Annotated in this window: 41 protein-coding genes (2 of these 41 running past the window's edge); 17 read left to right on the forward strand and 24 right to left on the reverse strand. The window is 56.7% G+C overall.

The window, feature by feature from the left end:
• Window positions 1-295 carry the end of an ATP-grasp domain-containing protein gene (locus BLO43_RS02390; protein ID WP_090905611.1) on the forward strand. It extends 590 nt beyond the left edge of the window, so only the last 295 of its 885 coding nucleotides appear in the window; the start codon falls outside the window, past its left edge; its stop codon occupies window positions 293-295.
• Window positions 296-366: 71 nt separating this feature from the next.
• Here BLO43_RS02390 and glnA read toward each other — a convergent pair whose 3' ends face one another.
• From glnA to BLO43_RS02405, 3 genes are all read right to left on the reverse strand, one after another.
• A complete protein-coding gene (glnA, locus tag BLO43_RS02395; RefSeq protein ID WP_090905612.1) occupies window positions 367-1,776 on the reverse strand; it encodes a type I glutamate--ammonia ligase in 1,410 nt (469 codons plus the stop codon).
• A gap of 55 nt (window positions 1,777-1,831) precedes the next feature.
• Window positions 1,832-3,310, reverse strand: coding sequence for a glutamate synthase subunit beta (locus tag BLO43_RS02400; RefSeq protein WP_090905613.1), 1,479 nt, complete (start codon window positions 3,308-3,310; stop codon window positions 1,832-1,834).
• A gap of 98 nt (window positions 3,311-3,408) precedes the next feature.
• Window positions 3,409-8,157 (reverse strand): glutamate synthase-related protein, encoded by a 4,749-nt coding sequence (locus BLO43_RS02405; protein WP_090905853.1) that lies wholly within the window; start codon window positions 8,155-8,157, stop codon window positions 3,409-3,411.
• Between the two features lie 618 nt (window positions 8,158-8,775).
• Here BLO43_RS02405 and treS point away from each other — a divergent pair.
• The 4 genes from treS to BLO43_RS02425 all read left to right on the forward strand — a co-directional run bounded on the left by treS (window position 8,776) and on the right by BLO43_RS02425 (window position 20,308).
• The gene (gene treS / locus BLO43_RS02410; RefSeq protein WP_090905614.1) at window positions 8,776-12,114 is read left to right on the forward strand and encodes a maltose alpha-D-glucosyltransferase; all 3,339 of its coding nucleotides are present in this window, start codon (window positions 8,776-8,778) and stop codon (window positions 12,112-12,114) included.
• A gap of 71 nt (window positions 12,115-12,185) precedes the next feature.
• The gene (gene treZ, locus BLO43_RS02415) at window positions 12,186-14,024 is read left to right on the forward strand and encodes a malto-oligosyltrehalose trehalohydrolase (protein ID WP_090905615.1); all 1,839 of its coding nucleotides are present in this window, start codon (window positions 12,186-12,188) and stop codon (window positions 14,022-14,024) included.
• 103 nt (window positions 14,025-14,127) lie between these two features.
• The gene (locus tag BLO43_RS02420; RefSeq protein WP_090905616.1) at window positions 14,128-19,338 is read left to right on the forward strand and encodes a malto-oligosyltrehalose synthase; all 5,211 of its coding nucleotides are present in this window, start codon (window positions 14,128-14,130) and stop codon (window positions 19,336-19,338) included.
• 28 nt (window positions 19,339-19,366) lie between these two features.
• Complete coding sequence (locus tag BLO43_RS02425) at window positions 19,367-20,308, forward strand: DedA family protein/thiosulfate sulfurtransferase GlpE (RefSeq protein ID WP_090905617.1); 942 nt, start codon at window positions 19,367-19,369, stop codon at window positions 20,306-20,308.
• Between the two features lie 88 nt (window positions 20,309-20,396).
• Here BLO43_RS02425 and BLO43_RS02430 read toward each other — a convergent pair whose 3' ends face one another.
• Both BLO43_RS02430 and glgX read right to left on the reverse strand, forming a co-directional pair.
• Complete coding sequence (locus BLO43_RS02430) at window positions 20,397-21,476, reverse strand: MBL fold metallo-hydrolase (protein WP_217628011.1); 1,080 nt, start codon at window positions 21,474-21,476, stop codon at window positions 20,397-20,399.
• Between the two features lie 74 nt (window positions 21,477-21,550).
• Complete coding sequence (gene glgX, locus BLO43_RS02435) at window positions 21,551-23,650, reverse strand: glycogen debranching protein GlgX (protein WP_090905619.1); 2,100 nt, start codon at window positions 23,648-23,650, stop codon at window positions 21,551-21,553.
• A 234-nt stretch (window positions 23,651-23,884) separates the two neighbouring features.
• Here glgX and BLO43_RS02440 point away from each other — a divergent pair, with 234 nt between their 5' ends.
• Window positions 23,885-25,120 carry a glucose-1-phosphate adenylyltransferase gene (locus BLO43_RS02440; protein ID WP_254773286.1) on the forward strand — a complete coding sequence of 412 codons (1,236 nt, stop codon included), beginning with the start codon at window positions 23,885-23,887 and terminating at the stop codon, window positions 25,118-25,120.
• Between the two features lie 167 nt (window positions 25,121-25,287).
• Here BLO43_RS02440 and BLO43_RS02445 read toward each other — a convergent pair whose 3' ends face one another.
• Window positions 25,288-25,926, reverse strand: coding sequence for a hypothetical protein (locus BLO43_RS02445; protein WP_090905621.1), 639 nt, complete (start codon window positions 25,924-25,926; stop codon window positions 25,288-25,290).
• A gap of 231 nt (window positions 25,927-26,157) precedes the next feature.
• On the opposite strand from BLO43_RS02445, the gene BLO43_RS02450 reads away from it, so the two are divergent.
• The gene (locus tag BLO43_RS02450) at window positions 26,158-27,276 is read left to right on the forward strand and encodes a GGDEF domain-containing protein (RefSeq protein WP_254773287.1); all 1,119 of its coding nucleotides are present in this window, start codon (window positions 26,158-26,160) and stop codon (window positions 27,274-27,276) included.
• Between the two features lie 16 nt (window positions 27,277-27,292).
• On the opposite strand, the gene pyk is transcribed toward BLO43_RS02450, so the two are convergent.
• Window positions 27,293-28,807 (reverse strand): pyruvate kinase, encoded by a 1,515-nt coding sequence (gene pyk, locus BLO43_RS02455; protein WP_090905623.1) that lies wholly within the window; start codon window positions 28,805-28,807, stop codon window positions 27,293-27,295.
• Between the two features lie 71 nt (window positions 28,808-28,878).
• Here pyk and BLO43_RS02460 point away from each other — a divergent pair, with 71 nt between their 5' ends.
• Entirely contained in the window at window positions 28,879-29,139 is a 261-nt protein-coding gene (locus tag BLO43_RS02460) for a hypothetical protein (RefSeq protein WP_090905624.1), read from the forward strand.
• Window positions 29,140-29,518: 379 nt separating this feature from the next.
• Here the strand turns inward: BLO43_RS02460 and BLO43_RS02465 are convergent, their stop codons facing one another.
• Window positions 29,519-29,737, reverse strand: coding sequence for a hypothetical protein (locus tag BLO43_RS02465; RefSeq protein WP_139149221.1), 219 nt, complete (start codon window positions 29,735-29,737; stop codon window positions 29,519-29,521).
• On the opposite strand from BLO43_RS02465, the gene BLO43_RS02470 reads away from it, so the two are divergent.
• A complete protein-coding gene (locus tag BLO43_RS02470) occupies window positions 29,727-31,409 on the forward strand; it encodes a di-heme-cytochrome C peroxidase (RefSeq protein WP_090905626.1) in 1,683 nt (560 codons plus the stop codon). The genes BLO43_RS02465 and BLO43_RS02470 overlap by 11 nt on opposite strands.
• A gap of 199 nt (window positions 31,410-31,608) precedes the next feature.
• Here the strand turns inward: BLO43_RS02470 and BLO43_RS02475 are convergent, their stop codons facing one another.
• The 3 genes from BLO43_RS02475 to BLO43_RS02485 all read right to left on the reverse strand — a co-directional run bounded on the left by BLO43_RS02475 (window position 31,609) and on the right by BLO43_RS02485 (window position 34,601).
• Complete coding sequence (locus BLO43_RS02475; RefSeq protein ID WP_090905854.1) at window positions 31,609-33,318, reverse strand: protein adenylyltransferase SelO; 1,710 nt, start codon at window positions 33,316-33,318, stop codon at window positions 31,609-31,611.
• 242 nt (window positions 33,319-33,560) lie between these two features.
• On the reverse strand, window positions 33,561-34,076 hold the full coding sequence (locus BLO43_RS02480) for a glycine zipper family protein (RefSeq protein ID WP_090905627.1): 516 nt from the start codon (window positions 34,074-34,076) through the stop codon (window positions 33,561-33,563).
• A gap of 9 nt (window positions 34,077-34,085) precedes the next feature.
• The gene (locus BLO43_RS02485; RefSeq protein ID WP_090905628.1) at window positions 34,086-34,601 is read right to left on the reverse strand and encodes a hypothetical protein; all 516 of its coding nucleotides are present in this window, start codon (window positions 34,599-34,601) and stop codon (window positions 34,086-34,088) included.
• 249 nt (window positions 34,602-34,850) lie between these two features.
• On the opposite strand from BLO43_RS02485, the gene BLO43_RS02490 reads away from it, so the two are divergent.
• Both BLO43_RS02490 and BLO43_RS02495 read left to right on the forward strand, forming a co-directional pair.
• Complete coding sequence (locus BLO43_RS02490; RefSeq protein WP_090905629.1) at window positions 34,851-35,837, forward strand: DnaJ C-terminal domain-containing protein; 987 nt, start codon at window positions 34,851-34,853, stop codon at window positions 35,835-35,837.
• Complete coding sequence (locus BLO43_RS02495; protein WP_090905630.1) at window positions 35,834-36,244, forward strand: chaperone modulator CbpM; 411 nt, start codon at window positions 35,834-35,836, stop codon at window positions 36,242-36,244. Before BLO43_RS02490 ends, BLO43_RS02495 begins: the two co-directional genes overlap by 4 nt.
• A 93-nt stretch (window positions 36,245-36,337) precedes the next feature.
• Here the strand turns inward: BLO43_RS02495 and BLO43_RS02500 are convergent, their stop codons facing one another.
• Both BLO43_RS02500 and BLO43_RS02505 read right to left on the reverse strand, forming a co-directional pair.
• Window positions 36,338-36,853 (reverse strand): hypothetical protein, encoded by a 516-nt coding sequence (locus BLO43_RS02500; protein ID WP_090905631.1) that lies wholly within the window; start codon window positions 36,851-36,853, stop codon window positions 36,338-36,340.
• Between the two features lie 68 nt (window positions 36,854-36,921).
• Window positions 36,922-37,455 carry a hypothetical protein gene (locus BLO43_RS02505; protein ID WP_090905632.1) on the reverse strand — a complete coding sequence of 178 codons (534 nt, stop codon included), beginning with the start codon at window positions 37,453-37,455 and terminating at the stop codon, window positions 36,922-36,924.
• Between the two features lie 257 nt (window positions 37,456-37,712).
• On the opposite strand from BLO43_RS02505, the gene BLO43_RS16660 reads away from it, so the two are divergent.
• On the forward strand, window positions 37,713-37,856 hold the full coding sequence (locus BLO43_RS16660; RefSeq protein WP_175443823.1) for a hypothetical protein: 144 nt from the start codon (window positions 37,713-37,715) through the stop codon (window positions 37,854-37,856).
• Between the two features lie 90 nt (window positions 37,857-37,946).
• On the opposite strand, the gene BLO43_RS02510 is transcribed toward BLO43_RS16660, so the two are convergent.
• Window positions 37,947-38,381: a hypothetical protein gene (locus tag BLO43_RS02510; RefSeq protein WP_090905633.1), complete on the reverse strand. Its 435-nt coding sequence runs from the start codon at window positions 38,379-38,381 to the stop codon at window positions 37,947-37,949.
• Window positions 38,382-38,670: 289 nt separating this feature from the next.
• Window positions 38,671-39,126: a DUF2501 domain-containing protein gene (locus BLO43_RS02515; RefSeq protein WP_175443824.1), complete on the reverse strand. Its 456-nt coding sequence runs from the start codon at window positions 39,124-39,126 to the stop codon at window positions 38,671-38,673.
• Window positions 39,127-39,616: 490 nt separating this feature from the next.
• Here BLO43_RS02515 and BLO43_RS16310 point away from each other — a divergent pair, with 490 nt between their 5' ends.
• Window positions 39,617-40,204, forward strand: coding sequence for a hypothetical protein (locus BLO43_RS16310; RefSeq protein WP_139149222.1), 588 nt, complete (start codon window positions 39,617-39,619; stop codon window positions 40,202-40,204).
• A 32-nt stretch (window positions 40,205-40,236) separates the two neighbouring features.
• Here the strand turns inward: BLO43_RS16310 and BLO43_RS02525 are convergent, their stop codons facing one another.
• The 5 genes from BLO43_RS02525 to BLO43_RS02545 form a co-directional block, all read right to left on the reverse strand.
• Window positions 40,237-41,529 (reverse strand): ribonuclease H-like domain-containing protein, encoded by a 1,293-nt coding sequence (locus BLO43_RS02525; RefSeq protein WP_090905636.1) that lies wholly within the window; start codon window positions 41,527-41,529, stop codon window positions 40,237-40,239.
• The gene (locus tag BLO43_RS02530) at window positions 41,516-43,957 is read right to left on the reverse strand and encodes a DEAD/DEAH box helicase (protein WP_090905637.1); all 2,442 of its coding nucleotides are present in this window, start codon (window positions 43,955-43,957) and stop codon (window positions 41,516-41,518) included. The genes BLO43_RS02525 and BLO43_RS02530 overlap by 14 nt, the downstream gene beginning before the upstream one ends.
• Before the next feature lie 240 nt (window positions 43,958-44,197).
• Window positions 44,198-45,139 (reverse strand): SdiA-regulated domain-containing protein, encoded by a 942-nt coding sequence (locus BLO43_RS02535; RefSeq protein WP_175443825.1) that lies wholly within the window; start codon window positions 45,137-45,139, stop codon window positions 44,198-44,200.
• An 18-nt stretch (window positions 45,140-45,157) separates the two neighbouring features.
• On the reverse strand, window positions 45,158-45,847 hold the full coding sequence (locus tag BLO43_RS02540) for a lamin tail domain-containing protein (RefSeq protein ID WP_254773288.1): 690 nt from the start codon (window positions 45,845-45,847) through the stop codon (window positions 45,158-45,160).
• 710 nt (window positions 45,848-46,557) lie between these two features.
• The gene (locus BLO43_RS02545) at window positions 46,558-46,983 is read right to left on the reverse strand and encodes a hypothetical protein (protein WP_090905639.1); all 426 of its coding nucleotides are present in this window, start codon (window positions 46,981-46,983) and stop codon (window positions 46,558-46,560) included.
• Between the two features lie 1,534 nt (window positions 46,984-48,517).
• Here BLO43_RS02545 and BLO43_RS02560 point away from each other — a divergent pair.
• Window positions 48,518-49,150, forward strand: coding sequence for a CDP-alcohol phosphatidyltransferase family protein (locus BLO43_RS02560; protein ID WP_090905641.1), 633 nt, complete (start codon window positions 48,518-48,520; stop codon window positions 49,148-49,150).
• Window positions 49,151-49,358: 208 nt separating this feature from the next.
• On the forward strand, window positions 49,359-51,062 hold the full coding sequence (locus BLO43_RS02565) for an alkaline phosphatase D family protein (protein ID WP_090905642.1): 1,704 nt from the start codon (window positions 49,359-49,361) through the stop codon (window positions 51,060-51,062).
• A gap of 135 nt (window positions 51,063-51,197) precedes the next feature.
• Here the strand turns inward: BLO43_RS02565 and BLO43_RS02570 are convergent, their stop codons facing one another.
• The 4 genes from BLO43_RS02570 to glgP all read right to left on the reverse strand — a co-directional run bounded on the left by BLO43_RS02570 (window position 51,198) and on the right by glgP (window position 56,469).
• Window positions 51,198-51,674, reverse strand: coding sequence for a VOC family protein (locus tag BLO43_RS02570; protein WP_090905643.1), 477 nt, complete (start codon window positions 51,672-51,674; stop codon window positions 51,198-51,200).
• Between the two features lie 62 nt (window positions 51,675-51,736).
• Entirely contained in the window at window positions 51,737-52,144 is a 408-nt protein-coding gene (locus tag BLO43_RS16985; protein WP_090905644.1) for a hypothetical protein, read from the reverse strand.
• Window positions 52,141-53,811, reverse strand: coding sequence for an ankyrin repeat domain-containing protein (locus BLO43_RS02580; RefSeq protein ID WP_090905645.1), 1,671 nt, complete (start codon window positions 53,809-53,811; stop codon window positions 52,141-52,143). Before BLO43_RS02580 ends, BLO43_RS16985 begins: the two co-directional genes overlap by 4 nt.
• 108 nt (window positions 53,812-53,919) lie before the next feature.
• The gene (glgP, locus tag BLO43_RS02585; protein ID WP_090905646.1) at window positions 53,920-56,469 is read right to left on the reverse strand and encodes an alpha-glucan family phosphorylase; all 2,550 of its coding nucleotides are present in this window, start codon (window positions 56,467-56,469) and stop codon (window positions 53,920-53,922) included.
• Window positions 56,470-56,686: 217 nt separating this feature from the next.
• Here glgP and BLO43_RS02595 point away from each other — a divergent pair, with 217 nt between their 5' ends.
• The gene (locus BLO43_RS02595; protein WP_139149223.1) at window positions 56,687-57,046 is read left to right on the forward strand and encodes a hypothetical protein; all 360 of its coding nucleotides are present in this window, start codon (window positions 56,687-56,689) and stop codon (window positions 57,044-57,046) included.
• Window positions 57,047-57,114: 68 nt separating this feature from the next.
• Window positions 57,115-57,671 carry the 5' portion of a hypothetical protein gene (locus tag BLO43_RS02600; RefSeq protein ID WP_090905649.1) on the forward strand. 172 nt of this gene lie beyond the right edge of the window, so 557 of the gene's 729 nt are visible here — the first part of the coding sequence; it begins with the start codon at window positions 57,115-57,117; its stop codon lies off the right edge, out of view.

Genomic DNA, 57,671 nt, shown 5'->3' on the forward strand with positions numbered 1-57,671 from the left:
GGGCAAGGAATTCATGGCGTTCGGGATTAAATCAAAAGAAATCGATTACCGGGTGGATAGCGCCTGCAAATTGTCAATGATCGCGAATCCGCCGAAACAATTGACCCGGCAATTAAAGCGATTAACCGATCGCATCGGCCTCGATTTCGCGGCGGCGGACTATAAAACGTGTGGCGACACGGGAAAATTGAAATTTCTTGAGGTGAATACCGCGCCGATGTTTGTTGCATTCGACCGCGCGGGAAAAGGCGCAATCACCGACGCAATGCTGCGTTTTCTCCTCCCGGAAGTTTAGGATCATATGCCCTTCCTGGCGCCCCTTCTCTCGCTATCATCTCGCGCCCTAATGGATTATCTGAGTTGAATTTATAGACTGTAGTACATATCAAATTCCACTGGATGCGTGGTCATGCGAAAGCGCGTGACTTCCTCCATCTTGAGTTCGATGTAGGCGTCGATCATATCATTCGAAAACACGCCGCCGCGGGTGAGGAAATTTCGATCCTTGTCCAGGTTGTCCAGCGCTTCATCGAGCGAAGCACAGGACTTCGGGATCTTGTCCGCTTCTTCAGGAGGGAGATCATAAAGATTCTTGTCCATGGGGTCACCCGGATGCGTCTTGTTCTGGATGCCGTCCAGTCCCGCCATCATTAACGCAGTGAAGGCAAAATAGGGATTGGCGGTGGGATCGGGGAATCGCACTTCGATGCGCCTTCCCTTGGGGCTGCTGACATAGGGAATACGCACCGCGGCAGAACGGTTGCGAGCCGAGTAGGCAAGATTGATCGGCGCTTCAAAGCCCGGAACCAGGCGCTTATAGGAATTGGTGCCTGGATTGGTAATGGCGTTCAAGGCCTTGGCATGTTTGATAATACCGCCGATATAAAACAGGGCCAATTCCGAAAGTCCGGCATAGCCATTTCCCGAAAACAGATTTTGCCCGGCCTTCCAGATCGATTGATGGACATGCATGCCGGAACCGTTGTCTCCGACAATGGGTTTTGGCATGAAGGTTGCTGTTTTGCCGTAAGAGTGGGCCACGTTGTGTACCACATATTTGAATACCTGGGTCCAGTCAGCACGCTTCACCAGGCTGTTGTACTTGGTGCCGATTTCGCACTGCCCGGCAGTTGCGACTTCGTGGTGGTGGACTTCAACCTCCACGCCCATCTCTTCCAGCGCCAGACACATGGCGGAACGAATATCATGCAAAGAGTCGATCGGAGGAACGGGGAAATAACCGCCTTTTATCGCTGGACGATGGCCGGTATTACCGTCCTCGTATTTTTTCACCGAGCTCCAGGCCGCTTCCCTGGATTCAATTTCTACGGAGCAACCAGACATGTTCGCATGCCAGGTGACAGAATCAAAAATGAAGAATTCGGGTTCGGGACCGAAGTATGCGGTATCGCCGATGCCGGTCGATTTGAGATAGACTTCGCCACGCTTTGCCAGGGAGCGCGGATCACGATCATAACCTTTGCCATCGGCGGGTTCGACCACATCACAGGTGATGATCAGTGTGGCCTCGTCCATGAATGAATCCATATGAGCGGTTTCGGGATCGGGCATCAACAGCATGTCGGAAGCCTGAATCCCCTTCCAGCCGGCAATGGAAGAACCATCGAACGCGTGGCCATCTTCAAGCTTATCCGCATCAAATGCATGGGCTGGAACCGTCACATGCTGCTCTTTACCGCGGGTATCGGTAAAACGCAGATCAACGAATTTGACTTCGTTGTCCTGGATCATTTTAAGAACATCGGTTGCGATCATTTTTTTCTCCAATCAGAATTGCAATTATGGAATACGAAAAGTTTACCTCTTGCTGCTAGCGTGGCAACACGCTTTCACCCATCAGGTACTCGTCAACCGCGCGCGCCGCCTGGCGGCCCTCACGAATTGCCCAGACCACCAGTGACTGGCCGCGGCGCATGTCGCCGGCCGCGAAGACCTTGTCGATATTGGTCTTGTAGCCACCGCTGGCGTCGGTCGTGGCACGCGCATTGCCGCGTGCATCCCTGGCGACGCCAAAAGCATCAAGCACGGTCGTCACCGGGCTGACGAAGCCCATAGCGAGCAGTACCAGATCGGCAGGCATGATTTTCTCGGTGCCTGGTATTTCTACCATCCTGCCCTCCTGCCATTCAACCCGGACCGACTTCAGCGCAGCGACTATGCTCTTGTTCTTGCCCTCGCCAGGGATGAACTCCTTGGTAGCGATCGCGAACTCGCGTTCGCAGCCCTCTTTGTGGCTCGACGAGGTGCGTAGCTTGATCGGCCAGTAGGGCCATACCAAGGGTTTGTCCTCGCGTTCAGGCGGCATGGGCAGCAACTCGAACTGTGTCACGCTTTTTGCGCCGTGCCGGTTGCAGGTGCCCACACAGTCGCTGCCGGTATCGCCGCCGCCAATGATCACCACGTGCTTGCCATCTGCGCGCAGCTGATCCCTCACCTTGTCGCCGGCATTGACCTTGTTCTGTGGCGGCAGGAACTCCATCGCAAAGTGGATACCTTCGAGTTCGCGCCCAGGCACCGGCAGGTCGCGCGACTGCTCGGCGCCACCGGTAAGCAATACCGCATCGAATTCCGCCTTGAGCTGAGCGGGAGCAATCACTTCCGTGGCCCAATTGATAACCTTGCTACCTTCGGGCAGCGCACCGACCATCACGCCAGTGCGGAATACCACGCCCTCGGCCAGCATCTGCTCGACGCGGCGGTCGATGTGCGACTTCTCCATCTTGAAATCGGGGATGCCGTAGCGCAGCAGGCCGCCGATCGCATCGTTCTTCTCGAACAAGGTGACGTCATGTCCTGCGCGTGCCAGTTGCTGCGCGGCCGCCATGCCGGCGGGACCTGAACCCACCACCGCCACCCGCTTGCCGGTTCTGATCTTTGCCGGACGCGGGACGACCCACCCTTCGACCCAGGCACGATCGATGATGGCGCGCTCGATACTTTTGATGCCCACCGGGTCGTCATTGATGTTCAGCGTGCATGCTGCTTCACAAGGGGCCGGGCAGATCCGGCCAGTGAACTCGGGGAAATTGTTGGTGGAGTCGAGCACGGCCCAGGCGTTCTTCCAGTCGGCTTTGTATACCAGGTCATTGAAATCCGGGATGATGTTGTTGACCGGACAACCACTGTTGCAGAATGGCGTGCCGCAATCCATGCAGCGCGCACTCTGAATCTTGGCATCGGCCTCATTCAGGCCGATGATGAATTCCCTGTAGTTCTTGACCCGTTCGGCAACAGGGCTATGGCTCTCCTCTAGCCGCTTGTACTCCATGAAGCCGGTATCTTTTCCCATGGCGCGTTTGCTCCGTGATGCTACATTGGAAATTGGGACGCAAAGCCTGTTCAGTATCCGGGTCTGCCCCCCGGAGGAATGCGACTCTGCGACTGCTGTCATTCCGCCGAAACAGCGTTGCTTCTCTTTTCAGGCAATTTCGCGCTGACGACAGTGTATCCGGCAATCTTCGGTGCATTCAGTTCGCCCAGCGCGCGCTTATACTCATTCGGGAAGACCTTGACGAAGCGACTGCGGCATTCAGCCCATTGATCCAGGATATGCCGTGCGCGCAGCGAGCCCGTACACGTATGGTGGTCTTCGAGCAGCTTCTTGAGCAGCACCTCATCGGCCTGGCCCTTGTGCCAGAGACAGCGATTAACGTTCGTCTCCTGGTCGGTGGCGCTCGACACCTGCTCCAGTGACACCATCGAGGTATTGCAGCGCGGCGCGAACTGGCCGTCTTCGTCATACACGTAAGCAATGCCGCCGCTCATGCCCGCAGCGAAGTTGCGGCCTGTCTGTCCGAGCACGACCACTGTGCCGCCGGTCATATACTCGCACCCATGATCTCCAATGCCTTCCACTACTGCGGTCGCGCCCGACAGCCGCACCGCAAAGCGTTCGCCGGCAACGCCACTAAAGAACGCTTCGCCGCTGGTTGCGCCGTAAAGTACGGTATTGCCGACGATAATGTTGCTGGTTGCTTCGCCACGAAACTGGATGCCGGGGCGAATGGCAATGCGGCCGCCCGACAAGCCCTTGCCCGTGTAGTCGTTGGCGTCGCCAATCAAGTGGATCGTGATGCCCTTGGCGAGGAAAGCGCCGAAGCTCTGACCGCCTGTGCCCTCCATCTGCATGAATATGGTCTGGTCCGGCAGGCCTGCGGGATGGCGTCGCACCAGTTCGCCTGACAGCATGGCGCCGACGCTGCGGTTGACATTGCGCACTTCCTCGATAAGCTGCACCTTCTCGCCGCGCTCGAGTGCCGGCATGGCTTTCTCGATCAGCCGGACATCGAGCGCGCAGGCAAGACCGTGATATTGCTCTTCGGTCTGGCGGCGCGGTACGCTGGATGGTGCGGCAGGCTGATGAAAGATGCGGCTGAAGTCCAGACCGCGTGCCTTCCAGTTAGCCACGCCCTTACTGGTGTCGAGCAATTCGGAGCGGCCGATCAGGTCGTCGAATTTGCGGACACCCAGCTGCGCCATGATTTGACGCGCTTCTTCGGCGATGAAGAAGAAAAAATTCACGATGTGCTCGGGCCGGCCCTCGAACTTGGCACGTAGCAACGGGTCTTGCGTCGCCACGCCTACCGGGCAGGTATTAAGGTGACACTTGCGCATCATGATGCAGCCTTCGACCACGAGCGGCGCCGTCGCGAAGCCGAACTCGTCGGCACCCAGCAGAGCGCCCATAACGACATCGCGGCCAGTCTTGATTTGACCGTCCACCTGCACGCGAATGCGGGAGCGCAAGCGATTCAGCACCAGGGTCTGCTGCGTCTCGGCCAACCCCAGCTCCCAGGGTGTGCCGGCGTGCTTGATCGACGTCCAGGGCGAGGCACCGGTGCCACCATCGTGGCCGGCGATCACCACATGGTCCGCCTTGGCCTTGGCCACGCCTGCCGCAATGGTGCCGACACCCACCTCGCTGACCAGCTTGACACTAATGCTGGCACGCCGGTTCACGTTCTTCAAATCATGGATAAGCTGTGCCAGGTCTTCGATCGAGTAGATGTCGTGGTGTGGCGGCGGCGAAATCAGGCCAACACCGGGCACCGAGTGGCGCAGCATGCCGATGTAATTGGACACTTTGCCGCCCGGCAGTTGGCCACCCTCACCCGGCTTGGCACCCTGCGCCATCTTGATCTGGATCTGGTCGGCCGAGACCAGGTACTCGGTCGTCACACCGAAACGGCCGGAGGCTACCTGCTTGATCCTGCTGCGCAGCGAGTCATCCACCTTCAGGTCATAGTCGGCTGCGACCGCAGAGCCCATCACGCCGCTGAGCCGAGTACCCTCTTTCATCGGAATACCTTTGAGCTCATCACGATACCGAGCCGGATCTTCACCTCCTTCGCCGGTGTTACTCTTGCCGCCAATACGGCTCATCGCCACCGCAAGCGTTGTGTGCGCCTCGGTGGAAATCGAGCCAAGCGACATTGCTCCGGTGGCGAACCGCTTGACGATTTCTGTAGCCGGCTCGACCTCGCTGAGCGGAATCGCATTTCCCGGCTCGGCCTTGAACTCGAACAGGCCACGCAGCGTCAGGTGGCGCTGTGACTGATCGTTAATGATCCGCGCGTATTCCTGGTAGGTTTCGAACTTGTTCGCGCGCGTGCTGTGCTGCAGCTTGGCAATCGCGTCGGGTGTCCACATATGCTCCTCACCACGCACCCGCCATGCATACTCCCCGCCAGCGTCGAGCATGTCTGCCAATACAGGGTCGTCGCCGAACGCCTGCCGGTGCATGCGGATCGCTTCCTCGGCGACCTGGAACACGCCTATGCCACCGATCTGGCTTGCGGTTCCACAGAAGAACTTGTCGACCAGCTGTTTGTCCAGACCAATGGCCTCGAAAAGCTGCGCACCGCAATAGCTCATATAGGTCGACACACCCATTTTGGACATGATCTTCGACAAACCCTTGCCGATCGCCTTGACGTAGCGGTGGATCACCTCCTCTGTGGCAAGGTCGCCAGGCAGCTCCTTGTGCAGGGCGGCCAGGGTTTCCATCGCAAGATACGGATGCACCGCCTCGGCGCCGTAACCAGCCAGTACGGCGAAGTGGTGGACCTCGCGCGCCGAGCCCGTTTCAACCACCAGGCCGGCGGCAGTGCGCAAGCCCTCGCGCACCAAATGCTGGTGGATCGCGGACAGCGCGAGCAGTGCGGGGATTGCAACATGGTCGCGATTCATCCTGCGGTCGCTGATGATCAGGATATTGTGGCCGGACTTGATTGCATCCACGCTCTCGGCGCACAACGACGCCAGCCTGGCTTCGATGGCTTTACCACTCCACTCGAGCGGGTAGGTGATATCCACCTCATGGCATTTAAACTTTCCGGCCGTGTGTTTCTCGATATAACGCAGCCGCGCCATGTCGTCGAAGTCGAGAATCGGCTGGAGTACCTCCAGCCGTACCGGTGGGTTGATAGCATTGATATCGAGCAGGTTGGGCTTGGGCCCGATGAAAGACACGAGCGACATCACAATCGCCTCGCGGATCGGGTCGATCGGCGGGTTGGTGACTTGTGCGAACAGTTGCTTGAAGTAACTGTAGAGCGGCTTGTTCTTGTCCGACAGCACTGCGAGCGGCGAGTCGTTGCCCATTGAACCGACACCTTCCTCACTGCCGATAACCATCGGGCCAAGCAGGAATTTCAGGTCCTCCTGCGTATAGCCGAACGCCTGCTGGCGATCGAGCAGAAGCTCGCCATGGGTCGATGACTCGCCGCGCTCGACGGGTATGTCCCTTAGCTTGACGCGCACACTCTCTATCCATTGGCGGTAGGGTCTGGCTGAGGCGAGCTGGCTCTTCAGCTCCTCGTCATCGACGATGCGGCCCTGGTCAAGGTCGATCAGCAACATCTTGCCAGGCTGAAGGCGCCACTTCTTGGTGATCCTGCTTTCAGGAATCGGCAGCACGCCCGATTCGGAGGCCATCACGACCAGGTCGTCATCAGTAACGATATAGCGCGCCGGGCGAAGGCCGTTGCGGTCCAGCGTGGCACCGATCTGGCGCCCATCGGTAAAGACCATCGCGGCCGGGCCATCCCAAGGCTCGAGCATGGCGGCGTGGTATTCGTAAAACGCACGGCGGCGCGCATCCATGGTGGCATGCTGCTCCCAGGCCTCCGGGATCATCATCATCGCGGCGTGAGCAAGTGGATAGCCGCTCATCGTCAGCAGTTCCAGCACATTGTCGAAGATCGCCGTGTCGGACTTGCCTTCCAGGCTGATCGGGTAAAGTTTCTTCAAATCGTCACCAAGCACGGGCGATTTCATCACGCCCTCGCGTGCGCGCATCCAGTTGAAGTTGCCCTTGACGGTATTGATTTCGCCGTTATGCGCCACCATGCGATAGGGGTGGGCCAGCGACCACTGGGGAAAGGTATTGGTCGAAAAGCGCTGGTGCACGAGTGCCAGCGCGGATGCTACCCGCGGGTCCCGCAGATCCGTGTAGTACATACCTACCTGGTCTGCCAGCAGCAGGCCCTTATAGATGACCGTGCGGCAACTCATGCTCGGCACGTAGTACTCGCGGCCGTGCGTAAGCTTCAGCGCCTGAATCGCGCTCGATGCCGTTTTGCGGATCACGTAGAGTTTGCGCTCCAATGCATCCGGCACGATCACATCCGGCCCGCTGCCGATAAAAACCTGGCGCATGATGGGTTCCTTGGCCCGTACGGTGGGTGACATCGGCATATCTTTGTCGACCGGAAGATCCCGCCAACCCAGGCACACCTGCCCCTCGGCTTTGATCGCCCGTTCGAGTTCCTGAACGCAGGCAAGTCGCGAGGCATGTTCCTTCGGAAGAAAGACCATGCCGACGCCATACTCGCCGGGTGACGGCAGCATAACGTTTTGCAATCCCATTTGGGCGCGGTAGAATTCGTCGGGGATCTGGATCAGGATGCCTGCGCCATCGCCCATGAGTTTGTCGGCGCCTACCGCGCCACGATGGTCGAGGTTCTTGAGAATTCTGAGCCCTTGTTCGACGATGCTGTGAGTCTTCATGCCCTTGATGTGGGCGACGAAGCCGACACCACAAGCGTCATGCTCATTTGACGGGCGGTACAGGCCTTGCGAAGCGGCGAGACTGAGTTCTTCCCGAGAGGGATGTCCAGTGCTTGCCTGTGGCATGGTCGCACCATCCAGTTCATGGATAGTCTTTGGCAAGCTGATATCAGTATTGAATAACATAATTGAAGCGACGGACGTCCTGAAAAACCGTAAAGTAAGCTGCTATTCGCTAAAGCGACAAAATCGGCCTGGACGTATTAATGCGGAATTTGTTTGATTCCTTATTGTGCTTTTGCTACTCCATTGCCTTTGTTTGATTGTGTTGCCATATTGATTCCACGTTTGTTCTGGTTTTGTCGTTCTGAACTCAATACACTCGCTGCGAAGAAGCCAATCGGATTTAGATTGAAGTCTGTCCGCGCCCCATTCGCCTACGTGCATTGGCCATTTCGATGCCGCCGCTGTGGCCGCTCAACAATGATCATTCTTCCCATATATCGGCACATGCAGCTAAATATGAAGTTAATATCGCGACATTCATCGAGAATCTCCGTACGCTACCGCACATATTCCGCAATAAGGGAGCGTCATCATTGATGAGGTAAGTCAAGTTATTCATTGTGCACCTTTTGGGCTCCGGTCAACCTGAACATGGCGCGGAGCGGGTAAATAACCTACCATTGACTTTGTACGAAGGCGAAATGCGCCGAATCCCCAGTACAAAAAAGAAAGCACGCCATGGAACAAGAAGACGACCCGCTTTGGTACAAGGATGCCATCATCTATGAGTTGCACGTCAAGACGTTCTTTGACAGCAATGGTGATGGCATTGGAGATTTTCCGGGCCTGATCTCCAAGCTCGACTATCTGCAAGAGTTGGGCGTCAACACGCTCTGGCTGCTGCCGTTCTATCCCTCGCCGGGGCGCGATGACGGCTACGACATCGCCGACTATCACAACATCCATCCCGCGGTTGGCGAGATGGCGGACTTCCGCAAGTTTATCGACGAAGCGCATCTCCGCGGCTTGCGCGTAATCACCGAGCTAGTCATCAACCACACTTCGGATCAGCATCCCTGGTTCCAGGCGGCGCGGTGTTCGCCGCCGGGTTCAGACAAGCGGGACTTCTACGTCTGGAGCGACACCGATTCCCGATACAGCGGAACCCGCATCATCTTCAATGACACGGAGAAATCCAACTGGACGTGGGACGAGGAAGCAAAAGCTTATTACTGGCATCGCTTCTTCTCGCACCAGCCGGATCTGAATTTTGCCAATCCGCATGTATTCAAGGCGATCATGCACGTGATGAGATTCTGGCTCGACGCCGGGGTGGATGGCATGCGCCTGGACGCGATGCCCTATCTATGCGAACGCGAGGGTACCAGCAACGAGAACCTGCCGGAAACCCACGCGGTGATCAGACGCATGCGCGCCGAACTGGATCAACACTACCCCAACCGCATGTTCCTGGCGGAGGCGAACCAGTGGCCGGAAGATGTACGCGAGTATTTTGGAGACGGCGACGAATGCCATATGGCCTTCCACTTTCCCCTCATGCCGCGCATGTACATGGCCATTGCGCAGGAAGACCGGCATCCAGTCGTGGAAATCATGGAGCAGACGCCGGACATCCCGGACAATTGCCAATGGGCGGTGTTCCTGCGCAATCATGACGAACTGACCCTGGAAATGGTCACCGATCGCGAACGGGACTATCTCAACCAGACTTACGCGATTAACCCTGACGCGCGCCTCAATCTGGGCATCTGCCGCCGGCTCGCGCCGCTGCTTGAAAACGACCGGCATCGTATTGAGCTGATGAGCCTGCTGCTGATGACCATGCCGGGCTCGCCGATCCTCTATTATGGCGATGAGATCGGCATGGGTGACAATTTCCTGCTTGGCGATCGCAATGGTGTCCGCACGCCCATGCAGTGGCGCGGAGAGCTTAATGGCGGCTTTTCCACCGCCGAACCTGATCGTCTGTTTCAACCGCTCATTGTCGATCCTGTCTATGGCTTCGGCGCGGTAAATGTGGAGTCGCAACAGCGCAATGCTTCCTCACTGCTCAACTGGATGCGCCGGTTGATTGCCATGCGCAAGGCGCAACGCGCCTTCGGCCGCGGCACGCTCAGCTTTCTGCGGCCGGGCAATCGCAAGATACTTGCCTATCTGCGCGAATACGAAGATGAAATCATCCTGTGCGTGGCCAACCTGTCACGCGCGCCACAGGCGGTAGAACTGGATTTGAGTCCTTTCAAGGGCCGGGTACCGGTGGAATTAATGGGCCGCAGCAAATTTCCCCCCATCGGCCAGTTGCCGTATCTGCTCACCTTGAGCGGCCACGGGTTCTATGCCTTCCGTCTGGCCACGGATGTGGAGGCGCCGGCTTGGCATGAAGAGCGCCCGGTACCCCCGGATCTGCCCGTGCTGATACTGGTAGACCTGGGATGGCACACCCTTTTTGGTCGTACCGAAGACCGTGAGGGCGTGAACCAGCTGATGGTGCGCCGCGCGCGGGACCAACTGGAGCGGCAGATCATTCCGCGCTACTTCCGCTCCCAGCCATGGTTCCTGGACAAAGAAGCGGCGACGGAGAAATTCGAGCTTGGCGAGATGAGCGAGTGGTCCACGGAATCCGGCAGCTGGCTGCTGGCCACCGCGGTGTTAACGCTCACCAATGGTGAATCACATCGCTACGCCATTCCCCTGGCGCTGGCGTGGGAGGATGAAGACGAGAACCATATCAGCGCGCTGCTGCATGCTACGCTGGCCAAGGTGCGGCGGCGCGCGCGCATAGGGATCCTGTTCGACGCATTCTGGGACGATGCATTCTGCCGCGCGGTGGTATCGAGCATGGAATGTGGCTCGACCGTGCCGTTTGGCGGCGGGCAGTTGCGGTTCGGGGCGACTCTTGCCTTTCCCGGCTTCACCTATCCAGCGGATACGGCGACGGTCACGCGTACCGTATCCGAGCGCGGGCGTCTGGTGGTGAACCTGGGTGATCACCTGGTGCTGAAGGGCTACCGTTGGTTGCTTCCAGGGGTGCACCCGGAGCTGGAAGTATCGCGATTCCTCACGGAGACGGCGAAGTTTACCCACATGACCCCACTGGCGGGCACGGTGGAGTACTCGGACGGCGGCGAGGGACAACGCTCAACGCTTGCGATCCTGGAGCGCTACGGCGAGAACCAGGGCAATGCCTGGACTTATACGCTGGACTATCTGGAGCGTTTCCTGGACGAGTGTCTCGCACGGCCGGAGCACCCTCCGGACGCCCGCCATGCTGTTTACATGGATCTGATCAGGACCCTGGGCCTGCGCACGGCGGAATTTCATCAGGCGCTCGCGCTCCCCAGCGGCGCCAGTGCTCCCGATGGCATCGATGCCATCGATGCATTTGGCAGCGCGCCCATCACAGCGGACGACATTGCCACATGGGTGAACAGTGTGCACATACAGATGGGCGCGATGTACAAGCTGCTGGAAGCGGAATTGCCGTGGCTGCCTGAGTCGGTGCAGCCGACAGGCAACGATCTGGTGGCGGCCCGACCCAGGCTCTACCGGCGCATCATGCACGCGGCAACCATGCATCCCGAGGCGGCTGGTGCCGCCAAGGCACGCTATCATGGTGACTACCATCTTGGCCAGGTATGGCTTTCAAGTAACGATTTCCTGATTACCAACTATGGTGGCGAACCTGGACGGGACTGGGCGGAGCGCCGCTGGAAACACACGCCGCTGCGTGATGTAACGGGAATGCTATATTCATTTTCGGAGGCGGCGGCGGCGGTGCTGGATCATGTGGCGGCTGATTTGCCCGAAACGAGCTCCGCGCTGCGGCAGCAGGTGGATAACTGGCAAGTGCTGGCAAGCCGGAATTTCTTCAGGAGCTACCGCAAAGCGATGAAGGGACACACCTTGTTTCCTTCCGACACGCGGGTCGCGGATGCACTGGTCACATTGTTCATGGTGGAAAAGGCTAGCGCTGGCGTGAGTAACGCGCTCACGCAAAGTTCAAAAACAGCAGTCACCGCCATGCAGCGGCTGATCCAGCTCGGCCAGCGGAGATAGTTAGTGGTGAAGGGAAACAATGAAGAGAAACGGTAAAGACAGGGGCGAGCTTGCTCACACGATCCCATGATATGCCCTTCGGAGCACAGATCGCGGAACAGGGTGTCCGCTTCCGTCTGTGGGCGCCCGGTTGCGACCGGGTAGCGTTGTGCGTCACGGCCGGGCAGGACGAACGGGCATTTTCGATGGACTCGTGCGGTGGCGGCTGGTTCGAACTCATTACATCGCACGCCAGCGCAGGGACACGCTATCGCTTCGAGGTGAACGGCGGCCTGCGTGTCCCGGACCCGGCCTCGCGTTTCAACCCGGACGATGTGCATGGCGCAAGCGAGGTGATCGACTCGGCGGATTTTGACTGGCAAGACGCGGCATGGCGCGGCCGCCCGTGGAAAGAGGCCGTGGTCTATGAGTTGCATGTGGGTACTTTCTCACCCGAAGGGACCTTCACGGGAGTAATGGAACGCCTCGACTATCTGGCGAAGCTTGGCGTGACGGCGATTGAATTGATGCCGGTGGCCGATTTCCCCGGCGCGCGCAACTGGGGCTATGACGGCGTCCTACCCTACGCGCCGGACAGCCGTTACGGCCGCCCGGATGATCTCAAAGCATTGATTCAGGCTGCGCATGCAAGAGGCCTGATGGTGCTGCTGGACGTGGTGTACAACCACTTCGGGCCGGAAGGAAATTATCTTCACGTTTATGCAAAAGAATTCTTTACCGAGCGCCACCATACCCCCTGGGGCGCGGCGATCAATTTCGACGGGCCAGGCAGCCGGGATGTACGCGAATTTTTCATCCACAATGCACTGTACTGGCTGCACGAGTATCACCTTGATGGCCTGCGCCTGGATGCGGTGCATGCGATCGTCGACAACTCCAAACCACACATTCTTACCGAACTGGCGGAGCGCGTGCATGCGAGCATCGGCGGCAAACGCCGGGTGCACCTGATTCTGGAGAACGACGCCAACGCGGCACGCTATCTCGAACGCGGATCTTCCGCCGCCCCCTATGTCACCCCCTATCTTGCCCCGCATGCCGCCCCGCATGTCACCCAATACGTGGCCCAATGGAATGATGACATTCACCATGCGCTGCATGTCCTCACAACTGGCGAGACAGATGGATATTACACGGACTACGCTGATGAGCCGATCCGCCACCTCGGGCGCTGCCTGGCGGAAGGATTTGCTTACCAGGGGGAAGTGTCGGCCTATCGCGGCCATGCGAAGCGCGGCGAAACGAGCGCGCGTCTGCCGCCGCAAGCCTTCGTGTCCTTCCTGCAATGTCACGATCAGGTGGGCAACCGCGCTTTCGGGGAACGCATTGCACATATTGCGCCAGCGGCGGCCGTGCGCGCGGCGGCGGCTGTCTATCTGCTGGCGCCGGGCATCCCCATGCTGTTCATGGGCGAGGAGTTCGCCGCGAAATCGCCATTCCAGTTCTTTTGCGACTTCAGCGGCGAGCTGCGCGCAGCGGTGACGCAAGGCCGGCGGCGCGAATTTGCCCGGTTCGCGCGCTTCGCCGATCCGGCGGTGCAGGCGGCCATACCGGACCCGAATGAGATCCAGACCTTTCTTGCGTCGAAGCTCGACTGGAGCTCGCTAAAGGACGCGCAGGCGGGATGGCTGGCGTATTACCGGAACCTGCTGAAGCTGCGGCGGGAAGTCATTGTACCGCGCCTGCACGGCATGGGTGGGCGTTCGGCAAAGTTCGAAGTATTCGCGCCAGAAGGTCTGCGGGTGCGGTGGCAGCTGGGTGATGGTTCCACGCTGCGGCTGCTGGCAAATTTCTCGGGTAAGAGAATTCGCGCAGACATTCCAGCTGGACAGGCCGTGTTCGCCTCGTCAACAGAGGCGGGGCGAGGCATGCTCGATCCGTGGTCCGTGGTGTGGACGCTCGAGACATAGCCGGGGCCCGAAAATTATCGTAACCCGCATGAATAATGGCATTGAACCTAAATCCGGTTTGTGCCGCGTACTCCGGTGAAGTACCCGACCTAAAAGGAAATACATGAGCAATACGCTGGATAAACTATGCGACCGGTATGGTGTGCTGCCGTGGTACAGCGATATCTGGGGCAATGCCCATCACATCTCCGAAGCCGCGAAACGCGCCCTGCTCGGCGCCATGGGAATAGCGGCAAACACCGAGGAAGAAACCGCCGCGTCCTTGCAGGCTTTCGAGCGGAGCAAATGGGAACGACCGCTATCACCGGTACAGGTGGTGCGCGAGGCGGCGAGGCCGCACCGCATCGCCATCGCCCTGCCGGTGAGCGAGGATACGCGGGCCTACCGCTGGTGTCTACGCAGGGAATCCGGCGCCGAGGACAGGGGCGAATTCACGCCAGCCGCACTGAACGATGTGGAGTGCGCTCATTTCGGCGGCCAGGAATTCTTGCGCGGGATGCTGTCGCTGGATCTCGCCGTGGAACCGGGCTATCACCGCTTTTCTATTGAACGGGCGGACGGACATGGCCTCACCGGTGAGATGCCCATTATTGTCGCGCCGGCCGCCTGCTACGAGCCACCGGCAATTCACGGCGAAGGACGGGTGTGGGGTTTCGCGGCCCAGCTCTATGGCATCCGCTCCGAGCGTAACTACGGCATTGGAGACTTCGGCGATTTACGCCGTCTGGTGGAATTTTGCGCCGAGGCGGGAGCAAGCACGCTGCTGCTCAATCCGCTACATGCCTTATTCCCGAATACGCCTGAGCATGCGAGCCCATACAGTCCGTCCAATCGTGCCTGGTTCAACATACTTTACCTGGACGTGGAGGTCATCGCCGATTTTGCAGAGTGTGAGGAGGCGCGCACGCTAGTGGCTGCGCCCCAATTCCAGGCGCAGCTGCGCGCACTGCGCGCCGCGGAACAAGTGGATTATCGCGGTGCCGCGGAGGCAAAAACGAAAGTTTGCGGGTACCTGTACCGGCATTTCCGCACCCATCACTTGACCCGCAACACCGGCCGGGCACAGGCTTTTCGCGCCTTTCAGACCGAACACGGCGACAGCTTGCGCAAACAAGCGCTGTTCGAGGCGCTGCAGGAGTATTTTCATGCGCAGGACAGCGCAATGTGGGGCTGGCCAGCGTGGCCGGAAGCCTACCGTGAGCCGCAGGCACCAGAGGTGGAGGCATTTTGCGATAACCGCCTGGATCGGGTTGAGTACTTCGAATACCTGCAATGGCAGGCTTCCGCACAACTGGGCGTTATTGGCAGCTGCTCGGCGGCGCTGGGGCTCGGCGTAGGCATAATGTTCGATTTGGCGGTCGGCGTAGCGGAAGGTGGCGGCGCCACGTGGGCCCGGCGCGAGCTCTATGCGGTACGTGCCAGTGCCGGCGCCCCGCCGGATGATTTCAACCGTCTTGGTCAGGACTGGGGGCTGCCGCCATGGATTCCCCATCAACTGACTGCCGCCGCCTACGCACCTTTCATTGAGCTGCTGCGCGCCAATATGCGCGATTCCGGGGGCCTGCGCGCGGACCACGTAATGGGCCTGTATCGCCTGTTTTGGGTTGTGCGCGGACTGCCTGCGACGGAAGGCGCCTACGTGCGCTATCCATTCGAAGATCTGCTGGGTATTCTCGCTTTGGAGAGCCAGCGCAATCGCTGCCTGGTGGTGGGCGAAGATCTGGGTACCGTTCCGGATGAAGTGCGCCAGGCTTTGCAGCCCCTGAACGTGATGTCGACGCGACTGCTGTATTTCGAGCGGCGCGGCGATGGCCGGCTGAAGCCACCGCAAGAGTATCCGGTGAATGCTGTCATAGCGGTTACGACGCACGATCTGGCACCTTTGGCCGGATTCTGGCAAGGGCTGGACATTGATCTGCGTCAGGAGCGACATCTGTTTCCCGACGATGAGGCGCGGAATCGGCAGATCGTTGAGCGCGCCGCGGACCGCGCGCAGATATTGGTGGCACTGGAAAGAGAAGGCATGTTACCAGCAAGCGGGGGCCTGCATCAGGTGGGTTTCCCCGAGATGACGGCGGAGCTGGCGGCGGCTGTGTATGCCTGTCTGGCGCGGGCACCGTCCAAACTGCTATTGGTACAGATGGAAGATGGTTTCGGCGTGCGTGAGCAACCGAATCTGCCGGGCACGGTGGAACCAGCCTACCCTAACTGGCGGCTCAAGTTGCCGCTCAATTTGGAGGAATGGCATGGCAACGCCTTCCTGCAAGGGTTATCGCTGGCCCTGCGCCGGGAGCGGCCGGTATCGCATGCGCCCGCCCCTGCCGGGAGCGAAATTGCAAACGGTGTGGAATTGTGGATCCCCCGGGCGACTTACCGGCTGCAATTGAACCGGGACTTCAATCTGAAGCAGGCAACGGAGCTGATTCCGTATCTGGATGAGTTGGGGATCAGCCACTGTTATCTGTCACCGCTGCTCAAGGCCCGCCCCGGCAGCCGCCACGGCTATGACATTACTGATCACCATAGTCTCAATCCGGAGATTGCCAGCCCCGAAGACTTCGAACAGTTTGTAGCCGCTTTGAAACAGCACGGGATGGGCCAGATCATGGACGTAGTACCCAATCACATGGGCATCATGGGCGCCGACAACAACTGGTGGCTGGACGTACTGGAAAACGGTCCGGCATCCAGGTTTGCCGGTTATTTCGATATCGACTGGTATCTCATCGCCGGGGATCTGCCGGGGCGGGTATTGCTGCCGATACTCGGCGACCACTACGGCGCGATTCTGGAAAATGGTGAGCTCAAGCTTGTATTCGATGCCGCGCAAGGCGCGTTCAGCGTGTTTTACTATGAGCATTGTTTCCCAATAGATCCGCGGGAATATCCGCGCATTCTGGGTCACGGCATGGAGCGCCTGCGAACGCGACTGGGGAATGGGCATGCAGAGCTTCTGCGGTTTCAGTCTCTGATCACGGCCTTTAGCCACTTGCCACCGCGCGACGGCGCGTCTCCCGAGGCGGTCGCGGAGCGTGCCCGCGACAAGGAAATGCACAAGCATCACCTGGCCTCGCTCTTTGCGAATAGCGCCGACATTGCACAGTTCATTCAGGAAAACGTGTTGGCTTTCAACGGCACAGCACCGGACACAATGAATTTTGATCCGCTGCACGAACTGCTGGAGGTCCAGGCCTATCGTCTGGCTTTCTGGCGCACGGCGGCGGATGAAATCAACTATCGCCGCTTCTTCGATATCAACGATCTGGCGGCGCTACGCATGGAAGATCCGGGGGTGTTCGAGCATACCCATCGCCGGGTGCGCGAGTGGCTGGCACGCGGCGATGTAAACGGGCTGCGCATCGATCATCCGGACGGTCTGTACGCGCCGAAGGAGTACTTTGAGCGCTTGCAGGCCATGGCAGCGGCGCTTTCCACCCCAGCGGCGGAGGCAGATCCGAAGCCGCTGTATGTGGTCGTGGAAAAGATTCTCGCCTCCCATGAGTATCTTCCGGAGTCTTGGCCGATCCATGGCACCACGGGCTATGACTTTGCGGCAACGTGCGGCGGCCTGTTTGTCGACGGCGCTGCCACCGATCATTTTACCCGGCTCTATCAGGGCTTCATCCGGGAACGGCCGGATCTGGACAAGATCATACGGGCAAACAAGCACCTGATCATGGAAACCTCACTGGCGGGCGAACTGCAGGTGCTGGCCACCCAACTGATGCGTATCGCGAAAGGCAGCCGCCGCACCTGCGACTTTACCTTCAACAGCCTGCGCAGCGCGCTGGCCGAGATCGTGGCGAGCTTCCCGGTCTACCGTACCTATATCGCCGATTGCGAAGCTTCAGCGGAAGACATCCGTTATGTGGATTGGGCGGTGGGAGTCGCGAAGAAGCGAAGCCAGGTCGCGGACACCAGCATATTCGATTTTGTGCATGACGTGCTGCTGGCGCTACATGCGCAGGGAAAGAGCGAGACGCAGCATGATGCAGTGTGCTCCTTTGCCATGAAGTTTCAGCAGTACACCAGCCCGGTGATGGCCAAGGCGGTGGAAGACACGACCTTCTACCAGTACAACCGGCTGGTGTCCCTGAACGAGGTCGGTGGCGAGCCGCAGCGCTTCGGCGTGTCGCTCGCGGCATTCCACCGGGAGAATCAGGAACGTGCACGCCGCTGGCCGCACACCATGCTGGCCACATCAACCCACGATAACAAGCGCTCGGAGGACGTACGGGCGCGCATCAGTGTGCTCTCCGAAATACCCGATGAATGGAATCGCGCGCTTTCCCGCTGGAGCAAACTCAACCGTGGTAACCGTCGTAAGCTGGAGATGCAGCTGGATTCCGGGTACGCACCGAGCCGCAACGATGAGTATCTGCTATACCAGACGCTGCTTGGCGTGTGGCCCGATAGTCTGGCCCAATCCGGGCCGCCGGATGCGGCGGCGTTGACCCGGCTCTCTGAACGCATGGAAGCCTACATGCTCAAGGCCGGACGCGAGGCTAAGGTGCATAGTTCGTGGATCAATCCCAACCCGGAATACGAGGAAGCGACGCGCGATTTCGTACGCGCGCTGTTATCCCCCGAATCCACCAATCTGTTCTTGCGTGATTTTTTGCCGTTCCAGGAACGTATTGCACGCGTGGGCATTTTCAACAGCCTGTCGCAACTGCTGCTTAAACTTGCTTCACCGGGTGTGCCGGACATCTATCAAGGCAACGAAGTATGGGACTTCAGCCTGGTGGACCCGGACAACCGGCACACGGTGGACTACACGGCGCGGAATGAAGCGCTACAGACGATCAAGACGATGTACGCCGAAAAGGGTGCAGCTGCGTGCACGCAACACCTGATTGAGAGCCCGGGGAACGGGCGGATCAAGCTCTATCTCACCTGGCGAGCGCTGACATTCCGGCGCGAATGCGAACTGCTTTTCCGCGACGGCGGCTACCTGCCGCTGAAAGCGCATGGCGACCATGCGGAGCACGTATGCGCCTTCACCCGGCATCTTGGGGACGAAACCTTGCTGGTTGTGGTACCGCGTCTGCTTGGCGGACTCATGGGGGAACATGATCGGATCCCGGCCGGCAAACTCGTGTGGGGTGACACCTGGCTCGAATTGCCGCCGGAACGCATGCATGAGAGTTGGACTAACACCTTGACCGACCAGACCTTCAGCACGCAGGCGCTCGGCGAAGCGCATGGACTCGCGCTGGATCAACTCTTCGATACATTTCCCTATGCGCTATTGCGGGCGCACGGGACAGGGGCCGGTTCTCGACCATCATCCGGTTTTGCCCCAATGGGATGAGGGTGGCTGCACCGCGTTTGAGGCTACGATGAATTCTCTCTTACAACTGATCGAGCAATATGGCCTGACTGTCGTATTCTTCAATGTGCTCATTGAGCAATTGGGTGCCCCGCTGCCGGCTTACCCCACGTTGGTCATCACCGGCGCCTTGTTGGAGCGCAGCGGCTATTCGGCGCCTTTGCTACTGTTCATCGCCGTACTTGCCGCATTAATCGCCGATTTCACGTGGTATCTGGCGGGAAGACGTTATGGTAGAAAGGTAATGGGGATACTTTGCCGTATTTCGCTGTCACCGGACTCATGCGTGAGGCAAACTGAATCGGTGTATTTGCGTTGGGGAGCTTCGTCTTTGCTGGTTGCCAAGTTTATTCCTGGCTTCGCTTCGATCGCCAGTGCGCTCGCGGGCGCCCTCGGGACAAGGCGCATTAGTTTTATTTTCTTCGACGGTGTAGGCGCTGCGCTTTGGGCTGGATCGGCGATTTATCTAGGTTCGCTATTCAGCACGACGATAGATGACCTGTTGAACGTGCTCGAGCATATGGGAACGTGGGGTTTGGTCTTGATCGGCGTAGCGCTGCTCGCGTTTATCGCGAGAAAATGGTGGCAACGTGATCGCTTTCTGAAATCGTTGTACATGGCGCGTATATCGGTCGATGAACTTCACCAGTTGCTGCAGCAAGGCGCGGCTCCCACCATCGTTGATGTGCGCTCCCCGCTCTCGCAGGATGAAGGCCGTATTCCGGGCGCGATGGCGATGTCAGTCGAAGACCTGACCCCCCCTACCCTCGACACTACGTATGATGGTGAGGTTGTTGTGTATTGCTCGTGCCCGAATGAAGCGTCTGCCGCACGGGTCGCAAAGCGGCTTATGAAAATGGGCTACAGCCACGTGCGGCCATTGGCTGGCGGCATCGACGCATGGATTGCTGCTGGGTACTCTATCGAATCAGGGAACATTAACCCCCAATGACCGGTTATGGCACGTTCGAGTCATTGATTGAGTTTAACCTCTGAAGAGTGGATTCACCCAATCAGCGCTCGAATTTGCCGCGTTTCCTTTAGTCGATCGGCCATGGCATTGCCTTCGGCATAGTGACCTCCCTCTTTGCGTCAGGCCCTGGTTGGCGCCCGACTGTGTCGATATCGCGCCACCACGGTTCAACTCGTTCCGCATGCGCTGGCTCAATCGGTTCTCCGAGGCGCGGCATCACCAGTTGCACGCCCGCTTTCGGTCCCAACTCCAGCAAGGTTTCCGGGGGCTCGTCCCAGGCGTGCATCGCCAAGTTGAACGTTCCCCAGTGCACAGGCAGGAAAGGACCGCCGCCGAGCAGTTTCAGTGCCTCAAGCGCATTTTTCGGGCCCAGGTGCATGTCGCCCCAGGCAGGATCGAAAGCACCCACTTCCAGCATCACCAGATCGAACGGGCCAAACCGTTCGCGGATGGTCTGGTATTCCGTCGTGAGGCCCGTATCGCCACTGAAGAACACCGTGTGACGAGGTGAGCGAATCACGAGAGAGGACCATAATGTGGTGTTGCGGCCATGGAGCAGCCCGCGTCCGGAAAAGTGCTGCGACGGTGTGGCGGTCACCGTTAGTTCGCTGTTCGGCAAGCGGTGCGATTCCCACCAGTCGAGTTCGACGATGCGCTCAGGTTGCACGCCCCAGGCTTCAAGGTGCGCACCGACGCCGAGCGAAGTCACGAATGGCACGTCGCGCTTGGCAAGTTCGTGGATGGTCGGATAGTCGAGATGGTCGTAGTGGTCGTGTGAAACGATCACCAAGTCTATCGGCGGCATGGCGCGCAATGGGACTGGAACGGGCTGGAACCGCTTGGGGCCGGCAAGTTGCGATGGCGATGCGCGTAGCCCCCAGACCGGGTCGGTAAGTACACGGATGCCATCAATCTCGATCAGAAGCGTGGAATGTCCGAGCCAGGTGGCGCGTAGTCTGGTGACCGGCTGCCGGATCCAGGTATCCAGCGGGTTCATTGAAGGCAGCGGCCCCCGTGGTACACGCCGTTCGCCGCCGCAGAGAAACTCGCTGAGCGTCGGCATCGCGGCGTTCGGATCACGCAAGTTCGGAATAATCGGATGTACATTCCGGAATTGGTCGCCTGCCCATAGCGGGGATGTGCGCATACGCTCAAGCCGCGCGCCCTGCGGTCTTTTGCCCAGCGATTTCATGTTGTGACCTCCGACCACATGAAAATTATTTAGTCCTGGCGCTGCAACAGCACCATAGACCGCGGCGCCACGCTTAGCTTGGCGCCAGCCTGAAGCGGCGTAGCATCTTCGATCCAGCCTCGGGCGGTGTCGAGGATATGTAGCCATCCTTGGCCCCAGCGGACCGCAGGCAGAATAAAATCCAGCGTTTCGTGATGGGCATTGAAGATCAGGTAGAAACTATTGTCGGTAACCGGTTCGCCGCGGACATTGGGGTTGGGAATGGTTTCGCCATTGATGAAAATCGCCAGGCTTTTGGCGAGCCATCCACCCCATGGCTCCTCGCTCGCCTGCTCGCCCGCGGGACTGAACCAGGCAATATCGCTATAGTCCGCACCATGAATGGCCCGCCCCTGGAACCAGCGGCGGCGGCGAAAGGCCGGATGGGCATGGCGGAAAGCGACAAGGCGCTTGGTGAATTCGCATAAATCCTGGTCAATGCCGACCCAGTCAATCCAGGAAATTTCGTTATCCTGGCAATAGGCATTGTTGTTACCCTGCTGCGTACGGCTGAATTCATCCCCGGCGAGCAGCATGGGCACGCCTTGCGACAACATGAGCGTGACCAAAAAATTGCGCTGCTGCCGGGCGCGAAGAGCAAGCACCCCGGCATCGTCGGTGGCACCCTCGACACCGCAGTTCCAGGAACGATTGTCGTCACTCCCGTCGCGGTTATCTTCGCCGTTGGCCAGATTGTGTTTGTCATTGTAAGATACCAGATCGTGAAGCGTGAAGCCGTCGTGTGCCGTGATGAAATTAATGCTGGCAAAAGGATTTCGCGAGTTGCCGGCGTACAGATCCGGGCTGCCGGTGAAGCGGTGTGCGAACTCGCTGAGCGTCTCTTCATGGCCGCGCCAGAAGTCGCGCAGACAATCGCGATACTTGCCGTTCCACTCCGACCAGCCCGGCGGGAAATTGCCAACCTGGTACCCCCCCTCGCCGAGGTCCCAAGGTTCGGCAATCAGCTTGATCTGGCTGATGACCGGATCCTGCTGAATGAGATCGAAGAAGGCGGACAATTTTTGCACTTCGTGCAGTTCGCGCGCCAGGGCGGAAGCCAGATCGAAGCGAAAACCATCCACGTGCATTTCCAGCACCCAGTAACGCAACGAATCCATGATCAGCTGCAATACGTGAGGCTGCCGCATGTTGAAGCCATTGCCGGTGCCGCTGTAGTCCCTATAGTGGCGGCGATCGTTCGCCGTCAATTGGTAATAATAGGCATTGTCGATGCCCTTGAAGCATAGCACCGGCCCCAGATGATTGCCCTCGGCGGTGTGGTTGTAGACCACGTCGAGGATGACCTCCATACCGGCCTGGTGCATGGCCTTAACCATCTGCTTGAATTCGGCGCTGGCGGCACCCGGACGTTTATCAGCCGCATAGCCGCTGTGCGGCGCGAAATAGGAAATGGAATTGTAGCCCCAGTAGTTGTGTAACCCCTGGTCGATCAAGTGTTTCTCCTGCACGAAATAATGCACCGGCATCAGCTCGACCGCCGTGACCCCGAGCTGTTTCAAATGCCCGATCGCGGCGGGATGGGCGAGGCCCGCGTAGGTGCCTCGCAATTCCGGCGGTATGTCCGGATGCTGTGCCGTGAATCCCTTGACATGCAGTTCATAGATAATGGTTTCGTGCCAGGGCCGTTGCAGTAGGCGATCCCCCGACCAATCGAAGAAAGGCTGCTGGACGACGCACTTGGGCATGAAGGGCGCGCTGTCCTTGTCATTACGCACATCCGGTTCTGCGAACAGGTAAGGGAATACCGCTTCGTCCCAGCGAACGTCGCCATCAATGCCCTTGGCGTAGGGATCCACCAGGAGCTTGGCTGGATTGCACCGATTGCCTTGCTCGGGCGCCCATGGCCCATGTATGCGAAAACCATAGCGCTGCCCCGGCCCGACGTCAGGAAAGTAGCCGTGCCAGCAATGACCCGCGTTCTCAGGTAGATCAGTCCGGATTTCACAATCCAGTTCATCGAACAGGCAAAGCTCGACACGCTCGGCAACCTCCGAAAACAGCGAGAAGTTTGTTCCCGCGCCATCGTAGGTAGCGCCGAGCGGATAGGGATTTCCGGGCCAGACTTTCACCGGACGCACCGGCTATGCGGCGATACCCTGCTTCCCACAGGCGGTTGGGACGTATGAAGGACAGGAACGATAGGCATGGATAAATGAAGGAATGCGAATTTTTTCTTTTTGGGTTTGTTGTTTCTCACTCTAGCAGAAAACCGCAGTAATATGGGCTATAACTAAACCAGCGTGTTGACCAAGAGGTAAAAGGTGGACAACGATATGCAGGAAAGAAGAGGCCGGAAAAAAGTCATGGCTTTTGTCATGGCGGGCGGCGAGGGTTCACGCCTGCGGCCATTGACGGCAGATCGTTGTAAACCGGCGGTGCCGTTCGGCAGCCGCTACCGTATCGTGGATTTCGTCCTTACCAATCTGGTGAACTCCGACATTCGTTCAATTTATCTTCTGGTGCAATACAAGCCGCAATCTCTTATCGAGCATATCCGCAAGGCGTGGACGGTTTCCACTCTGTTTTCCGAGCAGTTCGTCACCGTGGTGCCGCCGCAGATGACATCGGAACGTACACTCTTCGGCGGCACGTCGGATGCCGTGTATCAGAGCTTGAACCTGATGGACCTGCACCGGCCGGACCTGGTGGCGGTATTCGGCGCGGACCATATCTACCGCATGGATGTTCAGCAGATGGTGCGCTTCCACCGCGAGAACGACGCGGATATCAGCGTGGCCGCGCTTCCCGTGCGGCTGGAACAGGCTTCGAACTTCGGCATTATCGAAACCGATAAGTCGGGACGCATTACCGGCTTTCAAGAAAAGCCCGAACAAGCGAAGCCAATGCCGAATGATCCGCAACACGCATACGCGTCCATGGGCAATTATCTATTTAATGCAGACGTTCTGAGAGCGACGCTGGAGAATGCGCACAAGGATGGCGCAACTGACTTCGGCCATCATGTACTCCCGCACCTGTCCCAGTCCCATCAGGTGTTTGCCTACAACTTTGCAACCAACGTAGTGCCTGATACCAAGCCCTATGAGGAAAAAGGCTACTGGCGCGATGTGGGAACACTCGATACCTATTTCGAGGCGCATCGGGACATGCTCGGCCTGGAGCCGCGCTTCGATCTTTTCAATCCGCAGTGGCCGATTTTTTCCAGCTATTATCAGGGACCGACCTCCTGGGTGACGTCTGGCGAACTTGACAATGTTCTACTGGGGGCGGCGAACATCATAAGAAACGCAAAGATACGCAATTCGATCCTCCGGCGGGAAGTCATGGTTGAGCCGGGGGCACAGATCGAAGACTGCGTTATCATGGATTATGTACGCATCGGGCGCGGAGCGAAGCTGCGTCACGTGATCGTTGACCGGCACAATGTGATCCCCCCCGGTACGAAGATCGGCTTCGATCCTGCACGTGACCGTGAAAAATATCACGTCACCGAAGGCGGGCTGGTAATCGTGCCGTTGGGCGACGTGCGCTATTACTCCAGGGAAGAAAGGAGGATAGGTGCCGGGTATTCCGATTAGACCTGAACCCGGTAGTTGACCTCTCATCCTGAGACTTTCACCTTATGGCGAGCTCACTATGGGACGGATTCCGTTGAATGTGACAAGCCGGCCACGCACCATGGCCCCTGAAGTGATAGATTAGGTTAGCGTAGCGTAACCCAACAATTTCATCGCCGGAAAACCACTCAAGAAAAAACGATCGATCCCGGCGAACCCAACCATGACAATTCCCCACTTCTTTGCATGTCTTGGAGCCCCCGCAGAATCATTTGCTCAAGCATTCGTCCAAACGCTTCGTTCGAAGGAAAAACCTCAATACCCTCGGGGATCTCCATATTGCCGAGCGCCGTGTGGAATGCGTGTTTTATGCCGGTTCGCCTGATCGTCTTTCCTTTTATGGTGATGGCCATCGACATGGTATAAGCGTCGGTAATGGTTTTTCCAACCATCCACAGCGGAAAACCCGAGCGAGACGCTTCCGCGGCAACGGTGCCGCTATCTGCAATATTATTCAGGACTATCCGGATGGCGCCTTCTCCCTGATCGTCAGCTGCGGAGACCGCATCAATCGGGGTAATAACACCCGTATCGCCAAGTATCTTTGCGGCATAATCCCGCAATGGAATGTCTCCCTTGGGGAAGGGATCCCCATTTCGCTGAAACTCGACAATGAGCTGCAAACGAAGCGGTGTCTCTCTCTTTTTGACATCCTCATATTTCATCTTGGGTAACGAAGCACCCAGAAAAGATCGGGGAGATGCGCATCCCATCAATACGGAGGAAACAATGACAGATGCCAGTATTACGCGGGGGCCGAGGTTCATAGAGACTCCGTATGGGTTCACGGTGGATGACGTGGGCTCCAAAAATAGTGCCCAATGACTGTTTTATGACTAATTCTTTACTATTCTATGTCATCAATACCGGAATTGCTGAGGGTAGTGCATTATGCTTTACGCTGCAACCTGTAGGATGCCGTCATCTCTTGAGAATCGCCCTGTCTCTATTGGAGACCTCCATGGGAACCTATGAATGAGTGCCACGCTCCATATCTGATGGACACTAAAACCACATTCGATTGCGCCACATTTGGATTTGACAACGCGCGAATCCAGGAGGCGCTGTCGGTACTGGGGCTGCATGCCGAACATGCCAAACTGGCGGAGCGCATACGGAGCGAAGCCGCGGAGGGAGAAGCCGAGGCGCTGGTGCATTCCTGCTGCGTCGCGCTTGCGCGCGAGCGAAGTTTCGCGTTGATCGAGCGGAGTATGGGTATCGAATGCTTCACGCAAACATGGACCCGGCATTTACGGGACTACGGCCAGGACTTCGATACCCCGAAATATTTTGGAGAACGGCTGGCCATCGCCGCCGCTTTCGTTCGCGCAAAAATTCCCCTGGGCATTCTGCAGCTACAGCATAGCCTCACGCAGCAAGCACTGATAAACAATCTATCGGTCAAATTCGCGGACGATACGGCAACCCTGCGCCCCCTCATCGACTGCATTTTGAAACTCAACTCCCTGGACGTCTACCTCAGTGCCGAAGGTTATCGTCTTCCACAAATTGACGAACTGCGAAAGGCGCTCACCAGGCTGCGCAAGGAAACATCCCACTGGCATCAGGAAGCTTCGACCGATCAACTCACGGGCTTGATGCGCTATAACACGCTGATGGAGACCCTTGATCACCATATCAATATGGCGCACAGAGGTCACGATGGCCGGAGCGGCAGCCCGCTGTGCGTGGCGATGATCGATCTCGATTTCTTCAAGAAAATCAATGATACCCATGGACACGTGGTGGGCGACTTCGTGCTCAAACATGTGGCGGGGCGGATTCAGGCGGCAGTACGGGACTTCGACATGGTTGGCAGATTCGGCGGGGAAGAATTCGTTATTATCATGACGAGCACCCATCTGGAATTGGCAAAGGTCATCGCGGAGCGGATACGCAAAGGGGTGATGGAAACTCCGTTGCATTTGAAGGAACTCAGCATCCCGGTAACCATCAGTGTTGGCGTGGCGATGTTGAGGCCAGGCGAGCGCAAGGAAACATTGATTGAGCGTGCGGATAAGGCAATGTACAAAGCAAAGGAAGCGGGGCGCAATCGGGTAATGCTCGCCAAAGATACCGGCGACACCAGCGATTTGGAAACGCTGCCCGAATTGTAGTTGTAAAGGAAACCGCCTATCCGGTACTCCCATCCAGACTCAGGCGGATCGTCCGAAGCGTGTCGGCTCTTTCGCAAGCGCTACTGGAAGCGGAGACCAGCACAACCTGATCGCCGAGTTCCGCCAGACCCTGCGAGACCAGCCACTCTCCGGCTTGAACCAGACAAGCCTGCGGCCCGGTTCCAGTGCGGGTTCCAGTACCAAATACGGCAGCGGAAAGAAGCGGCGAAACCCCGCGCACCAGCGCCAGGCTCCGATACAATCTCATGGAACTTGCCACGACGATAAGCGGCGCCTGGGGGCGGAAACGGGCAATCGCCAGCGCCGCTGCCATGGTATGGGCGGGCACGATGATGGCCCGGGCGCTGAGCCGCGCCGCAAGCTGGCAGGCGGCGAAGCTCAGGGCATTGCCCGGCTGATCCGGGGAACTGGGCATGTCCGTCGCCCGCATCCGGTCATGTGCCATGCGCAAGCTATATCCCTTCTCCGTCGCCGTGAGCACGCGGGCAAGAAACCGTACGGCGGCGATGGGAAATTGACCGATGGCTGTCTCGGCGGAGAGCATCACGGCGTCCGTTCCATCGAGTACCGCGTTGGCCACGTCGGTGGCTTCGGCCCGTGTCGGATGTTCGCGCTCCACCATCGACTCGAGCATCTGCGTGGCGGTGACCACCGGGCGCCCGTGCGCATTGGCCACCGCGATAATACGCTTCTGCACCACCGGTATCTCGGCAAGATCGGTCTCGACTCCCAGATCACCGCGCGCGACCATCACGCCGTCGGACGCTTCCACAATCGCATCGAGATCCGCGAGTGCCTGGCGCTTCTCTATCTTGGCCATCAGCAGCGGCTGCGCCCCCGGACCCGGTCCAGACGGCAGGCATGCTCGCACCCGCGCAAGATCGCCGGCCGATTGCACAAACGACACGCCGACCCATTCAATCTCTTGCGCCACCGCGAATGCGAGATGACGCCGGTCATCATCGGTAGGCACCAGCTCGCTCAGAATTGATTCGGGAACGTTGATCCCGGAGCCGGAGCGTACAGTGCCGCCGATGATCACTTCACACTGGACGTTGGCGGCGCTCGTGATTTTGACGCACAGCTCGATTGAGCCATCGGCCAGGAACACCGACTCTCCCGCACGGAGCGCGTGAAGCAGTTCCGGGTCTCGCACTGGCAAAAGAGTGTTGTACTCTTCCGCACCACCGCCCTCCTCCGCGATGCCGCCTTCCGCAGCCAGCCTGACTATCGCACCTTCGGTCAGCTTGCGAAAATCATCCGGCAGATCGCCAATGCGGAATTTCGGACCCGGCAGATCAATGAGAATAGCCACCGGCTGGCCGAGCGCATGCGCTGCGTTACGCACCCGCTCAATGCGCCGCGCATGATCGGCATGATCGCCGTGCGAGGCATTCACGCGCGCAACATCCATGCCGTACTCGATCAGTTGCTCGATAACGCCGGGGGAGTCCGTCGCAGGGCCCAGCGTACATACGATCTTGGTTCGCTGCCAGCTGTGGGGAATCATATGGCTATTGTCTCTATATAATTCAACAGATTTCAGATATCGTTGTCTTTTGATTCAAATAAGGAGACACCATGCCCAAACTGACGGACTACGTCAAGATGGCGGCAGAGGATTATCTGGAGGAAACGGGGAACACCGAGCTGAATGCTCGCTGGATAGCCGAATTCTTTCAGGACGGCGGCGTGCAGGATGCCTACCCTCGACAAAATCTGGTCGCGTTCGCGGAAATGGTGCAGAAAGAGTTGACTAAACATGAAGAGCGAGCCGCCAAAAAAACGCGTTTGCTTCTGGACAAAACCATCCACGGAATAAAGTATCCACGCAAGTCTTAGTAAACCTGCTCACCGGTTTAGATGCTCCCGGGCAGTGACGCCTGTTATTTCCACCGTCTTGTTGGCGGAACCGGATTCATGTTGCCCGCATCCTCCATCGCTGGATGGATTTCCTCCACCATTTGGACGAGCAGGAACGCAGAACTAAAGTTTATTCTCTTCATACCTGTAAGATCTTGCAGGTAGTCACGATCTCAATTCTCCTATCTAATACTTTCATCGTTAACAACGATGAAGGAGGCATTGGGAATGGAAGCACCGCTTGCGTAACACGGTCAAGCGCAACCCGCTTGACATATTCACACCCATCGTGGAACTGGCTCGTATACCGGCAAGTTGAGGTATCCGGGCTGGATTCTATTCATTTAGCCTGGATATTTTATGGCTTCGTGCGATCATCGCGCAGGGCTTTTGACTGGTAGAAGCTTTTGCAAGGCAGGGCACAGCAGTTCATGCGTTCGGCCGGGACAAAATCTCTGATATCAATCAAAAGGCGGGCAAGGATGCGAGCCAATTCATGAAATATGCCGGTTAGCTCATAAGGAGAATAACAAGTGAGAAACGGATTTGCATTTTGGATCGGCAGCATGGCGTTCACGTCCGCTATGCTCGCGCCGCCGCCTTCATTCGCGGCGGCTCCGCTACCCATTGATCAGGGAAAGGAGTGGACGGCTTCCGCTCAAAAAGACTTCTACAGCCGCGACCAGGGTTCACGGATCATGCCGCTTAGCTGGATCGCGGCGTTGAAACAGCCGAATGGCGAGCCTTTTATGGCCGATAGTCTTGGCCGCTATGGTTATTTGCCCAACAAGGCGAGTCACCCACCCGGGCTGCCGGTCGGCTTTACCGTCGGCAGCGGAAGTAACGGCCAGGAGATTGGCATGAATTGCTCCGCATGCCATACGCGCCAGATTGAAGTCAATGGCAGTCTCTACCGGATCGACGGCGGCCCGGGTATTGTCGACTTTCAGAGTTTCCTTGCCGATCTTGATAAGGCGGTAAACACCGTGCTGACGAATCAGCAGGCATTTACGGAATTTGCGCGTGCTGTGCTGGGTCCGTCGCCAACACCGGCCGAGAAGACGAAGCTGGGCCAGGCGCTGCAAGGCTGGTATTTGCCTTATCACACGTTAATGAAAGGCGCACTGCCCACCCCGCCCTGGGGACCGGCACGGCTGGACGCCGTGGCGATGATTTTTAACCGGCTCACGGGGCTCGACATCGGTCCGCCGCCCACTTATATGATCCCTGAAAATATCAAACCCGCCACCGCGCCGGTGCGCTATCCATTCCTCTGGAATGCCGCGGTTCAGGACAAAACCCAGTGGCCCGGCTTTGCCGGGAATGGCAATAATATCCTGGGACTAGCTCGTAATCTGGGTGAAGTTTACGGGGTTTTCGGTGTTTTCCATCCTAAGAAAGATGCGTGGCGACTGCTTGGAATCGACTACCTGCATAATAATTCAGCCAATTTCCAGGGACTCGACGCGCTGGAGGACCTGATTCGTAAAATTGGACCGCCCAGATGGCCGTGGAAAGTAGACCAGGCGCTTGCCACCAAGGGCAAAGCAATCTTTGCACGCAAGACTGATCAAGGCGGCTGCGTCGAATGCCATGGAATCAGTCCTGGGCAGACCCGGTTCTTCGAGCAGAAAACCTGGGCCACACCGGTTCTGGATGTCGGCACCGATTCCAGGGAATATGACATTCTTGGCTGGACCGTAAAGACCGGCGTGCTTGAAGGAGCAAAAATCCCCTTTCTCGCCCAGCCTCTCAAACCGGTCGACACGGCCTTCAACGTTCTGGGATTATCGGTAATCGGCTCCATTCTCCAGCATTACGTTCCGGTATTGATGAAGGCGGAAGATCAGGCACAGGTGAAAGGCATGCAATCGCCGTTTACGCCCGAAACCGAGTCTCTCAAGGATGCGTTCAATGCTCCGGCGCCCACGACGCCTTCCTATGCCTATGAATCCCGGGTACTTGAAGGAATCTGGGCAGCTGCTCCCTATCTGCACAATGGATCGGTGCCATCGCTTGCCGAATTGCTGAAGCCCGCAGCCGAAAGGGTCAGTTCATTCAAGGTTGGCCCTGCTTACGACCTGGTCAATGTCGGCCTTGCTGTCGATCAGACCAAGTTCGACTATACATTGCAGACCACGGATTGCAGCGACCGGAATTCGGGAAACAGCCGCTGCGGCCATGAATTCGGCACCACGCTTTCAGCGGACGAGAAAAAAGCGCTGCTCGAATATCTCAAAACGCTTTAACCTGAATCAACGGCTTTCCTCTCCCGATTGTTGAGAGAGGAAAGCCGCCCCGGGCTGACTCCGGGCTGACGCCAGATGTCGAAATCAGATTCGACTCTCTCCCCCTATCCCCTATCCCCTATCCCCTATCCCCTATCCCCTCTTCCCTCTCTCACGCCCTATCGCCTACCTTTCATTCATCGACCAACGCAGCAAGCATTCAAGAACTGCATGACAACGCCGAACAACCCGGTTTGTTACGCGCCCACTCGGGCCGCCGGTCTGCAAGCTCTTCATGCTCAGGCTGCTCGTCGTAGGGGTGTTGCAATACTCCCATCAGCCGTGTAATGACAGAAGCATCACCCTGCTCCAACGCCTCGATGGCCTGCTGCGCCAGATAATTGCGCAGGACGTATTTGGGATTGGCGCGTCTCATGCGCTCCAGGCGCACATCCGCAAATTCAGGCAAACTGGTAGCCTCCGCATCCAGGCGCGCGCGCGCAATATAGCGGCGCAGCCAGCTAGCCAGCCTGGCCATCTGCGCGGGGGCCAGTTCAGTATAGAACGCCCGGTGCAACGGCGCAGCCAGCGTAGCGTCATCCATGGTAGCCGCCGGATTGTCACCCTGAGTATCCACCGGAATAGCCATCAGTCCACGAAAGAACAAGGTCATATCGGTCTCAACCTGCTGCAGCAGATCGAACAGGCCGCTCACCAGCGTGTCATCCCCGTCCTGCCCCAACGAAACCAGTCCGAGTTTGTCCGCCAGCATGCCACGCCATTTATTCTGAAAAGTCTCACCGAAGACCGACAAGCCGTACTCAAGCGCCGCGTGGTCCTCGATCAGCGGGGCAAGGGCGTTAGCGAGCCGGGTCAGATTCCAGTGCGCGATCTCCGGCTGGTTGCCGAAGCAATACCGCCGCCCCTGCGCATCCGTGGTGTTGGGCGTCCATTGAAAATCGAAACCCTCCAGCCACCCATAGGGACCATAGTCGATCGTCAATCCCAGTATCGACATATTGTCGGTATTCATCACGCCGTGGACGAAGCCCACCCGCATCCAGTGAGCGGCCAGCATCCCGGTACGGCGGCAGATTTCTTCGAACCAGCGTGCATAAGTTGACGGTGAAGGCGCGCCCAGTTCAGGGAAATGCTCGCGTATCACGTAGTCGGCCAGACGCCGGAGCGTGTCCAGTTCATTGTGCGCCGCAAGGATTTCGAAGTTGCCGAAGCGCACAAACGACGGCGCCACACGGCAGACGATGGCGCCCGTCTCTGGGCGCGGATTGCCATCATAAAACATGTCGCGCACTACCGTTTCGCCAGTGGCCACTAAACTCAACGCTCGGGTAGTCGGCACCCCCAGGGCGTGCATGGCTTCGCTGCACAGAAATTCGCGCACCGAGGAACGCAGCACCGCGCGGCCATCCGCGGTACGCGAGTAGGGAGTCTTGCCCGCACCCTTGAGCTGCAGCTCCCGGCGCTTCCCGTCCGGGCCGAGTATCTCGCCCAGGGTAATGGCGCGGCCATCGCCGAGCTGCCCCGCCCAATGACCGAACTGGTGTCCACCATAACGCGCCGCATACGGCTGCATGCCGGGCAGGACGCGGCTGCCGCCGAGCACTTCGACCGCCGGGCTCACCGGTGAAGCAGGACGCGAAACACCGAGTAGTTCGCCCACCGAATCTGCCCAGGCCAGCAGCCGGGGCGCACGCACCGGGGTTGGATCAACGCGGGTATAGCAGGCATTCCGCACCGCGCGGGGAATGTTGTGAGTCTCCAGGTCGCCCGGCAGCTCGCGCACGAAGCTGTTGTCGAATTGCAGATCGCATAGATCGGCGAGACCGGAACTATCGGCGACAGGGATGATGGCAGCCGTAGCGCCGATATCGTGCGCCGTCATGCCGCGTTTAAGATGGGTTTGACTCATAATTATCTTCAATCCGGTTTTGGTAGGATGGGTAAGCGTGGCGTAACCCATCGGGACATCGGCATATCAAATCATGCCCGGGTACTGGCTAACGTCAGACGATGGCGCGCAATGTTCAGATCGGATGATAATCTTTTCTTCAGGAGTGGTGCGCGCCCATGTGATTCTTATTGAGAAAACGCCATGTCTAAGCTGGCCACCTATTCAAACGTAATTGCATCACCCGCACGTTGGCAGCCGCTTCATTGCGGAGGCGGGGGCGGAGGATTGCCAGGCGGAGGCGGGGGCGGATTGGCGCCAGGCGCCTGGTTGCGATAGCTGTCCATGATCTGGCCTGATACAGGGACACGATGACCCTTGGCATACATGCATTGGATATAACCCATATCATAGCGTTGCTGGATGACATACCCTGAAGTTCGAGCGGTACCCGTTCCCATCAGTCCTCCCACCAGCAGGCCGCTACCCGCGCCAATCGCGGCACCCGTTCCTCCCCCAAAAGCGGCGCCCGCCGCCGCGCCAACCCCTGTACCGATTGCGGCGGTTCCGGCTCCGCTGGAAACGGCTGCCTGATTCGGTGTCGTTCCTCCTACCTGTTCACTGGCATACTGTTTACAGTAGGAATCATCTCCCCGGAATTGATCAAAAGTCTTGCCGGACCCCGGCAGGACCATCACGCTGGGGCCGCTCGGTATGCTCGCACATGCCCCCAACAAGAACACCAGCAGCAACGGAAATCGTCTATGGTTTTTTAACATGGCCACTCCTTATTGGGCGGGCTGAGGAGCCACTTGCAGCCAGCCATCGGGGCATTTTTTTACATAGGGATAATACCCCTCCGGGTTTCTGCAATAATGCCAATAATTGGCGGGTGCTTGTGGCGGCGGCGGTTGCACCGCTGCCTGCGGTGGTTGCTGCTGAATATACACTGGTGGTGCTTGCGGTACAGCCACTACCGGGGGGTACCCGTAATATGGAGAGTAATAAGGCATTCCGAATCCATAGCCGCCATAACCATAGCCATAACCGCCATAATAACCCGGACCGTATCCATATCCACCGAAGCCAAAACCGGGATAGAAACCTCCTATGCCAATGAAACCTATTCCCCCATGATGATGGTGCCCCCCCCCGCCATGATGACCCCCACCGTGGTGACCTCCACCACCGTGATGACCTCCCCCATCACCTCCGCCCCCGCCTCCATCTCGCGTCCACGCTGAACCGGTGGAAACTGGCCCAAGCATAACGAGGACAAGCCACATTAATCCGATCTTTTTCACATACGCTCCTGTTCCGCAACCGCGTGTCCCGCATTGTTCCGATTGCCTTCGCCCAAGGCACCATTTCCTTCGTTACCGGAAAAAAAACGGCAATTGCACATAAGACAAGCGTCACGCTGGAAAATGCCCTATAGCGTTAACATTTTCTGCAGTGCATCGCCAACGAAGCGATTGTCACAAAGGAGAATTAAAGGTTATGCTTACCTATACTTCTTCGTCGTATCTCGTTATCGCTGATCGGAACAATAGATGGAATTCAAGGACTATTACAAGATAATGGGTGTTGCGCGCAACGCATCGCAGGATGATATCAAGCGCGCCTACAGAAAACTCGCGCGCAAATATCATCCGGATGTGAGCAAGGAGAAAGACGCCGAAGTCCGCTTCAAGGAGCTGGGGGAAGCCTATGAAGTGCTGAAGGACGCGGAAAAACGAACAGCTTACGATCAACTCGGCACAAATTGGAAAGCGAACCAGGAATTCCGCCCGCCACCCGACTGGAATACCGGTTTCGAGTTTTCCGGACAAAAATTCTCTGGCGGCGATGCGTCGCAGTACAGCGATTTTTTCGAATCCCTGTTCGGCCAGGGTTTTGGCGCCCGCTTTGCCGGCGGCCAGGGGGCTACCGGCAGGCATGGCACTACCGGGGCAACATTCCATCGTCCAGGCCAGGATCATTATGCCAAGGTACTGATCGACCTGGAAGACTCGTATACAGGCGCAACCCGTACCATCACCCTGCAGGTGCCCGGGGTCGATACGCAGGGACATGTATCGACGCGCGAACATGCTCTCAATGTAAAAATTCCCAAGGGTATTCGCGCCCGACAGCAGATTCGTCTGGCGGGACAAGGTGCACCGGGGCATGGCCAGGGCAAAGCGGGAGATCTTTATCTGGAGATCGAATTCCGGCCCCACTCATACTACCGCGTCGATGGAAGCGACGTGTATCTCGACCTGCCGGTGGCGCCATGGGAAGCCGCCCTGGGCGCAACAGTCAAAACACCCACCCCGGATGGAACCATCGAGCTCAAGATACCCGCCGATTCGGCCGCCGGACGGAAATTGCGATTGAAAGGCCGTGGTATTCCCGGCAAGACGCCGGGTGATTTTTTTGTGGTGCTTCAGATCGTGGTGCCACCCGCTGACAATGACAGTGCCAAAGATTTCTACCACAACATGGCCGTACAATTCAAATCTTTCAACCCACGAGCCAGATTGGGAGTGAAAACATGACAAATGCCAATCCCCCCTCCTCTCCGCGCGATGTGCCGCTGGATAAACCACGAGATTCGTCCAATGAGTCGCCAGAAGAATTGAGCGGAATTCTTCTGGATGAACAAAACCTGCTGACTATTGCCGAAATCAGCCGTGTCTGTGCGGTGCAAACCGAATACATTGTCGAACTGGTTGACGAGGGCTTGATCGCGCCGGAAAAACTCCCGGAAACGTCCATCGGAGACGATGAGCCTCATGCCTGGCGCTTTACGGGAACCCATATGCGCCATGCCAGGATAGCCGCGCACCTGCAAAGCGATCTCGGTGTCAACGCCGCCGGGGTGGCGCTGGCCCTGCAGTTGCTGGACGAGGTGGAAGCCCTGCGGGCACAGCTGGAGGCAATGGAAACGATGGGCGGCCGCTGATATTGGCGTAGGCCGTAAAGACACTCATTGAAATCGCCGGTCTTATGCCCCCAAAACGATTCAACAGCCGATTCAACAATCTTCTGACCGCTGCTATAAGTTCGGCAAGCGGCGTTGGAAGCAGATCCCATAACCGAGCGCGCAATCCTCTCCGGTACATACTCGCCACAACCGCCTGCGGCCTCTCCACCTGCCACACCAATTCACATAATTCGAATAGGCGAAATTATTAAAGTCGGGATCGAATGCCGATGCACCGTCCGATGAAATGCCTCCTTCGTGATTAAATATGAGCCTGTAATCCAGTATTTCTCCACTTTCGATGTTCCGAAACGCGATACTTGAAGTTTTCTGCGACGCATTCAATAATTCAACGACATAAAAACCTGTTCGCGGCCGGTCTCCGGTTGTTTCGAGATACACCAATTCCAGGGGAATTGGACACCCTTTTTCCAATACTTCAGACAATTCCAGCGTGTCCTCTTCTTCAGTGGACACAATGCGGGAACGCAGGGATTTTATGTTGCCAATAGCAACCTGGGCGATATCTTCTCTGGCAATATTTATCGCACTCGCCTGGGCTTTCTTTAAAAAATATTCGATATCCATAATATATCTCCATCAGAAAATAAATACGGCCGCCACCTGCTCTTTCTGCCGGGACGACACTTTCCTGGTCAATCCCCCCGGTTCCCTCTTCCGAAAAGGACAATCTTCGAATCGGTGATCGACAACAGGTTTTCGTCCTTGTCGCCCGAAGTGTAATAAATGCGACTGCTGACGCCGATTTCCGGGAACATTGAGCTGACGATCGCGCGGCCTTCGTCAAAGATCAGCTCTGGATTGCAAATAGCGTTGCATACGGTGAGTTCACCGGGAAGGTTGCGTGAAGAGAAATCGACGGTGAAATCGGGTGGAATGGCGAAGACCGCCACGCCAACCGGTGAGGTATTGTCGGTGAACCCTTTAAAGTACGACACGAAAACGCGATTAATCTTGTCCGACTGGTTCGTGACCGACACCACCGTGGCGGATCGAATCCGGCTACCGGTCTGCGAGTTCATGTAGGTCACCAGGTAGCGCGGAGTGCTCGGAATTCCAGCGGTCTGGCCATCATCGAATTCCCCGAGTTCGATGTACCTCTCGAGCCGCTTCAAAGCACGCGGTTCAGTCGGCATATTCGGTGTTTTTTTGTTAAATCCATTCGCCATGAGATTACCTCCAGATTGGATTGAGTTGATTGAAAAATGGAAGTGTTAATACGTCCACAGGTTACATAAATTCACAGGCAAACTTGAGTTTCCGCGTTTCGGAATACGATCAAAGCGCGGATCATCGAATTTGCCCGTGCATAGTAAGGGCACCAAACAGGGTTTCCTGTGCGGTACCGAACATATCAGCGCATTGAGAGAGATTTGAGAAAGAAATCGGTGTTGCCCGCTACGGATGACAAATCCTGGCATGGAAAATGCCAGCCTTCGCGGAGCATCGAGGTAGCGAGACAGCCACCGCAACGATTCAGCAAGATCCGATAACGCCTTACCGGCAGCCGGTTGATGAATCGGAAAAATCCGGGCGTAAAAATAAGTTACCCCGCTCCAAGGCGGGGTAACTTATTACTCATGCTTACTCAATTTTCGATACCCCAAGCGGCAAGGCATCTGATCTGGAAAGATCAACCCATGATTAACATCCTAGCATCCTAGAGCTCATCCGCAGCACTAGCCGTTTGAGTGCCGGACACAGCATGATTTTCCTCGAGTTTAGAAGCCATTTGACGATGCAAGGCGGCTTCCTGTATGTGTGTTTTGACGGTCTTCTCGTAATGACGTACTAACGCCGTGGTATGCGATTGCAGATCTTGTGCCCGCCTGCCATAGAGATAGCTTTTATCCTCATAATGTTCAAGCAGTTGCTTTTGTTCTTCCACTTTTGCCTGAATTTGCGTAGCCGCATCTTCATAATACTTTGCTACCGCCTCATGGTCACTCCGCGTTGTAGCATTCTGGGCGGCTGCGTGAATCTTGGAGGTCTCGGAGGCGTCATCGGACTGAGCCGCAAATGCAGAAGGATTCAGCGAAGCCAGCAGGCCTACTATCGATAACGCCGCAAAAACTTTTGCCAGTTTTGTTTTCATGATAGTAATGAACCCAGTTAGAATCAAAGTGGCTTCATCCTACCTCAGTCAATATTATGAGTACATTGGGGAAACCCTGGTTTTACGCTAAGTAAAACCCTTAGGAGCGGAAATGGCCCCAGGCGAACCTGAATGCGGCAACCGGAGGGAGCGAAGTGCTTTCTGGCATCCGGCGTCGGGCACCATGAGCCTGCGAATACTCAATACCTGCCCCGGGGACTTATTCCCACTATCTGCAGCGTGCTCTCCGTCCGGATCGGAAATCCGGGAATTCATGGATCTGGCATAATCAAAGCATGGATTTGGCCTGATCAAGTATTCTTTGGCATACCTCTTTGCCTGCCTTGCCCTTCAGGCCGGCCATACTCAAATCCACGCTCTGACCATCACTGCCGCTCAAGATTCCCTTCACGCCATTGACATAGTCAGGATTATCCGTGGCCGGTTGATCCTGGCTACTGGAAAGCTTTCCCATCAGTTGATCCTTGACCGGAGATGCTTTGCTATCGCTCAAATAACTGTTCTTGACGCAGTAATCGAGAATACCCGCAGCATTGCCTATACTTCCCGGCGCTATGGATGACAGTGATCCCAGCGACCCCAGCGAGGAGGCTGCGCTGCTAGCCCCGCTGCCGCCCATGATATCTTTCAACTGACCGAAACCCTGAGCTGCAATGGAACCGGAAAATATCGCTATTGCAATACTGCTGCTCAATAACAGTGAATAACGTTTGGAAATATTCATTCGATTTTCCTCCAGACTGTTGAACGAATTGCAGCTAAATGAATGACACAAATCGATACTGCGCATGGCTGGCCGCAACAACCCACCGTATCAGGTTTATCTTCCTGATCAGGAAAAATCTCGTCTTGTTCGAGGCGGCTCATCACCCTTGCGCGTCAGGATCGCCTGGAACGCCCTGTTACCTATGATATGCCTAAACCCCGTTTTTTAATTGCAATTTAAATCATTTTTACCCCTCCCTGCGCGTCAGCAAGCTTAAATTGTCATCGAAAAACACAGCCGCGCGTTAATTCAATTGGATCAGAACTTGCATCCCGCCTATAACCGGAACGCAAGGTCCGGTAATCCGTTGGCATCATTGCGAAACCATCCGCATCAATGCTCCCAATGCTGCTATAGCCAGGGATACGCTAGGAAACAAGGATAAACCCGATCCAGACATGGCAAAGAGTCTCCTTCGTGCAATGGTTAACGCGGAAAGAGGGTTCATATGAAAAAGATCCGGCTACTATGCCTCACATGCCTGCTGGTGCTGATTCCCGTGAGCCCGGCGTGGACGTTTGATGGCGGAGGCGACGATGGGGGGTCTGATGAGGGGGGGTCTGATGAGGGGGGATTTGATGACGGAGGATCTGACGATGAAGGGGATGACCAGGGTGAAGGAGAAAGCCATGATGGAGATGGGGGAGGTCACCATCATGACCACCGGGTAGGCCACCATCATCATGGCGGAGGAGGGTTGGGACCGGGCTTTGGACTACTTGGTTTCGGTCCCGGTTTCGGTTTTGGCGGGTTTGGCGGACCCGGTTTTATGCAACCTTTTTATCCATTCCCTTATTATGCGTATCCGTCCATAATGGCTCGGCCCGCTCCGCCCGTATACATTCAACAACAAAATGCCGGCCACCCTGCTCCTGATTCACAAACCAGTTTCTGGCATTATTGCCGGGCACCGGAGGGCTACTATCCGGAGGTCAAGGATTGCCCCGATGGCTGGCAGCAGGTAGCACCCCAACCCACTCCCCAGTCGCCCCCCGAGGCAACCCCCCCAGGTGGCCCCGCCGATGCCGCAGGATAATCAGGAGTAGCCCTGTTGACTCAGCCACTGCATCACGTACCGACTCGTTTTTCTTCTTTTTTCTTCCCTGGATTGAATTTCACCAGCCGCTGGCATAACCGGGCTTGGCGCCTGAGGTGAATTTCCATTGCCGGCTCCAGCCGCAGCAATTCCTCGGCAAGCGCCAGGGCGGCCTCCAGCTCATGCGTGACATGCTCGTGATATTTGGCCAGGGCTTCGATACCCCGAACGCATTTGTTTTCTCCGAGATACGTCCAGATAGCGATGGCCTGCGCATCCTGCCGCTGATGTCGATGCAGTTTAGCCAGAAATAAAAGTGCCGCTTCATCCAATACACCCCAGGCGCCGGTAAGATGGTCAATGGCATACTGGACATCGCCCCGGCCTGCATGGACCTGCGCGACTTTAAGCGCATTGACCGCTTCATGACCAGGCTCGGTGTAAGCCTGGGCCAACATCGCCAGCAATGCCGCCAGCGACAAGACATCGCGCTGATTGTGCTCGGCGATGGCGTGCAACGGTTCCACCCGGCCACCCCGCACGAAGTCCGCCCACGCCTGGGGAATAAGATGACTGGGAAAATCATTCTCGCGGATGAATCCGAGTAATCGTTGCTCCGCCGTTTGCAGGCGGCAATCCCCCCAGCCGTGCCCGTAGGCGCGGCGCGTGAGATGGAGCAGATCAACATGACCTTTATCAGTAAAGGGATCGGCTTGCCGTGCCAGCCGGTAACGGGTAGTGAGTAACGGCACATCGAAACTCTTGCCATTGTAAGAGACCAGGTGAACGGCAGGTTCGATCCAGCCGAAGATGGCCTCCAGTAAAGCTGCTTCCCCCGCAAACCCGGTCAGTATCCATTGCCCGAGTTGCAGGCAATCTCCCTGAATTCGCGCCAGGCACACCATAAAAGGCAATGTGCCGGTGCCACCCGCAAGACCGGTGGTCTCGGTATCGAGAAACAGCAATCCCTCCAGCGGCGCATCATGAGGCAAGCCCAGTGCCGCGAGCGGGATATCAGTCAGGGCTGAAAACACAATCTTGCCATGCCGGCTGGCAAGGGGAATGGTCTGATCAATCTGGATCAATCCCGGCGCGATCACTTCCCCACGCAGGCGTTTGGCAACCTCGGCATCGCCGCGTTTTGTCCGGCTAGCCCTGGTGCGGAAATCGCCGCTACCCCCACTACTGCCGGATAAGCGCCTCAGGCGAACATCCAGGGGAATGGAGGCCATATTTGATGAAACCCGAGGCTGCCCCAATTCCGGGCCTACCTCATTACCAGTCCCATTGTTCTTGAGTAAGGCCAAACGCTCAGCCAGCGTCATAATGCCCCATATCCAACGTATGGGTCTGGCCGTTTGGCGAAAGCAGGCCCAGAACGGTCAGTACGGCCTGCTTGGGCGCATAGCCCCGGCTCTCGTCGGAGGCGAGAATCGGACCCACGCACGACGGGCAACCGGACTGGCAACCGCAGTCCTGTACCAGCGCGATGGTGCGCGCAACGATTTCATGACGCAGATCGAATAACGGTGTGGAAAGCCCGATACCGCCCGCGTAGTTGTCGTACAGGAATACCGTGGGAACAAATTGCTGTTCATCGATCTCGACCGTTTCACCGGAAATGGTTTGCGGATTACCTCGTCCATTCTGGCCGACGCTGGCAAACCAGATACCCTCGCCATCGCCCACCGCCCTGCCCAGGTCATGCCGTTCCGATAGCGTCAACAACGCCGCCACATGATGCAGCGCGTAGGCCGCACCGAGGAAACCATCCAGTGCCTGCCAACGGGCGGGAAAGGCGGCCGCCAATGAATCAGGGCTGACCTGCCACCATACCGCGCTGGTGTGCATCTCGTGATCCGGCAGATTGACCTTGCCGTAGCCCACATTCTCATGGCTGTAGTAGCGTATCTTCTTGTAGCCCGCGACACGGCGCACCAGATGCACTTCACCGCGTCCGCACAGGCCATTTGATTGCTTGTCCTCTTCAAAGCAGTCCAGGATCTTGAGCCGGGTAAAGTCTATCGCGTCGGTGTAATAGTCGGCGCGCGTCTTCGTTACAAAGGCCTTGCGCCCTTCCCAGTCCAGCTTCTCGACTTGCCATGGATTTGCCTGGATCAGATAGATCGCGCCTTCGTACAGCGTCAACGCCGCGGTGGAATAATCGGCTTCGGCAATCACGTCCTGTTTCCCATCCGTCACATCCACCACCACAAAATTGCCGTCCGCCACCGAGCGCAGGCTGACGCTATTGGCGGGGTAGCTGTCCGCCATCCAGTGCCACCGCTGCCCTTCATGGTGCAGCACGCCCTGCGCCTCAAGGTAACTCAGCATCTCGGCCAGTGGCTCCTTGCCAAAGCGCTCGTTATCCTGAAACGGCAGTTCAAACGCCGCACAGCGAATGTGATCCATCAGGATCAGCAACTGGTCGGGGTCGATGCAGCCATGTTCGGGCGAGGCGGAAGTAAAGAATTCTGGGTTGCGGATGATGTATTGATCCAGCGGATCGCTGGTGGCAATCAATACCCCCAGCGCAGGCCGGCTGCGCCGCCCTGCCCGGCCCAACCGCTGCCACGTCCCGGCAATGGTGCCCGGAAACCCATTGAGCAGGCATACGTCCAGCCCGCCGACATCCACCCCCAGCTCCAGCGCATTCGTCGCCACCACGCAATCCAGCTGCCCGCCCCGCAACCGCGTCGCAGTACCGCGACGCTCCGTGGGCAGATAGCCGCCGCGATAAGCGGCGATGCGCGGTGCCTGCCGTGGATCATTGTCGAACACATCCTTCAGGTACTTGGTCAGCACCTCCACCATCAAACGGGTATTGGCGAATACAATGGTCTTGAGCCCAGCCTTGATGGCACTGCGGGCGATCCGGGTGGTCTGGGACCGGGCGGACGCGCGCAACCCCAGATCCGGGTTGATCATGGGCGGGTTCCAGAACAGCAAATGCTTCTCGCCCGACGGCGCGCCCGACTGGTCTATCACCGCCACCGGTGCGCCCAGCAATCCGCTCGCCAACTGGCCGGGATTCGCAATCGTTGCCGAGCAAAAGATATAGACAGGCTTCACCCCATAAAACCCGCAGATGCGGTTCAGGCGGCGAATGACATTGGCAACATGCGAGCCGAATATGCCGCGATAAGTATGCATCTCGTCGATGACCACGAATTTCAGGTTCTCGAAGAACTGCGCCCACTTGGTGTGATGCGGCAGGATACCCTGATGCAGCATGTCGGGATTGGAGATGACGATATCCCCATGCGTCCGCACGGCTTTACGCGCATCCCCCGGCGTATCCCCATCGAACGTATAAGCCCGCACGCCCAGGTTGCCCGCCTGATTGAGCTCCAGCAGCTCTGTGACCTGATCCTGCGCCAGGGCTTTGGTGGGAAAAAGGTAAAGCGCCTTCGAATGCTCTTGTATCGCCGCCTGAATCACCGGCAGGTTATAGCAAAGCGTCTTGCCGGAAGCCGTAGGCGTCACGATGACAACGTGCTCACCCTGCGTGACGCGATCCCAGGCTTCGCGTTGATGACTGTAGAGTTGAGTGATGCCGCGCTGCATCAACCCTTCCGCAATGCGCGCATCCAGATCCGCTGGAAACGCGGCATAGCGCGCAGCGCGTGCGGGAATCAGGAGCTCGCCCGTGATGCGCCGCGCGTGGCGGCGCTTAAGCGCAGGTATGAGGCGGTTCACATCGCCCGGCGTCGCCCGAGCCACATCCCGATCCAACTCCACTAAATTGTTCAAGTTCACTCCAGCCGTGGGCATCGCGAATACGAAAGTCAACGTAATTTTGCGCCGTTAAATTCTGACCCGCATAATTTAGACAATACAGAACGTTTGTTCTTAATAATGGAATCTAACCAAAATGACGCATATCGTCAACCAGATTTGGTGAGCGATCACGTACTGAAGAAATCGCAGGCGCCAAAAACCAAAAAGCCACAAAGGGACATCCACCCTCTGTGGCTCAGGATCAGGTATTGTTTAAGCAGTCTTACGGCGTCGCCCCATGAAGCCCACCAGGCCGAGACCCGCCAACAGCATGGCATAAGTTTCGGGTTCAGGTACTGGGGACAGCACGAACAGCATGGAGTTGGGTGTACCCGTGTCCTCGGCCACCAGATAGATACGGCCGAATTGGTCGACCGTCACACCCTCGATAGCCTGGGTGGTTACACCCGACAAATCGAAGGAGCTCAGCACGTTGCCGCTGCGATCCGTTTCCACCAGCTTGCGCGAATCGAGGCTCAGGATCAGCAGATTGTCGGCCGCGGCCGTGCCGGCCAAACCGTCGATGGGCGACAGCGTCTGCACGTCCGACAGGCTGGCCAGGCCCAGGAGATTAGCATTGAACAACGGCGCCATTGTCGAGCTGCCGCCGCCGGCGGCGAAACTCAGCGTGCCGGCACGCACTTCCATTGGGCTGGACTGCTTGACGGAAACAAAGCTGCCGTCACGCGGGTCATAGCTGATGCCCTCAAGTCCCGTGTTGTTATAGGGATAGTCGGAAACCGAGGCCCATGGGGCGCTTGCCAGCGCGACGCTGCCATTGGCCACATAGGTAAACCGGAAGGCGTCCTGCAGGCGCTCCTCGCCTACCACCAGCACACCGTTGCCGAGGTAGGTGAGACCTTCCGCATCATGATGGGTCGTGGTCGATGGCCAGTTGCTGAAGACCATTTTGCCCTGCGTCACGCCTGTGAGCGAGACCTCGACGACGCCTTGCCCCTCGTCACCGACGAAAAACAGCGATCCGCGGTCACGAGCATAGGTCACGGCCGAGGCTTCGAGCCCCATGCCGCCCAATGCGTCAAGACTGTGGCTGCCGGTCAGCTGGTAGCTGCCGAGATTGATCGAAGACCCCGCATGCGCGGAGGCGCAGGCTGCCGCGGTCATGATAGCGGCAATCAGATGTCTAAGTTTCATGATGAGCGCATCCTTTTATCAATGTTGACGCTTGCGGGCAACGGCGCCGATCAGCCCGAGTCCGACCAGCATCATCGCAAAGCTTTCCGGTTCCGGAACGGCGCTGACCAAGCCCGGCGAACCTATTTCCGCCCCGTTGAATGCGGTGAATGCGCCATTGATACCCACCGCGCTTAATTGTGTAACGTTCCCCACCAGTCCCGCGGTATTGTCAAAAGATTTTCCGGTGGTGGACGCGTCGAAGCTTATGTTGGTGATCAGGCTTCCACCGCTATTGTAGATATTCACCGCATCGCCACTTGTGCTCAAACCGATACCCGAGCCACCATAGTTGCCAATGACCAGTCCCGCGGGGATATTTGTGCCAAACCAGGCGCTCTTGAAGCCTGAATTGATTGAAGAATCATTGGTGCCGCTGGTATTGCTTTCGAGGAAAATGACCGATTGACCGGCTGCGATGCTGCTCACTCCGCGCAAGGCCAAGCTGGAAGCAAACGAGTTGGAGTTGTCATCCACTTTCCAGCCAGTGATATCCACTGCGGATGATCCGGTATTGGTGAGCTCGAACCAGTCCGCTGCATATACAGTATTGCCGCTGGCATACGGCGCCACTTCAGAGATGATGATGTTGGCATGCACCGGAGCGGCGACGGCGGCCACGAGTGCGGCAACAAGGCTGAGCATTGGTTTTTTCAGGGATTTTTTCATGGTTTTTTCCTTTTATAGGGATTAGAGATAGGGTTGGCTTCACACGCCAAAATCGCAAATATCGCAATGGCTGGTATCTACATCGCGGTTTTTTTGATCGGATTACTATAGGCGATGATTAGCTTCATCATGATGACGGGGGTGGCCTTTCAATATGATTAGATCGGATTAATCCGGCGGGCGCATTTTGCTCTCCGCCGGCTAAATGCCCATTCTTGTGGAATTTATACCGGCGACTCAGAGAGAGAAGGTATTGAGAAGAGTTGAGTTCATGCTGGCATTTCCCTGTCAGTCCAGTAATAATTTCACTTCGACGATCTGTCTGACCGGCTAAAATTTGGACGAGAGGGCGCACAAGATCGAGTGCGTGAACTTGCTAAGTAGTAAGCCAGGTCCGCAGACCAGAGTTGGATAAAACCGGGAATGAACTCAATTGGACGTGGTCAGCGATCGGGTATTCGCAACCTCCCAACTCAGGTACAATGGCCTCGCCCGCGCAAATAATGAAAGGCCGTTGTAGCAAGAAGTACTACTAGCGAGGGATGAACCCAGGTAAATGGAGGCCGTACTTTTATTGCCAGGGGACTAGCGCTATGAACATCTTATTGAGGTGGTGACAACGCTTGTGCACGCGGTACGTTAGCTCCCGTGCTTCTTCTTACCGAATCCCGCCTTCAAACGTTGTGGGCAAATCTAATACTTAACAATGATTAGAAATGCTCGCAATACCCAAAATAAACAAAGTCGTTCTTCAGAAAAATAAATGACTTCTTCGGAGACTGCTCAAATTCATTGATTGTCAGTGCGTAGATATTCGATCCAAGCCCGGCTCCTTCATCGCGACGCATCGTGGATATAACCTTGAAGGAATTTTCAGTTGATCCGTGATCTATGACAATCGGTTTTGTAGCATACGAATTCTTGAGAACACCGGCCATTAACCCTGTTCTTCGCTCGACAGTGAATTGTTTTCCGACGTGTTCCTCTTCCTGGTATTTTCGCGAAGAAGACGGCTCGGTCGATGCGGTGTCGATACGCTCCACTCTGCATTGATAGTCAGGCATAGCCTGTGCGTTTGCACTATTAAAATAAAATAGTGCGCACAATAACTGTATGCAGGTGACTTGGAGTCTCATATCTTCCTTGGGAAAATGAGTATTGGTGAATTATAGAGTGATTGCCCGGCTTGGAGAGGCGTCTGCCGCGATTGCCTAGTCATCGTTCCCCCGTTTCTTTGGCAAATTAGCATGATTGGTCGATTTATACTATCCCTGGCGACCCCTTGCATTGCTGGCATCTATAAAAAACTGGAAAATCTTTTAGAAGAAACTACATATCGGGATTATGTTTATGGAAAGATATGCGGAGGCTCAGGACCTGCCATTGAGCTATTATTTTCCAGAACACTCAAACCGTCAGCGTTGGCCAGGAAGCAATCTGGAGTAGCGCAGGCAGCGAGTAAGCCAGGGATTTTCACTTTATTTATCAAGATTCCAGGAAACCCACTGGCTCAACATACCTATCGTCCCGACTGTGATCCTACAAAAAAAAATGCGACGCACTGTTCAATCAAGCAAACCTCGCGTGCGATCTTTTATGTTGCCTGCTGCAGCGCTAATCATTTTTGCCCTATCAAGCTGCTCAATGCACCAACTTTACACAGTAGGCCAAGCTTGGCAGCGAAACGACTGCAACAAGCTTATAGATATGTACGAACGCCAGAGATGCGCAGAGCGGTCAGATACCTCGTATGAGACATACCAGCGCCAGGCCGGAGAAATCGGAAATTCAAAGTAGAAATCGGTTCTAGAAAAGACGCGCTTAGGCTCTGGTTTTGCTGCTGCCGGTGACCTGCCCTTTCATTAGCTTCATGACATAGGTACTCCCTCTCATTTATCAACTGCCTTCGGAAGTAATGTCTGGGCGGTGATTGCAAGCTTCTGATAGGAATTATGCCGCTGATGGCGGTATACGGCAATGTTGATTGAACATAGGGCATGTGCGGGTCGGTTGCATCGATATCCATACAGCCATCGACTCAGCGGATTGCATAGCCCGCCTGCTTCTGCCTCGAGACCAAGAGGCTTGTGCTCATCCCATTCCAGAATCGCTATGCGCGTCAGCGCACGGACGATCGTTTTTTTCATCGATAGCATAAACACATACGCCTCACACATAGCAAAATCAACAAGCTGCATCCATGTGCGTTGGCGAGCAGAATATAAATGCGTGAAGGCGGAAAATTAATAGAAATAAGTGTATTGAATGACGTTTCATGGGATGTCAATCAACCAATCCAATTCCAAGGAGGTGTTATGAACAACATTATCTGGTGGGTGGGCTTTATTGTTATCATCCTCGCTATCTTGAGTTTCCTCGGCTTGCGCTAGGATCTATCCTCTTGAGGTAATTCAGGGCATGTAAGTAGCTATCAAAGGCCTGCTCGTGGAGGCCGGATTCAAGAGCCGGTCTTACGGCGGCTTTATTCTCCCGCACCGCTTATACTGCGCGCTGCTATACCGCTCGAGTATCTTCAATGAAGTATTTCTCGGCAGAGCTAAAAACAGAACCGTGAGTCTCGAAGCACAGGCACAATGACAACTTTGTGAATTGCCCGGGTGGTTTTTAAACGACCGATGCAAACCCTCCGCGGATAACAGAGAAAACTCCATGCCCCCCTCTCCCCATCCTCCCAGGCATTTCTCCATGATACGCGGGTTCCAGCTGGCGGATTTCTTCACGCTGAGCAATGCGGGTTGCGGTGTGGCAGCCGTGTTATTCGCCATGCTCTATGTTGAAAGCAAGTCGACCACTCACTTCTTCAGTTCGGCTGGCATGATGGGTGCGGCGTTTGTATTTGACGTGCTTGATGGACGGATCGCGCGATGGCGGCATCAGCATTCGACACTGGGACGGGAACTCGACTCCCTGGCGGATATCCTCTCGTTTGGCATCGCCCCCGCGGCTCTCGGTTTCGCCGCCGGATTGCATGGCGGCTGGGATTGGGCAGCGCTGATTTACTTTGTATGCTGCGGAGTCAGCCGGCTGGCGCGATTCAATGTCACTGCGGAAAGTCTCTCGGCGGGAGCCGACAAGGTTGCCTACTTCGAGGGCACACCGATTCCCACCAGCATTGTTCTCACCGCCGTGCTGGTGCTGGCCGCCTGGATGGAACGGCTCGGCGAGAATCTTTACTGGGGAGTATGGACGATTGGGCCGTGGGAACTGCATCCCTTGGCGCTACTGTTCGTATTGTCCGGAACCCTGATGATCAGTAAAACACTGCATATCCCCAAAATTTAGCCGGATTCGATAGTGCCGTAGTGCCATAGGCCAGATCAGCAAAGCGTAATCCGTCAGATCTCAATTCACGCCAGCACTCCGCTGCCAGCGCCTCTATTAAATACCCCGGTTATGCAATTGATTTGATCTATTATTAAACTTGCAGCGCATGAAAAAATTGATGCCGTACCCAATAAGTTCCCTTGAATAACTTCTCTGGCGATCAATCATGAAAACTTTCCATTTCTACGACCGGGGCTCTGATCGCCCCTGGATCAACCCGATGCTCACCAACGCGGTGATAGTCGGCCACACCACGGCCACCAGCACCAAGCTTTGGTTGCGTGCTTATCAGGAAAACAGCTATCGCATGGTGATCTGCCCCGAACCCCTCTTGGGTAACGATGAGGTCGCCACCGATTGGAACCCGGAAACGACGGTTAGGCAGGGAAAGGAGGTTTTTTCTCTGAAAAACATCCATAGCGGCGATACGCGCGTGATCGCCAATGCCGTGCTCACAGACCAGGCGAATTTGGAATTTAAGCACGACATCACGAACGTCTGGGAAATTGATGGCCTGAAACCGGGCCAGCGCTATTACTACGCGGCCTTTGCCCTGAACCCGGACCTGGGGGGAAGAAAAACGCCGTGGGAAATCGTGCCGGATAATAAAGTCAACCGTTTCAAAACACAGAATAACTCGCAGGAATCCATGACTTTCGGCCTCTTCAGCTGTCATATGCCATACAAGAAGAATTCGTTCGACCTTGTGAATATTCACATGTGGGACCGGTTCGGTGACGAACTTGAACAGCGCAATGGCGAATTTATCCTGGGCGTCGGCGATCAGGTCTATGTGGATGGCAATTCCAACGTCAGCATATGGGAATGGCTGAAGAAAATCCGCAAGGAATTCATTCAGGAAGTAAAGCCGGAAGACCGCGTCGAAGTGATGCGCTCGTGGTACCGCGATATTTACCGGGGTTATTGGGGCCATCGCCAGCTACGCAATGTATTCTCACGTTTCCCTACTTATATGATGTGGGACGACCATGAAATCCTGGACGGCTGGGGCTCCTACAATGCCAGGGAAAAAAAGAACCTGCTGGATTCATGGTGGGACTGGGGTGACGATGACGAGAAACTCCTGCTCCTCAATCAGATGTATGAAGCCGCGAAACTTACCTATGACGAATACGAACATTCGCACAACCCTTCCACACCCCCAGATCAATTTGATTATCCTTTCACCTGGGGCACGTCGGCCTTTTATGTCCTCGACATGCGTGGTCAGCGCGATTATACCCGCAAAACTAACGATCGGATTCTTGGCCGGGCCCAGATGCAGCGTTTCAAGGATTGGCTTGGGTCTGACACGGTCAAGAACGCGGAGTCAATTTTCGTGGTTTCGCCAGTACCTGTTGTGCATGCAAGGAGTTTCGCTGTCAATTATCTCGACATTCTCAACGTGGCCGACGATATGCGCGACGAATGGGAACATGATAGTAACTGGGTGGAGCGCGACGTACTTCTGGATGCCGTCTTCGCCGCAGCGAAAGCTAACGATAAATCACTTTATCTTCTAAGTGGCGATGTACATATCGGCGCGGCGTTCCGTATGACTCATAAACAATATCCGGATACCCGCGTTTATCAGTTAACATCGAGCGCCATTACCTATGATCTGCCCTGGGCGAAGGCTTCCGCCCTTGCGCTGGTTGTCAATGACCATGGTCTATTGCAAAGAGATAAGGAACATAGCGAACCTAATGTTGCGTTCCAGCTGCTCATGGAACCTTGCAAGACCAATAATTTTGCGCTCATTAATGTGCAACGCAACGATCAGGGTAAGACGGAAGTGCATTGGGATCTTTACGGTTCCGCAGAAGAACGCGCCACTGTCACCAAGCTGGAGCGACTGGTGCTAACCTGAATTCGGCATGCTAAATATGCAAGTACTGCACGTGTAGGGCGTCAGTAAGCGAAGCCACTGCGCCGCATGAATTGCCTCCCGGATGATACGCATTGACCCCCAGCTAATCATCCCGGCTTCCTGCTCCAGCATCCGCTACGATAGCGGATACTTGCCGGTAAGCACCCAGGCTTCGGTAACCAGCCGCAATGACGTGCTCAAGTATTCCATGCGAATGCCCATCTTGTCGGGCGCGGTAATAATGGCATTGGCGGGTTTGCCGCACTCCGAACTTATCAGCGCCTCTATGCCGATGCCTTGTTGCTTCAATTTCTGTATCCTGCCCTCCATATCCGATTCCCAAATGCCAAAGTAAAGAATCTGCCCTGCATTCTTTTCCGAAAATATCCCATTACCATTAGCCTGAATTAATTCCAGGTAAGGTGACCGCGCCCTTGAATACGCGGCGATCACCTTGATGTTTTCGGTTTGTTGTGTCTGCGGATTCTCAATACACAATACGCTATCTGTGGGTTCAGTAAATTTTACGTCTAATACATTCGAATAATGATCAACGGCTTCCTCGAAATTATGGACGACTATTCCGATGTGGTAGTAGGGGGGGTCAAACATATTGCACCTCGTTTTTAGTGGGGATAGTTATCCTGAATTCGGCAATTGCAATGGGTCACTCATCAGGGAAGCGGCCTGGGCGCTTGGGCAGGCGGGGCCGTAGCCGCCAGGCTCTTGTTCAGCTCGCGCCGGTATTCGAGAATCTGCCTCGCCTTGGCCGATTCGGAAATGGAATTGTCGCCGCGCAGGGCGGAACAGTAGGCGGAAAACATCATCTGTTCAAGATAGAGCCTGTCCGCACCGGGAAGCTTCCCCATCAGGTCATTGGTCGCCGATTTAACGCGCGTTTCCAGCTGCGAACCTGTCACCGGTCCGATCTTTGCAACCTCGGCCCGCACAGACGTCTCCCAGTCCTTGTTCGACTGCACCGGCGGCGCGGGACAATCCAGCGCAAAAACGTTGAATGCGGCGGCCAACATCACCGTAGCGCTAACCGTGCCCGAGATAAATCTACAATGTGCTATGTTCATTTTGCCCCTGCCTTCTTCAAAATTCGGATCATGTCCGTTCTGGCCTGCTCTTTCAGATCCTCTTCCGCATAATTCAACGTGGTCTTGCCATTCGCATCCTCATCATCGACCCTGGCACCTCTGCGGAGCAACGCCTGAACTGACTCGATTTTCCCTTCCCGCACCGCCAGCATGAGCGCCGTTCTGCCGTTCATGCTTCTAACATTGACATCCGCTCCTGCATCAAGCAGTGCCTCCATATTATCGACATAACCGCGCATGGCTGCCCACATGAGCGCTGTTGATCCATCGTTGTTTCTGGCATTAACGTCGGCCCGCTTCTCAAGCAAGGGGCGGAGGAATTCAACACCGCTTCTTTCTCCCGCTGCCCGCATGACAGCAGTTGATCCGTTGTTATCTCTGGCATTCGCATCGGCACCTTTGTCCAGCAAGGTGCGAATCGTATCAATACTGCCTCTAAATTCCAATGCAATGAGCAGGGCTGTCTTGCCGTCGTTGTTGGCCAGGCCGGGGTCGGCACCCCTGGCGAGCAGCATATCCAGCATGGCCTTCCTCTCTCCTCCTTCCCGGGCGGCCATCATCAGCGCGGTCCATCCTCCTCCCAGCCAGCCGGTACACGTGCATTTCGTGTTGACGCCCGCGCCGGCATCCAGCAAGGTCTGAACAATCATGATACGTCCCTCCCTCGCCGCGTTCAGCAGAGCCGTCCAGCCTGCATCATCCTTCGCATCGACGTCCATGCCTTGTTCCAGCAGGAAGTGGATCACATCATTCAACTCCGCTTCACTTGCGCCCGTGATCGTTGATCCCGCAGCCTCTCTGAGCGCCTCATTGCCGAGGCGCTTGTCCGCCCCCCGCTTCAGCAGCGTGCGCAGCACTTCCACATGTCCACCCTCGGCAGCGCTTAGAAAGGCCTTGTTTATCGCATCATTATCGGCTCCATGATCCAGTAAAATGGATAGGACATCCTTGCGATCACTCGAGGCTGCCCAGGAGAGTGCCGTATAGCCCCCCTGATTCCGTTCGTTGACATTCGCCTTCGCTTTCAGCAAGGCATTGACGATTTCGGTATGGCCACCACCGGCCGCGTGCATCAGGGCGGTATTTCCGCCTTCATTTTTCGTATTGGGGTCGATCCCCGCCGCCAGGAACCATTTTACTGCCGCCAGGTTGCCGTTGCCTGCACTTTCGACAAAAGCATCCGGCGTGTACGGCAACGGAATCCGCGCCAGTTCGGCACGCGCGGCGTCTTTGGCCGAAGCCGCGCGCTGATCAGGATTTTCTTTTCCCTGGGTGCCCTGCAGGGTTCTCTTCAGCTCGAGATTATAAGCTTTGATGCGGGCGCTTCTCTGCGATTCGGTGAGAGTCGGATCATCGCGCAACGCCGAACAATAGGTCGCGTACATCATCTGCTCAAGATAAACCTTGTCCGCCTGGGGAAGCTTACCGAGCAGGTCGCGCGTGGTATTGCGAGTCAGTTTTTCCAGTTCCGCTCCCTTGGCGGAACCTATCCTGTCCACGGCGGCCCGGATCTCGACTTGCAAATCCTTTTGTGTCTGCTCGGGAATGCCCGGACAATCCAGGGCATAACTTATACCAGGCATCAGCAGACCCGAACTCACCAGAAAGGTAAAGATCAGGTAATGCAAGCAGTCTTTGTAAATCATTGTGTTAAGCTAAAAAACGAGCGGTCAACCGCCGGATGCGGGATTATACGATTGATTCCCGCTGCGCTGTACGCCAGCATCGACCATCGGTCAGATTAAAACCCTGCGTCACCGCTGCCATAGAATCTGAGGCGCCTCCAGAGGAACGCTTGCGCCATCGTGGCGGGGTATGAGCCGGGCCGTATAGTCCTGCGCCGGGCGGTCCGCGGGTATGCGCGCATGATAGGCGTAGCCGGTAGCCGCGGCAACCAGCTGATGCAGGCGCGTCATCTCCTGGCGCACGGGAGCATCTTCCAGAATTCCGTCAGCATACAGCTCGACCTGCACCGATTCCGGATCAAGATCATTGAGATACACGTGGACCAAAAATACATGCTGCCCGCCATCAGTCTCAATCGTCATTTCGCCAAAACGCAAGGCAGGCCAGTTTTGTTCCAGCATATGCCTCCAATCCGACACCTGCGCACCGAGCGCGCCTTTATCGGCGCTCCGTTCACGATAAGCCGCCGCGGCCGGAAGGTAGTGGCGCTCCGTATATTCGCGCACCACGCGATTGGTGGAAAAACGGGGTGTCAACTGCGACATGCTGTTGCGCATACGCGTGACCCAGGCGGTTGGAATACCCTGTTGGTCGCGGGTATAGAATTCCGGAATCACCTCGCTTTCCAGCAGATCGTAAAGGGCCTCGGCTTCAGCAGCGTCGGACGCGGGGTCCTTGCCGTGCTCCTTGCCATCGCCCAACGCCCACCCCACTTCCGGTGTGTAGGCTTCCGCCCACCATCCATCCAGCACTGACAGGTTGATACCACCATTGACAAGCACCTTCATTCCGCTAGTTCCGCTTGCCTCCCATGGCCGCCGCGGCGTATTGAGCCAGACATCCACCCCTTGCACCAGTTGTCCGGTCAATTGCATGTCATAGTCGCTCAGGAAGATGACGGAAGCGTGCGCGCCGGCACGATGAATGAAGCGCATCCACTCCTGAATCAGGGCTTTGCCGGCTTCGTCCGCTGGATGAGCCTTGCCCGCCATAATGATCTGCACCGGACGTCGCGGATTATTCAGCAGGCGCAGCAGCCGCTCGGGATCATGCAACAGTAGATCGGGTCTCTTGTAGGTTGCAAAGCGACGTGCAAAACCCAGCGTCAGGACATCAGGATCAAGCAGGCCCTTCGCGGCCTCAACCGCATCCGGCGGCGCCCCCGACATCGCCAATTGCCCGGAGAATCGCTGCCGGACAAACTCGACGAGCGATTTGCTCGCGGCGCTGCGGAATTGCCAGAGATCGATGTCGGATACGCAGAGCATCTTCTGCTCCAGCATTTCGGTCGCTCCCATCCAGCGGTTTTTTCCACAGGCATGCGTCCAGAGATGGTCGGCGGCCGCCGAATCCCAGGTCGGCATATGCACGCCGTTGGTCACGTGGCCCACAGGCACTTCATCCACCGGCCAGCGCGGAAAGAGCGGCCCGAAGAGGTGCCTGCTCACTTTCCCGTGCAAGCGGCTCACGCCATTTACCGCCCCGCTCCCGTGAATCGCCAGGTAAGCCATATTAAAGGGCTCCGTCGAGTCGTTCGGATTCCGGCGTCCCAGCGCCAGCAAATCGTGGCATGTGATGCCAAGCTTCGTCTCGGCGTACTCAGCCAGATACTGCTCGATCAGACACGGCTCAAAAAGGTCGAACCCGGCGGCAACCGCCGTGTGCGTGGTGAAGAGATTGCCCGCGCGGGTGATGGACAATGCGGCCTTGAAATCATGCCCGGTTTCCTCCATGCAACTCCGGGCGCGCTCCAATACCGCGAAGGCGGCATGGCCTTCATTCAGGTGGCAGACTTCCGGCTTGATGCCAAGCTCGGCGAGCAACCTCCAGCCGCCGAGCCCGAGCAGCAGTTCCTGCTCGAGGCGCAGCTCCGGCCCCCCACCGTAAAGCTCGCTGGTTATGCCTCGGTGAGCGGGGTAGTTTGCCGCGTCATTGCTGTCCAGCAGATATAGTCTTACCTTACCCACCTGGACCTGCCAGGTACGCAACCAGACTGAATAACCGGGCAGTTTTAGCTCCAGCCGCAACCACTCCCCATTCGGGCGGCGCAATGGCGTGATGGGCAGTTGCCCGGGATCGTTGTAGGGAAAGAGCGCCTGTTGGGCACCGTCCTTGTCGATTACCTGGCGAAAATAGCCCTGCTGGTATAGCAATCCTACGCCGATAACCGGAATGCCCAATTCGCTGGCGGCCTTGAGCTGATCCCCGGCCACATTGCCCAGCCCGCCCGAATAAATGGGTAGCGCTTCGCTCAGCATGAACTCCATGCAGAAATACGCAACACACTGCAGGGATGATTGTGAATGCGTTTCCTGAAACCAGGCGGGTGCCTCCGCCGCGGCGTGCCTGTCCCGCACCAGATCGGCGACGCTCTTGCAAAAGATGGGATTGGCAAAATCGCGCTGGAGTTTCTCCCGCGACACCGTCTGCAGGACAACCCATGGATTATGCGTCAGCCCCCATAGCGCCGGGTCCAGCTGCTCCCACAGGTGATCCGCGCTGTGATTCCAGGATGTTCGCATGTCCAGAGCCAGCTCCGCCAGCGAATCATATCCCTCGACATCGTTCGTGGACTGAAGCCTGTAAAGCGGTTTGCCATCTAATGTCTGGTCTGCCAACTCTTGATCCTCCCGTCTGTTTCGGATGGAATCTCACGCGCCTGAGATATGGTTACCAATTGCATGGTCTCCGTCAAGGACTCTCTGAACAAATCCAATACGGGATTATGTTCGGAAGCGAACGGAAGTCCGGCGCAAAGCGGCCCATAGTAATCGTTATAGTAAGTAATATCGGCCATTCCATATTCTCAGGCGGTTAATGAATCAGGAGCGGATAGTGGAAAAAGAACCATTGATCAAGTTAACCTGGCATGGCCGTGAAACGGTTGAATCCATACCAGCGCTGCTTGATCAGGCGGAGCAAATAGAAGTCATTCTGCCGCTCAACTACAACCACACCTTATTTCACCGGCTTCATCCTCACGCGCCCGCGGCTGAGCTGGAAGATATCAATGTTTCCGGTGGCCCGGAGCTTTTAGAAGAGATTGCAACGATTAACGGCCTGGAGGGATTCAATGCGCTCATCGGCACGCTGGCCACCGCGCGGGCGGCGGTACGGATTGCCAGCCCGCCGAAAGTTGTCATCACGCTTCCCGTCGCAAAATCCAAAATTCCGATGAGCGGAATATCCGGCTAAGGGCTCAGACCGATTGAACCACATTTGATTGAATGATTTTTTATTGATGGAAAAAAAGGGAGGCTGAAATGATTGCACAAATGATAGATATGCCTATGGACATACTCGATGTTGGGAATACGCCACTTGATACGCCCATTTTCCGGCTGGCGGCAGCGAATGAGATCGTGCCACGATTTGAATTCCGGATTTTTGGGCATGATTTCGTTACGCTTCAACGACGTATTCGCAAGGTGGCTCCTTGCGAGTCGATTGTTGAAAGCAAAGAAATTTATATTCTCAATGGCAGTAGAGAAAACGGCGACCGCAATGTCAAAATTCGCGAGGGTAAGCTGGAGTTTAAACGCCTGATTGACCGGAACAATGGACTGGAACGCTGGAAACCCACGGGTTCTTTGGAATTCCCCATTGAACGCGCTGCCATTCCCGATAGCCTGTTTCCGGTTTCCGCACTGGAGCGGACCCTGCCTTTTCCTGACTCATTGACCGCAATGGTGACCGAGGAAGAATTTCTTCATCACGTCGCTCAAGACAGCCTATGCGGCCCCCGTCTTTATCACGCCAACGTATTCAAGCGCCGTTCCCGTTTCACCTTGCAGGATTGTCCGGTAGAGATAGACTGGAT

This window comes from Nitrosospira sp. Nsp13, assembly GCF_900101945.1.
GTDB classification, from domain to species: domain Bacteria; phylum Pseudomonadota; class Gammaproteobacteria; order Burkholderiales; family Nitrosomonadaceae; genus Nitrosospira; species Nitrosospira multiformis_D.

Coding starts and splice junctions, on each gene's coding strand:
- BLO43_RS02515 (WP_175443824.1), bottom strand. CDS start 39,126: ATGAATATTTCCAAACGTTATTCACTGTTATTGAGCAGCAGTATTGCA.
- BLO43_RS02500 (WP_090905631.1), bottom strand. CDS start 36,853: ATGGATATCGAATATTTTTTAAAGAAAGCCCAGGCGAGTGCGATAAAT.
- BLO43_RS02430 (WP_217628011.1), bottom strand. CDS start 21,476: ATGCGCACATCCCCGCTATGGGCAGGCGACCAATTCCGGAATGTACAT.
- BLO43_RS02495 (WP_090905630.1), top strand. CDS start 35,834: ATGACAAATGCCAATCCCCCCTCCTCTCCGCGCGATGTGCCGCTGGAT.
- pyk (WP_090905623.1), bottom strand. CDS start 28,807: ATGATTCCCCACAGCTGGCAGCGAACCAAGATCGTATGTACGCTGGGC.
- BLO43_RS16310 (WP_139149222.1), top strand. CDS start 39,617: ATGAAAAAGATCCGGCTACTATGCCTCACATGCCTGCTGGTGCTGATT.
- BLO43_RS02535 (WP_175443825.1), bottom strand. CDS start 45,139: ATGAAACTTAGACATCTGATTGCCGCTATCATGACCGCGGCAGCCTGC.
- BLO43_RS02405 (WP_090905853.1), bottom strand. CDS start 8,157: ATGCCACAGGCAAGCACTGGACATCCCTCTCGGGAAGAACTCAGTCTC.
- BLO43_RS02460 (WP_090905624.1), top strand. CDS start 28,879: ATGCCCAAACTGACGGACTACGTCAAGATGGCGGCAGAGGATTATCTG.
- BLO43_RS02565 (WP_090905642.1), top strand. CDS start 49,359: ATGAAAACTTTCCATTTCTACGACCGGGGCTCTGATCGCCCCTGGATC.
- BLO43_RS16660 (WP_175443823.1), top strand. CDS start 37,713: ATGCCAGCCTTCGCGGAGCATCGAGGTAGCGAGACAGCCACCGCAACG.
- BLO43_RS02450 (WP_254773287.1), top strand. CDS start 26,158: ATGGACACTAAAACCACATTCGATTGCGCCACATTTGGATTTGACAAC.
- glnA (WP_090905612.1), bottom strand. CDS start 1,776: ATGATCGCAACCGATGTTCTTAAAATGATCCAGGACAACGAAGTCAAA.
- BLO43_RS02540 (WP_254773288.1), bottom strand. CDS start 45,847: ATGAAAAAATCCCTGAAAAAACCAATGCTCAGCCTTGTTGCCGCACTC.
- BLO43_RS02570 (WP_090905643.1), bottom strand. CDS start 51,674: ATGTTTGACCCCCCCTACTACCACATCGGAATAGTCGTCCATAATTTC.
- treS (WP_090905614.1), top strand. CDS start 8,776: ATGGAACAAGAAGACGACCCGCTTTGGTACAAGGATGCCATCATCTAT.
- BLO43_RS02580 (WP_090905645.1), bottom strand. CDS start 53,811: ATGATTTACAAAGACTGCTTGCATTACCTGATCTTTACCTTTCTGGTG.
- BLO43_RS02545 (WP_090905639.1), bottom strand. CDS start 46,983: ATGAGACTCCAAGTCACCTGCATACAGTTATTGTGCGCACTATTTTAT.
- BLO43_RS02505 (WP_090905632.1), bottom strand. CDS start 37,455: ATGGCGAATGGATTTAACAAAAAAACACCGAATATGCCGACTGAACCG.
- BLO43_RS02560 (WP_090905641.1), top strand. CDS start 48,518: ATGCCCCCCTCTCCCCATCCTCCCAGGCATTTCTCCATGATACGCGGG.
- BLO43_RS02400 (WP_090905613.1), bottom strand. CDS start 3,310: ATGGGAAAAGATACCGGCTTCATGGAGTACAAGCGGCTAGAGGAGAGC.
- BLO43_RS02420 (WP_090905616.1), top strand. CDS start 14,128: ATGAGCAATACGCTGGATAAACTATGCGACCGGTATGGTGTGCTGCCG.
- BLO43_RS02510 (WP_090905633.1), bottom strand. CDS start 38,381: ATGAAAACAAAACTGGCAAAAGTTTTTGCGGCGTTATCGATAGTAGGC.
- BLO43_RS02470 (WP_090905626.1), top strand. CDS start 29,727: ATGGCGTTCACGTCCGCTATGCTCGCGCCGCCGCCTTCATTCGCGGCG.
- BLO43_RS02525 (WP_090905636.1), bottom strand. CDS start 41,529: ATGACGCTGGCTGAGCGTTTGGCCTTACTCAAGAACAATGGGACTGGT.
- BLO43_RS02440 (WP_254773286.1), top strand. CDS start 23,885: ATGGCTTTTGTCATGGCGGGCGGCGAGGGTTCACGCCTGCGGCCATTG.
- BLO43_RS02475 (WP_090905854.1), bottom strand. CDS start 33,318: ATGAGTCAAACCCATCTTAAACGCGGCATGACGGCGCACGATATCGGC.
- BLO43_RS16985 (WP_090905644.1), bottom strand. CDS start 52,144: ATGAACATAGCACATTGTAGATTTATCTCGGGCACGGTTAGCGCTACG.
- BLO43_RS02490 (WP_090905629.1), top strand. CDS start 34,851: ATGGAATTCAAGGACTATTACAAGATAATGGGTGTTGCGCGCAACGCA.
- BLO43_RS02445 (WP_090905621.1), bottom strand. CDS start 25,926: ATGAACCTCGGCCCCCGCGTAATACTGGCATCTGTCATTGTTTCCTCC.
- BLO43_RS02480 (WP_090905627.1), bottom strand. CDS start 34,076: ATGTTAAAAAACCATAGACGATTTCCGTTGCTGCTGGTGTTCTTGTTG.
- treZ (WP_090905615.1), top strand. CDS start 12,186: ATGCCCTTCGGAGCACAGATCGCGGAACAGGGTGTCCGCTTCCGTCTG.
- BLO43_RS02425 (WP_090905617.1), top strand. CDS start 19,367: ATGAATTCTCTCTTACAACTGATCGAGCAATATGGCCTGACTGTCGTA.